This window comes from Pseudomonas sp. Y39-6, from assembly GCF_023651955.1.
Taxonomy (GTDB): domain Bacteria; phylum Pseudomonadota; class Gammaproteobacteria; order Pseudomonadales; family Pseudomonadaceae; genus Aquipseudomonas; species Aquipseudomonas veronii.
The window spans coordinates 1933378-1989998 of sequence record NZ_CP069594.1; the positions used below are offsets into that span (position 1 = coordinate 1933378).

At 58.3% G+C, this 56621-nt stretch carries 54 protein-coding genes and 1 pseudogene (2 of these 55 only partly in view); 29 read left to right on the forward strand and 26 right to left on the reverse strand.

Features of this window, described 5'->3' with window-relative positions:
• On the forward strand, positions 1–685 hold the 3' portion of the coding sequence (locus JN756_RS08830; RefSeq protein WP_201022027.1) for a hypothetical protein. 146 nt of this gene lie to the left of the window's left edge; the window shows 685 of its 831 coding nt (coding positions 147–831); its start codon lies off the left edge, out of view; the stop codon is at positions 683–685.
• A gap of 26 nt (positions 686–711) precedes the next feature.
• On the opposite strand, the gene JN756_RS08835 is transcribed toward JN756_RS08830, so the two are convergent.
• From JN756_RS08835 to JN756_RS08860, 6 genes and pseudogenes are all read right to left on the reverse strand, one after another.
• Positions 712–1395: an SOS response-associated peptidase family protein gene (locus JN756_RS08835; protein WP_201022028.1), complete on the reverse strand. Its 684-nt coding sequence runs from the start codon at positions 1393–1395 to the stop codon at positions 712–714.
• Between the two features lie 25 nt (positions 1396–1420).
• Positions 1421–1759: a hypothetical protein gene (locus JN756_RS08840; RefSeq protein ID WP_126589571.1), complete on the reverse strand. Its 339-nt coding sequence runs from the start codon at positions 1757–1759 to the stop codon at positions 1421–1423.
• Between the two features lie 1289 nt (positions 1760–3048).
• Positions 3049–4104: an LPO_1073/Vpar_1526 family protein gene (locus tag JN756_RS08845; RefSeq protein WP_201022029.1), complete on the reverse strand. Its 1056-nt coding sequence runs from the start codon at positions 4102–4104 to the stop codon at positions 3049–3051.
• Positions 4105–4112: 8 nt separating this feature from the next.
• Entirely contained in the window at positions 4113–4337 is a 225-nt protein-coding gene (locus JN756_RS08850) for a hypothetical protein (protein WP_201022030.1), read from the reverse strand.
• 296 nt (positions 4338–4633) lie between these two features.
• Positions 4634–4918, reverse strand: a pseudogene (locus JN756_RS08855) (type II toxin-antitoxin system RelE/ParE family toxin).
• Entirely contained in the window at positions 4908–5150 is a 243-nt protein-coding gene (locus JN756_RS08860) for a CopG family ribbon-helix-helix protein (RefSeq protein WP_017848887.1), read from the reverse strand. Before JN756_RS08860 ends, JN756_RS08855 begins: the two are co-directional and overlap by 11 nt.
• A 213-nt stretch (positions 5151–5363) precedes the next feature.
• Between JN756_RS08860 and JN756_RS08865 the strand changes: the two genes are divergently transcribed.
• On the forward strand, positions 5364–5480 hold the full coding sequence (locus JN756_RS08865; protein ID WP_411221057.1) for a DUF4113 domain-containing protein: 117 nt from the start codon (positions 5364–5366) through the stop codon (positions 5478–5480).
• Between the two features lie 182 nt (positions 5481–5662).
• Here JN756_RS08865 and JN756_RS08870 read toward each other — a convergent pair whose 3' ends face one another.
• The gene (locus tag JN756_RS08870; protein ID WP_134939686.1) at positions 5663–6322 is read right to left on the reverse strand and encodes an HNH endonuclease signature motif containing protein; all 660 of its coding nucleotides are present in this window, start codon (positions 6320–6322) and stop codon (positions 5663–5665) included.
• Positions 6323–6332: 10 nt separating this feature from the next.
• Positions 6333–7553 carry an AAA family ATPase gene (locus JN756_RS08875; RefSeq protein ID WP_201022031.1) on the reverse strand — a complete coding sequence of 407 codons (1221 nt, stop codon included), beginning with the start codon at positions 7551–7553 and terminating at the stop codon, positions 6333–6335.
• 1027 nt (positions 7554–8580) lie between these two features.
• Between JN756_RS08875 and JN756_RS08880 the strand changes: the two genes are divergently transcribed.
• The 3 genes from JN756_RS08880 to mqo all read left to right on the forward strand — a co-directional run bounded on the left by JN756_RS08880 (position 8581) and on the right by mqo (position 11460).
• A complete protein-coding gene (locus tag JN756_RS08880) occupies positions 8581–8946 on the forward strand; it encodes a DUF6124 family protein (RefSeq protein ID WP_057003770.1) in 366 nt (121 codons plus the stop codon).
• A 139-nt stretch (positions 8947–9085) separates the two neighbouring features.
• Positions 9086–9307 (forward strand): hypothetical protein, encoded by a 222-nt coding sequence (locus tag JN756_RS08885; RefSeq protein ID WP_057003769.1) that lies wholly within the window; start codon positions 9086–9088, stop codon positions 9305–9307.
• Positions 9308–9813: 506 nt separating this feature from the next.
• Positions 9814–11460 (forward strand): malate dehydrogenase (quinone), encoded by a 1647-nt coding sequence (gene mqo / locus JN756_RS08890; RefSeq protein ID WP_046384303.1) that lies wholly within the window; start codon positions 9814–9816, stop codon positions 11458–11460.
• Between the two features lie 84 nt (positions 11461–11544).
• On the opposite strand, the gene JN756_RS08895 is transcribed toward mqo, so the two are convergent.
• On the reverse strand, positions 11545–12216 hold the full coding sequence (locus tag JN756_RS08895; RefSeq protein ID WP_017848881.1) for an NADPH-dependent F420 reductase: 672 nt from the start codon (positions 12214–12216) through the stop codon (positions 11545–11547).
• Positions 12217–12315: 99 nt separating this feature from the next.
• Here JN756_RS08895 and JN756_RS08900 point away from each other — a divergent pair, with 99 nt between their 5' ends.
• Together JN756_RS08900 and JN756_RS08905 are read left to right on the forward strand one after the other, a co-directional pair.
• Positions 12316–13212, forward strand: a complete 897-nt coding sequence (locus JN756_RS08900) for a LysR family transcriptional regulator (protein WP_108524368.1) — start codon at positions 12316–12318, stop codon at positions 13210–13212.
• A 176-nt stretch (positions 13213–13388) separates the two neighbouring features.
• Positions 13389–13718, forward strand: a complete 330-nt coding sequence (locus JN756_RS08905; protein WP_046384301.1) for a YXWGXW repeat-containing protein — start codon at positions 13389–13391, stop codon at positions 13716–13718.
• 7 nt (positions 13719–13725) lie between these two features.
• On the opposite strand, the gene JN756_RS08910 is transcribed toward JN756_RS08905, so the two are convergent.
• From JN756_RS08910 to JN756_RS08925, 4 genes are all read right to left on the reverse strand, one after another.
• Complete coding sequence (locus JN756_RS08910) at positions 13726–14121, reverse strand: type II toxin-antitoxin system VapC family toxin (RefSeq protein WP_057003768.1); 396 nt, start codon at positions 14119–14121, stop codon at positions 13726–13728.
• Positions 14118–14375, reverse strand: coding sequence for an AbrB/MazE/SpoVT family DNA-binding domain-containing protein (locus JN756_RS08915; protein WP_026140263.1), 258 nt, complete (start codon positions 14373–14375; stop codon positions 14118–14120). The genes JN756_RS08910 and JN756_RS08915 overlap by 4 nt, the downstream gene beginning before the upstream one ends.
• A gap of 165 nt (positions 14376–14540) precedes the next feature.
• On the reverse strand, positions 14541–15914 hold the full coding sequence (gene ppnN / locus JN756_RS08920; RefSeq protein WP_046384299.1) for a nucleotide 5'-monophosphate nucleosidase PpnN: 1374 nt from the start codon (positions 15912–15914) through the stop codon (positions 14541–14543).
• 149 nt (positions 15915–16063) lie between these two features.
• The gene (locus JN756_RS08925; protein ID WP_046384298.1) at positions 16064–16888 is read right to left on the reverse strand and encodes an aspartyl/asparaginyl beta-hydroxylase domain-containing protein; all 825 of its coding nucleotides are present in this window, start codon (positions 16886–16888) and stop codon (positions 16064–16066) included.
• A 320-nt stretch (positions 16889–17208) separates the two neighbouring features.
• Here JN756_RS08925 and fabV point away from each other — a divergent pair, with 320 nt between their 5' ends.
• Together fabV and JN756_RS08935 are read left to right on the forward strand one after the other, a co-directional pair.
• A complete protein-coding gene (fabV, locus tag JN756_RS08930) occupies positions 17209–18402 on the forward strand; it encodes an enoyl-ACP reductase FabV (RefSeq protein WP_046384297.1) in 1194 nt (397 codons plus the stop codon).
• A gap of 176 nt (positions 18403–18578) precedes the next feature.
• The gene (locus JN756_RS08935; protein WP_201022032.1) at positions 18579–19202 is read left to right on the forward strand and encodes an HAD family hydrolase; all 624 of its coding nucleotides are present in this window, start codon (positions 18579–18581) and stop codon (positions 19200–19202) included.
• Here the strand turns inward: JN756_RS08935 and JN756_RS08940 are convergent.
• Positions 19199–20104, reverse strand: coding sequence for a LysR family transcriptional regulator (locus JN756_RS08940; protein ID WP_017848872.1), 906 nt, complete (start codon positions 20102–20104; stop codon positions 19199–19201). The genes JN756_RS08935 and JN756_RS08940 overlap by 4 nt on opposite strands.
• Before the next feature lie 103 nt (positions 20105–20207).
• Here JN756_RS08940 and JN756_RS08945 point away from each other — a divergent pair, with 103 nt between their 5' ends.
• A complete protein-coding gene (locus JN756_RS08945) occupies positions 20208–21377 on the forward strand; it encodes an aspartate aminotransferase family protein (protein WP_201022033.1) in 1170 nt (389 codons plus the stop codon).
• 118 nt (positions 21378–21495) lie between these two features.
• On the opposite strand, the gene punR is transcribed toward JN756_RS08945, so the two are convergent.
• A complete protein-coding gene (gene punR, locus JN756_RS08950) occupies positions 21496–22410 on the reverse strand; it encodes a DNA-binding transcriptional activator PunR (protein WP_126585878.1) in 915 nt (304 codons plus the stop codon).
• Between the two features lie 122 nt (positions 22411–22532).
• Here punR and punC point away from each other — a divergent pair, with 122 nt between their 5' ends.
• The gene (gene punC / locus JN756_RS08955) at positions 22533–23717 is read left to right on the forward strand and encodes a purine nucleoside transporter PunC (protein WP_201022034.1); all 1185 of its coding nucleotides are present in this window, start codon (positions 22533–22535) and stop codon (positions 23715–23717) included.
• A gap of 118 nt (positions 23718–23835) precedes the next feature.
• Here the strand turns inward: punC and JN756_RS08960 are convergent, their stop codons facing one another.
• Entirely contained in the window at positions 23836–24669 is an 834-nt protein-coding gene (locus JN756_RS08960) for a hypothetical protein (protein ID WP_046384292.1), read from the reverse strand.
• Positions 24670–24827: 158 nt separating this feature from the next.
• Here JN756_RS08960 and JN756_RS08965 point away from each other — a divergent pair, with 158 nt between their 5' ends.
• Positions 24828–26330, forward strand: coding sequence for a nucleobase:cation symporter-2 family protein (locus JN756_RS08965; protein WP_108524372.1), 1503 nt, complete (start codon positions 24828–24830; stop codon positions 26328–26330).
• Between the two features lie 87 nt (positions 26331–26417).
• Here JN756_RS08965 and JN756_RS08970 read toward each other — a convergent pair whose 3' ends face one another.
• Together JN756_RS08970 and JN756_RS08975 are read right to left on the reverse strand one after the other, a co-directional pair.
• Complete coding sequence (locus JN756_RS08970) at positions 26418–27350, reverse strand: proline iminopeptidase-family hydrolase (protein ID WP_079443131.1); 933 nt, start codon at positions 27348–27350, stop codon at positions 26418–26420.
• Between the two features lie 94 nt (positions 27351–27444).
• Positions 27445–28209, reverse strand: coding sequence for a LuxR family transcriptional regulator (locus JN756_RS08975; RefSeq protein WP_017848865.1), 765 nt, complete (start codon positions 28207–28209; stop codon positions 27445–27447).
• Positions 28210–28393: 184 nt separating this feature from the next.
• Here JN756_RS08975 and JN756_RS08980 point away from each other — a divergent pair, with 184 nt between their 5' ends.
• The 6 genes from JN756_RS08980 to JN756_RS09005 are packed head-to-tail and all read left to right on the forward strand — an operon-like array spanning position 28394 to position 34569.
• Positions 28394–29281, forward strand: coding sequence for a proline iminopeptidase-family hydrolase (locus JN756_RS08980; protein WP_017848864.1), 888 nt, complete (start codon positions 28394–28396; stop codon positions 29279–29281).
• 3 nt (positions 29282–29284) lie between these two features.
• On the forward strand, positions 29285–30232 hold the full coding sequence (locus tag JN756_RS08985; protein WP_046384288.1) for an ABC transporter permease: 948 nt from the start codon (positions 29285–29287) through the stop codon (positions 30230–30232).
• Entirely contained in the window at positions 30229–31086 is an 858-nt protein-coding gene (locus tag JN756_RS08990) for an ABC transporter permease (protein ID WP_057003760.1), read from the forward strand. Before JN756_RS08985 ends, JN756_RS08990 begins: the two co-directional genes overlap by 4 nt.
• The gene (locus tag JN756_RS08995; protein WP_079443132.1) at positions 31083–32039 is read left to right on the forward strand and encodes an ABC transporter ATP-binding protein; all 957 of its coding nucleotides are present in this window, start codon (positions 31083–31085) and stop codon (positions 32037–32039) included. The genes JN756_RS08990 and JN756_RS08995 overlap by 4 nt, the downstream gene beginning before the upstream one ends.
• Entirely contained in the window at positions 32036–33007 is a 972-nt protein-coding gene (locus JN756_RS09000) for an ABC transporter ATP-binding protein (protein WP_057003758.1), read from the forward strand. Before JN756_RS08995 ends, JN756_RS09000 begins: the two co-directional genes overlap by 4 nt.
• Positions 33008–33054: 47 nt before the next feature.
• Positions 33055–34569, forward strand: coding sequence for an ABC transporter substrate-binding protein (locus JN756_RS09005; RefSeq protein WP_126587943.1), 1515 nt, complete (start codon positions 33055–33057; stop codon positions 34567–34569).
• A 118-nt stretch (positions 34570–34687) separates the two neighbouring features.
• Here JN756_RS09005 and JN756_RS09010 read toward each other — a convergent pair whose 3' ends face one another.
• From JN756_RS09010 to JN756_RS09025, 4 genes are all read right to left on the reverse strand, one after another.
• The gene (locus JN756_RS09010; RefSeq protein WP_017848858.1) at positions 34688–35428 is read right to left on the reverse strand and encodes a YciK family oxidoreductase; all 741 of its coding nucleotides are present in this window, start codon (positions 35426–35428) and stop codon (positions 34688–34690) included.
• A 102-nt stretch (positions 35429–35530) separates the two neighbouring features.
• Positions 35531–36202 (reverse strand): N-acetylmuramic acid 6-phosphate phosphatase MupP, encoded by a 672-nt coding sequence (gene mupP, locus JN756_RS09015; protein WP_046384284.1) that lies wholly within the window; start codon positions 36200–36202, stop codon positions 35531–35533.
• Between the two features lie 4 nt (positions 36203–36206).
• Positions 36207–36905: a bifunctional 2-polyprenyl-6-hydroxyphenol methylase/3-demethylubiquinol 3-O-methyltransferase UbiG gene (ubiG, locus tag JN756_RS09020; protein ID WP_017848856.1), complete on the reverse strand. Its 699-nt coding sequence runs from the start codon at positions 36903–36905 to the stop codon at positions 36207–36209.
• Between the two features lie 62 nt (positions 36906–36967).
• Entirely contained in the window at positions 36968–38299 is a 1332-nt protein-coding gene (locus tag JN756_RS09025) for a TRZ/ATZ family hydrolase (RefSeq protein WP_046384283.1), read from the reverse strand.
• Between the two features lie 109 nt (positions 38300–38408).
• Between JN756_RS09025 and mtnA the strand changes: the two genes are divergently transcribed.
• The 11 genes from mtnA to JN756_RS09080 all read left to right on the forward strand — a co-directional run bounded on the left by mtnA (position 38409) and on the right by JN756_RS09080 (position 51977).
• Positions 38409–39485, forward strand: a complete 1077-nt coding sequence (gene mtnA / locus JN756_RS09030) for an S-methyl-5-thioribose-1-phosphate isomerase (protein ID WP_057003757.1) — start codon at positions 38409–38411, stop codon at positions 39483–39485.
• Between the two features lie 423 nt (positions 39486–39908).
• Positions 39909–42563 carry a DNA gyrase subunit A gene (gene gyrA, locus JN756_RS09035; protein ID WP_017848853.1) on the forward strand — a complete coding sequence of 885 codons (2655 nt, stop codon included), beginning with the start codon at positions 39909–39911 and terminating at the stop codon, positions 42561–42563.
• Positions 42564–42800: 237 nt separating this feature from the next.
• The gene (gene serC / locus JN756_RS09040) at positions 42801–43886 is read left to right on the forward strand and encodes a 3-phosphoserine/phosphohydroxythreonine transaminase (RefSeq protein WP_026140261.1); all 1086 of its coding nucleotides are present in this window, start codon (positions 42801–42803) and stop codon (positions 43884–43886) included.
• Positions 43886–44980 (forward strand): prephenate dehydratase, encoded by a 1095-nt coding sequence (gene pheA / locus JN756_RS09045; protein WP_017848851.1) that lies wholly within the window; start codon positions 43886–43888, stop codon positions 44978–44980. The genes serC and pheA overlap by 1 nt, the downstream gene beginning before the upstream one ends.
• Before the next feature lie 9 nt (positions 44981–44989).
• Positions 44990–46102: a histidinol-phosphate transaminase gene (gene hisC / locus JN756_RS09050; protein WP_017848850.1), complete on the forward strand. Its 1113-nt coding sequence runs from the start codon at positions 44990–44992 to the stop codon at positions 46100–46102.
• 28 nt (positions 46103–46130) lie between these two features.
• On the forward strand, positions 46131–48341 hold the full coding sequence (locus tag JN756_RS09055) for a bifunctional prephenate dehydrogenase/3-phosphoshikimate 1-carboxyvinyltransferase (protein ID WP_232591863.1): 2211 nt from the start codon (positions 46131–46133) through the stop codon (positions 48339–48341).
• Positions 48338–49027, forward strand: a complete 690-nt coding sequence (gene cmk, locus JN756_RS09060; protein WP_201022035.1) for a (d)CMP kinase — start codon at positions 48338–48340, stop codon at positions 49025–49027. Before JN756_RS09055 ends, cmk begins: the two co-directional genes overlap by 4 nt.
• 119 nt (positions 49028–49146) lie before the next feature.
• Positions 49147–50841: a 30S ribosomal protein S1 gene (gene rpsA / locus JN756_RS09065; protein ID WP_003218806.1), complete on the forward strand. Its 1695-nt coding sequence runs from the start codon at positions 49147–49149 to the stop codon at positions 50839–50841.
• A 162-nt stretch (positions 50842–51003) separates the two neighbouring features.
• On the forward strand, positions 51004–51288 hold the full coding sequence (locus JN756_RS09070) for a hypothetical protein (RefSeq protein WP_177030485.1): 285 nt from the start codon (positions 51004–51006) through the stop codon (positions 51286–51288).
• Between the two features lie 131 nt (positions 51289–51419).
• A complete protein-coding gene (gene ihfB, locus JN756_RS09075; protein WP_201022036.1) occupies positions 51420–51713 on the forward strand; it encodes an integration host factor subunit beta in 294 nt (97 codons plus the stop codon).
• A 21-nt stretch (positions 51714–51734) separates the two neighbouring features.
• Complete coding sequence (locus JN756_RS09080) at positions 51735–51977, forward strand: LapA family protein (protein ID WP_201022037.1); 243 nt, start codon at positions 51735–51737, stop codon at positions 51975–51977.
• A gap of 64 nt (positions 51978–52041) precedes the next feature.
• On the opposite strand, the gene JN756_RS09085 is transcribed toward JN756_RS09080, so the two are convergent.
• The 4 genes in view from JN756_RS09085 to JN756_RS09100 are tightly spaced (at most 7 nt apart) and all read right to left on the reverse strand, a layout consistent with a single transcriptional unit that may run on beyond the window.
• A complete protein-coding gene (locus JN756_RS09085) occupies positions 52042–53058 on the reverse strand; it encodes an MraY family glycosyltransferase (protein ID WP_201022038.1) in 1017 nt (338 codons plus the stop codon).
• The gene (locus tag JN756_RS09090) at positions 53055–54014 is read right to left on the reverse strand and encodes a UDP-glucose 4-epimerase family protein (protein WP_201022039.1); all 960 of its coding nucleotides are present in this window, start codon (positions 54012–54014) and stop codon (positions 53055–53057) included. The genes JN756_RS09085 and JN756_RS09090 overlap by 4 nt, the downstream gene beginning before the upstream one ends.
• A 2-nt stretch (positions 54015–54016) precedes the next feature.
• Positions 54017–55195, reverse strand: coding sequence for a glycosyltransferase family 4 protein (locus JN756_RS09095; RefSeq protein ID WP_201022040.1), 1179 nt, complete (start codon positions 55193–55195; stop codon positions 54017–54019).
• A 7-nt stretch (positions 55196–55202) separates the two neighbouring features.
• Positions 55203–56621, reverse strand: the 3' portion of a protein-coding gene (locus tag JN756_RS09100; protein WP_236255093.1) for a heparinase II/III family protein. 228 nt of this gene lie beyond the right edge of the window; only the last 1419 of its 1647 coding nucleotides appear in the window; its start codon lies off the right edge, out of view — the gene reads right to left on this strand; the stop codon is at positions 55203–55205.

The window sequence follows — 56621 nt, forward strand, 5'->3', positions numbered from 1 at the left end:
TGCAGCTGGCTTTGGAGGTGCCATCGCCGGCGCTTTTTGCTCATATGTTTTTCAGCAAAGAAATGAGAAAGTGAAAGAGGATAAGTCCGACATATCTGCGATGCATAAAACCTTCGTCCGCTTATCAGTTCAATTGAATGATTTTTTTTCGGCAAAAGAACTTAACATATATCCGCATCTTACAAGTCGGTTCAGGTTTATTGATATTCCCAAGATACCAACTAGCCCTAGTATCATCGATCAGGTTGATCCTCGAATTATAGATATAGCAGTGTCTCTAAAGAATGGTGAAGCTATTGAAGTTATATATTTGGCTGAAGCCAGATATAAGGCCTGCTTTGAAACCTTCAATAGGCGAAATTCTCAAATGGATGAATTTAGAGCTGCATTAAAAAGCGCTGGATTGGAGCATGGGGGCATTGAAGAAATATATCAAGCAGTAGGTCAGGGGCAGTTAATCGAGCTGCATATAATGACTGAGCAAATGATTGAGATTTTGGACGGGGCTATTCGAACACTCAGCGAAGCTATGGAATTAACTGCTGACATGATGGATAAAAAATTTAAGGGGGCTGGAGGTGCTCGCCTGAAAGTAGATTTAAAAGAGGAACATCAGCATTTAACGAAAGCTGTACTTCCCTACTTTAACGTTGATACGCTTAAGGCATATCTGGAGAAGTTTTAAAGAAAATAACTAGTTATGGGCCATAGTTATTGTTCGAGAGGGACAACAACTTCTGGCCCCACATTTTTTACGTTGCCGATCACTTTTGAAACTCTGAACCATTCAAAAACCTCGGCCGACTCGCCCTGATGCAACACCATCTGCTCAGCACGTTCCATGGGCGTCGCGGGATTCAACCATTCACGGGCAAGGTCCGGGGTTAACACGACGGGCCTTCTGTCATGAATATCCACCATGCCGCCGGCACTATCGGCGGTGATGATCACAAAACCATCATGCTCACCTGGGCCTTCATCAGCGTCTGGTAGTTGGCCGATGGCTGCGCACAAGATGGGCGCGCCGTCCCTCCTGCGGATCAGATAGGGCTGTTTCTTCTGTCCACCTTCATCCACCCACTCAAACCAATTGTCGATAGGCGTGATCGCACGGTGCGGCCAGATCGCCCGGAAGAATGGGCCGTGAGCGACCTTTTCGACGCGTGCGTTGATCGGTGCGGCGCGGTCTTTCGCCCAATGCGGTCGCCAGCCCCAGCGAACTGGATCGGCGTGCAGCAATTCGCCTTGCATGTGCAGCAATGCCACCTGGGTCGTCGGAGCAACATTGTACCGTTCGATCGCTTGGTCACCCACTGAGTTTGCCAGGGCGTTGGGCATGCTCAGCGCCGCAACGAAGTCATGGATTCCCCTGTACTGCGACAGCCTTCCGCACATAGCCAAACCCTCCTTCCGTTTGATCTTAGACAATCGTTGTCGGTCGAGGTCTCATCTCGTTGACGATTCGCTTCAGGCCTTCGGCTTCACGCTGACTTGCGCGCAGTGACGTCGTCAGCGTGTCGATCTGCTTTCGCATCTCAGCCGCTTCGCCGCCTCTCTGACGGAGGTATCCGGCGAACTCGGTGTTCTTCGCCTGGGTAGTCAGCAGCATCTGACTGATTCCGAAAACATCCTCCCGCGCTTTGCGCAGTTGCACGTTCAGTTCCTGGATCTCGTTCTCCAGGAGGCGACAGTGCTGCCGGTACATTTGCAATGGGGTAGGGAGGCCAAGCCAGCCGAGGGTGTCTTCATCGTTATTCATGGGGGCGAATCAAATGCTGTATACGCATACAGTAATCGAGGTTTGCCCATGACGCGATTTGAGGCGACGAACTGTAGGAGGGAGGGGGGCTTTGGGTCAGAAAAATCAGCTGGGATAGATGAAAGTTTACCCTTCAGCAGCATGAACAAACCCAGTTCAACATAGCATTTGCAGGATGTCACGGCAAGCCAAAGCGGCTGCGCGGCCCAATAAACACGGGGCTTCGGAGGCTGCGCGGTTGGCAACCAGCGAGCTGCCGACAACATGGGGAGTTGGCGTGCCACAAATAGGGGTGCAGGCGTGCCACATCGGGGCAGTGACGTGCTTCAGCACTCGGCGCGCGCCGTCGTCCCCCCACCTCGCCTGCGGGCTAAAGGGGGCGTTTTTTCTGCGCACCTGCGGACCATCCCCCGTAGCCCAGGCTGTGGCTCTGCTCGGCGTTCTGGGGGAGTTAAAACCCTGCGGAACCCTGCGAAGGTGGGTAGTTTTCGCAAAGCTCACAAGCGCGCATGGACAGCCGGATTCAGTTGGTGCCTCGAGAAAAGGGTTAGGTTTTTTTTGAGTGGGGTGTATTTGGTTGGAGGCCCCGTATTTACTGGGCTTGGGACCTAACTATGATGGGTTAGGTTGGGTTAGGTTAAAAGTTAGGATTCTGTAACTATCTGTTTTTAAAGGAATTAATATAGTGAATATTTAACATTAATAAAGGTTAGGTAATTACCACGGCTAACCAAAAGCTAACTTTGCCAATCCTTCGCAAACCCGCACCAGATAAGGCTTTCATAGTACAAAGCAAAAAACTAACCCTCCTAACCTGTTTCCCGTGGGTCAACATGAAAATCCTGAATATACCTAGGCCGGGGGATCTACTGACGCCGCATGCATGATTGCGCATTCCTCATCCTTCTCACATTCACGCGCACTCCCTCTCTCCCGCACAGTGTTAGATGTTGTCAGTTGTTGAGGCTGCTGGGATTGGTGTGACAAGCACACGCGATCAGCATTGCAGAGCACAAGGAGCATGAGTTGAGTTTTAGGTGGGGCTGTCTGAGTAGGAGTTTGGTTTAGGGATGGGATGGAAATTTTGGGTTCGCTCTGAAGTACCTGTATTGAATGATCTGTAGAATTATCAGTTTCCATCAACCGTAGACACGCTGTAGATATTTGAATGCGAGCGAAGATTTAAACCGCAAAGGTCATTGGTTTTTGACTCAAGGTGGTTTCCCATGGTGCTAATCCTGTGAAACTAAGATTGTTGAGACAATCTGCTGATTGTTAAAAGTTTAAGTTTAGTTGATCCAAATCGAAAGGCTTGCAAACTCACCGACGAATCGCTTGATATTAGCGTGGCCTATAGCCATTCCGACACTTGTTAATGTGAAAGATTTCATACTTGAGTTTGACCAAGCGTCAAAAATATCCTGCATGAATGGCCTGATGCTAATGCATGTTTCACGTATCTCAAGATTGGACATTTTTTCAATATTAAATAGCGCTAATATCTTTTCTTGATCTTCGTCATTGATGTTTTTATCGTTTAAAGTATTTTGCAACTGAGTCGCGTTGTTAGCGCGAACCTGAATTTTTGAAGGGTCGTTTAGGCACGTCATGAAGAAGTTTTCGTCGAGTCCAATTGATATTTTCCTGGCGGCTATCTCACTTTGGTCGAAGCCTTTGAAGAATTGTCCGCCGTAGAAATGATCAAGTATGGCCTCAAGTGAGGATTCACCCATTTGGATGCTACCGCATCCTGTGAATTCTAGATGCTGGAAGCAAGCCTGATTTTTTACAAGCTTCGATGAAAAAGGCAATGCGTATTTATCGAAGTATTCTCCAAGTAGTTGATGATTGCCTATCCCGAAATTTTGCGTGTATTGAAATAAAAACTTTAAAGCTAATACTGCTAGGTGTGAATCGGTAAGCTTTGGCGCTGTAGCCAGAGATTCGTTGAGTACTATTTGTAGGATGTCTCTCTGGTCTTGCTTGCTTCGGTCGACAAGGAGGTCGATCAACAGATCACCTAGATCCTTATCTCCGCTTCTAGCGTATTCTCGTTGCACAGTAAACAACGCGTGCTGAAAGTCTGGATCCTGGCCCTTTCCAAAACCGCTGGGATTTTCCTCCTGGAGTTTCTTCAGGAAGTCTTCGGTGATTTCTTCGGCGCGAGCCTTTGCAGTTTCCATAGCAGGACCTGCCAACTGGAGGAAATTTGCTCGAAAAACATCAAGTGCTACATCGCGCACTTCAGAATATGAAAGGCCGTTATGGATAATGTTGACGTCGTTTCCTGCTTGAACTGCGACAGCACCGGTTGAAACATTCTGCTTTTGATTATCTCCAAACATGCCTGACCTCATCTGCTGATGTTCACATCACGACCTGCTTGAATAGCGTTCGAATTCGCACCAGCTTTTTGCGATTGGACGGCCTCTGATTTCTTTTCCGTAATAAACGCTGCTAGCAAAGTACCAAGTGACACAATGACTGCGGTCACTGAGTCATAGCCTGGTTTCATGATGGCCCAGGCTACGCAGGCAACGAAAGCTGCAAAAAAAACGAGCTTGACAAAGATACGCATATTTTTGATCCGGTTTACGAGTTGACTTCTGAAGTCTAGAGACAGTTTGGGTAAAGGCAAGGAGTGAGCGTTGGGGGATGGTACAAAAGTGGTACGCGGTTTTCAGGTCGGCTCTGTAGGCTAAGGAGTACGTGGCCTCTAGGATTAGCAGTTCCAATCCATCATGGGTGCGACGGAGAAGCGGCGGGAGAAGGGGGTGGTTTGTAGGGGCATGGGGGATCTGAGTTTGCGGGGCGAATGGGGCGTAGTTTATCAGGGATGGATCTTGGGTGTGCTGGAGGTGTGTTCCGCGGCATTCACCACTTCGAACGGGGACGTTGCCGTGTGTGGAATACGCCGAGGATCTGCAGACGATCACCGCGTATGCGATAGGGGATCAGATAAGACCAATTGGGGACTGCCCATTAGCGCGTGTTTGTGACCCGACCTTCACGGCCCATAGAGGGAAACTGCGCCAGTTTGTCGACGCTGGCGAAAATGGCATCGGAGAAGTCGTCAGCTGCTTTTGGGTTTTCGAGAGCTATATAGTTTGCTTCGTCTTCCAGATTTTTGAGTGCTTTTTCAAGCCACTCAACCCGCATTCCGGCTCCAGCGCCTGGCGCGCATGGCTGCTACCTGGTCATCGGTGGCAAATTTGCCCTGGTCGGCTTCTTTCACCGCCAGCTCGATTTGAGCGGTTAGCGTTTTTTCGTGCTCGATGTAGTCGCGGAGGACGTCCATCGCCAGGTAGGTCGCAGTCTGGCCGTTGGTTTTGGCCAGGTCGGCGAGAGAGTTGGACAGGTCTTCCGGCAGGTTTAGGGATATCCCGGTCATGACAGCCTCGAAGGTGGAAGGTTATGGAGCATCTTACACCGTGGAACGCTGGGTTGAATCAGCAGGTCGTCGTGAGGTGTGGCTGGGCTTTTACTCTGCCAGCTCGAAGCCGGGTGCCGGGTATCGTAGTCTGACTTCGATATCGGCAAAATAATTAGCAGGTGATGAGGCGGCTTTTTGCTGTCTGGTGATTAGCTTTTTTTCAGCGATGTTATAAATAAATCTGTCCCCTTTTCACCCCATAGGTGGGGCAGGGGGACTTTACGCTCGGCCAGAGTGCCTAAAAATGCCGATTGGGCAATGCGCCGTGAGATGATGAGCCCAAGCTAGACCACTAAAATTGGGCAGCTATGTCGCGTCGTATGTATCTAGGCTTTGTCTGTTTTGAGTATTCCTGATGGGGGCTGAGTCGGTGGGGATCTGCAAGGATTTGGGTTGACCAAATCCTTGCTTTTCAATTATGAGTTGGAGGTTTGTAGACGCAGAATGCGCAAAATCGACTATGGAAAATGTCAGTCAACATAAGGTAGTAAAATTGCTGAAAGCCTTTCGTCGCCGAATATGGTCCAGCGAATAAATGCTGAGAATTCTTGCTCTTTACCTGCTAGGGTTTGGAGCTCCTCAAGAAATTCTAGTTTTTTTCTTATTGATGTTTTCGGGTTGATATAGGCTAAAAAAAGTGTGTTTAGATAATTTATGGCCACGAATACATTGTATCTTAGCTCGGCTCCGGCCACCGTTTTATTAGGGGTGTCATCAGAGTTAAATATGTTGTTAATGAGCTCGGCGGTTTGAATGGTCTGAGGGCATGTTGTTTCCGCTGTGATATTTAATTTTGCAAATGGCGATACTGGTGGTAAATGTTTTATGCTTCGAAGAACGTCGATGGAATGATCAGTGCAATCTAGAATATTGGTGTATTTTGCACGTTTGAAGTTGTTGCATCGCGAGCACACATAGAATAAATTGTTCCAGTCAAATTTTAGAGCTTTGTTTTTATTCTTGTGTGGCTTCAGGTGCTCAACATTTAGATGTACCAGTGAGCGTGACTCACACAAATAGCATTTCTCGTAAAATATTTTTCTTAGTTCTACTAAAACATCTTCTTCTGAGTAGCTCTTGCGGCTTGCTAGACTTGCCGGGGCTGGACGCGTTCTGGTCACTCTGAACATATGTGCGATCCTAGTCTTCACTTTTCTTGTGAGTGAGCTTTAATACTGCTTTATTGAAGAAAAAGAGCGACTCCATGTCGAGCTGTTTTATGTTGGGAGTGAGCTCTTTAACAATTTTTTGTATCTGTGCTGTTTGAGGGGAGTCGCTATTTGTCAAGTCTGATAGTTTTTTTATTTTACCTTGTAATTTTTGTGAGGCGCTATGCACACCGAACAAACCTTCAAGTACAGACTCATAAGAGTACGAGGAAATGTCTTCTTCATGCTGCTCCGTCGTGAGGTCAAATATTATCGCATCATCAACGGATGTTAGAATGAAGGGGGAGTGAGTGGAGACAATAAATTGCACATTTGGAAATGAGTTTATCAGGAAAGGGAATATTATTTTTTGTAAAGATACATGAAGGTGTACGTCAATTTCGTCAATTAAAACTATCCCTTGCAGGTTGCTTGGAATTATTTGTAAAAATTCAGCGCGCATTAATAATCTTGAGAATATCGTTAGTATTGAAGAGTATCCTGATGAGATAGACTGTAACGTAAATCTCTCTCGATTTAATTGTTTTATGTAGACCTTGAAGTCGTAGGGGTCGAACTCAATTTCCGTTGAGTTGTCTTCAGTTAGGTGTTTAAGATCTCGCTCGAACTGATTGAGCCATGAATCAATAGAGTTCGCAGTGTCCGTGTCATTTTTAAATGAGAGGGCAATTGCTTTTCTGATATATAAATTTGTAATGTGTTGCTCTATTGATGACTCAAGATTGTTTTCTATAGGTAGTCTGGGTTGCTGAGTTCTACTTGTGGAAGTGTTAGACGCGCTTGTAGCTCCTGTTATGTTGGCTTGCCTGTCTGCGCTAAAAAACTCTACAACAGCAAGTTGATTCTGGAAGTAGTGTTCGAACTTTTTTAATTGTGTAAATTTAAATGGATTGTTTTCTTTTAATTTTTTTAGTCTCTCGCGCTGTGATATTATTTCGTGATAAGTGTCTCCATGGCTTTCATGTGTGATTTCAATATTTTCATAAGCTTTTATGCGTTCTGAAATTTGCAATTCGGAACTGAAATCTCCCGAAATGAGCTTTTCTATAAGTGTTTTGTAAATTGTTTTGAGGGTGGTCGTTTTACCAGAGCCATTTTTTCCTGTAATTATCAGGTTTTTATTTCTAGGATATATAGCAATTGGTGTGTTTTTACCTATAGGGGTAAGCGTGATTTGTTTTAGGTATTTCAATTGTCATTCCTTTGCCTGAGCAGTTTTACTGTGGGTAGAAGAGCGATATTACGCTATAGGTGGCACGCTATCATGATGTAGCGAAGGCTAAAAAATCCACATGCACGACATAAATTTCTTTGATGTATTACAGGACTGAGCTTGGCCTGCACTACGGAGCCTTCCTCCCGCGAGCTCGTATTTAGTCACTCCTGTCATCATGAGCGGGGCATTCCGGACTGTGCAGCTGCTTGCCTACTCCTCTGAAGTTAACTGATTTACGTCATGAGGGCTTTGAGGCCGAGGCTTGAGGAGTTTTGCCGTCCGAATCGCTCTGGGTTTAGCAGACACATCGAAGGTCTGCTATTGGCCGAGGCTGTGTAAAAACGTTTTCGAGCGCGATAGGTACTCACCACGGACCGGAAATCGCGCATCAGAGCGAAATCCACATCTGCTGACGTGCCGATAAATTTCAGATTTAACGTAGATGCGCGCACTTCAATTTTGACAAAGCGTTTTTACACACTCTGGGCCGATAGCGGCCTGTTGAACGTTTTTATATTGCCCACCATCAGGCGTGCCTAGATCGACCATGAACCCGAGCCACGTAGCAGCAGGTCGATAAAGAGCTGATTGCTTAGAAATTGCTACAACAACAACGCATAGGTTCCTTTCGACCAACCAAACCATGGGGCTTGGGCAGCCCTATGTCCAATCCATCATCGGCGCGACAGATAAACGGCGGGAAAGTGGACCTGTCTGTAGGAACATTGGCAATCTGACTCAACGAGGCGAATGGCGTAGTTTATAGGGGATGTTTCTTAGGTGTCGGGGAGGTGTATACCGTGCTCTTCACCACTTCGAGCGGGGGCGTTGTCATGTGTGGAATATGCCGGGAATGTCGGTGAAATATCCCGCATTCTTCTCGACTTGCTCCTCAAACCTCCCGCCGCTAACCTCCTCAAGCCGCTGCCAATCCAGCGGCCGGAGGTGGAAGTCCGTATCGCTAAAGGCGTTTTAACTCCCGTCACTATTTGGAGCTTCGCCCATGCACAGCAACACGCCCAGTCGCTCTATTGATCGCGACCCTTCGCCCGTCGATACCAAGCTTCACGCCACAGCTCAACGTGCCATTGCTCGTGACTTGCCTCAATCCACCGACAATGCGCCTGACGAACACCCAACCCACAACCTATTCCTCGTCAGCCCCGACATAGACACCGAAACCCTCCTGGCCAACGCTTCCGAAAATCTCGCGTCCGCCAGCGAAATGGCCGCTACCGTGGCTTTCAACCTCGACGAGTCACAGCGCTCCATTGTCTTGGGCATTCAGCAACTGATCGACCTGAGTGCGCTACTCGTTGACCGGGCCCATGACCAAGTCGCTCGTGTCATCAGCCCGGCTACAGCCTGACAATCGACCTCTGCCGCCTTAGCCCAAGGCGGCAACCTGAACCCATTCTGTCTTCTGGCGAAGTTTCATCATTCCCTGTGCCGTTGAGGCCTACGATCATCTCTATGGGAAACCCCCGAACCCACAGGGAACTGAAAAAATGATCTCGAACCTTGTCAAAGTCGTGATGATCGCCGGCGCGTTGCTGTTGAGCGCTTGTTCATCGGATTCGTCGGGCGTGAGTCGCGACCCTTGTTTTGCAGGGGGATGCCAGGCGTTTGGTGACCACAGCCCCAACAAGGCCGCCAAGATGAATTTTGGCGGCAGTGGGCTGGGTAGTAGTTATGGTGAGTATGGTTCTGGGTTGTTGCATGATGACTGATGGGGTGGTGGGGCAGTCAGGGATGTGTTGATTGAACCGCCGCTATCGGGAGCAAGCCCCCTCCCACATGAGGGGCCCCGGCGCGTGAGGCTGCACGCTATCAAATAGCCATGCCTGTGACTTCACGTCGCGTCTGTCAGGCTTGACACTCACCCCGATCAGCCTTGCCAAAACGCCTATTTTAGAGCTGTCAATTAGCCAAACAGCGCATGATCGCCGGTTGGCGTGATATTCTGCGCGCCATCTTGGTCTAGTCTTTCTCCGGAACGTACACCCGTATACGTCCCGGCGGCTGGCTGTCGCCCAGGTAGCTGAAGCCAATAATGATAAGAAGTCAGCGCAGAAGGGACATAAAAGTGAGGTCGATACGTCGGCCTTGTGTGCCCACCCTGCGGTCTTTGAGTGAATGTGCAAACCCGGCGCTGCGTTGCCTGACGCCGCGTGATCGAGGGTTGCCCGGGCTCAGGGGTGGTAGGGCGGATGGCGTTTTATCATAGGTGCTACTGATGTTTAAGAAAGTAAACACGGCCCTGCTGGGGCTGGCTTTGTCGATGGGGATCACGTCCGTTCATGCGGAAGAGGCAAAGAAAGTCGATGTGCTGCTGATCGGCGGCGGCATCATGAGTGCGACCCTGGGTGTCTGGCTCAACGAGCTGGAGCCGGGCTGGTCGATGGAAATGGTCGAGCGCCTCGACGGCGTCGCCGAAGAAAGCTCCAACGGCTGGAACAACGCCGGTACCGGTCACTCGGCCCTCGCCGAGCTGAACTACACCCCGGAAGACAAGAACGGCAACGTTGAGATCCCGAAAGCGGTCGAAATCAACGAAGCGTTCCAGATCTCCCGCCAGTTCTGGTCCTGGCAGGTCCAGCAGGGCGTGCTGAAGAACCCGCGTTCGTTCATCAACTCCACTCCGCACATGAGCTTTGTGTGGGGCGATGACAACATCAAGTTCCTGAAAAAGCGTTACGAAGCCTTGCAAGCGAGCCCGCTGTTCGCTGGCATGCAGTATTCCGAAGACCCGGCGCAGATCGCCAAGTGGGTTCCGCTGATGATGGAAGGGCGTGACCCGAACCAGAAAATCGCGGCCACCTGGAGCCCGCTGGGTACGGACATGAACTTCGGCGAGATCACCCGCCAGTTCGTCGCTCACCTGCAAACCACGCCTAAGTTCGACCTGAAACTGTCGAGCGAAGTGCAGGACATCACCAAGAACGCCGACGGTTCGTGGCGTGTCAGCTACAAAAACCTGAAAGATGGCAGCAAGACCGAAACCGACGCCAAGTTCGTGTTCATCGGTGCCGGCGGCGGTGCCCTGCACCTGCTGCAAAAGTCGGGCATTCCTGAAGCCAAGGAATACGCGGGCTTCCCGGTGGGTGGTTCGTTCCTGGTGACCGATAACCCAACCATCGCCGAGCAGCACCTGGCCAAGGCCTACGGTAAAGCTTCAGTGGGCGCGCCGCCGATGTCGGTGCCGCACCTGGACACCCGCGTGCTGGATGGCAAGCGCGTGATTCTGTTTGGCCCGTTCGCGACCTTCTCGACCAAGTTCCTGAAAGAAGGCTCGTACCTGGACCTGCTGACCAGCACCACCACCCACAACATCTGGCCGATGACCAAAGTCGGTATTCGCGAATACCCGCTGGTCGAGTACCTCGCCGGGCAACTGATGCTGTCGGATGACGACCGCTTCAAGGCACTGCAAGAGTACTTCCCGAACGCCAAGCAGTCCGACTGGCGCCTGTGGCAAGCCGGCCAGCGTGTGCAGATCATCAAGCGTGACGAAGAGCAGGGCGGCGTGCTGAAACTCGGCACCGAAGTGGTCAGCTCCGCCGACAACACCATCGCCGGCCTGTTGGGTGCATCGCCAGGCGCGTCGACCGCGGCTCCGATCATGCTGACCGTGCTGCAGAAAGTGTTCAAGGACAAGGTCGCGACTCCGGCCTGGCAGGAAAAACTGCATCAGATCGTGCCAAGCTACGGCACCAAGCTGAACGACAGTCCTGAGGCTGTTGCCAAGGAATGGGCCTACACCGCCGGTATCCTGCAACTGACTCCACCACCAGCGATTCCGCAGATGACCGCTCCCAAGGCCACCGAGGCTGCCAAGCCTGCGGCTGAGCCGAGCAAACCGGCGTCTGATCTGGCGCTGTAAGACCAGGCCCTGAGACTGGGGCCGATCGGTCAAAAAAAGCCCGCTGAGCCGATGACGCTCAGCGGGCTTTTTGTGGGCGCGTGTTTATGCGCGGGGGTGGGTGCGCTCCACCGCAGGCAGTTCAACCGTTCGTTCGGCTGCCGCCAGCGCCGCCGTCAAGCCGGCTCGGTCCAGCACAACGCAATAGGCCGGTTTGGCCCGCTCGAACCGCCAGCTTTCATCCAGCCCACCGGCATCCACGGCGTCGAAACCGAGTTCGTCGAGTAACTGGATCACTTGCGCTTTCGCCGCGGCGTCATCCGCCGCCACCGGCAGTGCGCGGCGGTCGGGTGCGCCGTGAGGGCGGGCGTCCCGCGTCAGGTCCGGTGCAAAGATTGCGTTGAATACCTTCACCACATGGGAATGCGGCAAATGCTCGGCGAGCAGCCGGCTGGTGGTGGTTTCAAAACGGTCCAATTCAGGGATATGCCCGTCGCGCTCGGGGTAGTAATTGTTGGCGTCCATCACTGTTTTGCCTTCCAGCCACTGCGCGGGCACGCTGCGGTAATGTTCCAGGGGGATCGCCACGAGGACCACGTCGCCAAATCTGGCTGCGTCTTGCGCGCTGCCCACTTTAACGCCCCAGATGCCGCTGAGTACGCTGCTCATGGACTGCGGGCCGCGGGAGTTGCTCAACATCACTTCGTGACCGGCCGCCAGCGCCAGTTGGGCCACCGCGCGTCCGATGAAACCTGCTCCAATCACGCCAATCTTCATGGCCTTGCTCCTGCAAAGTAGGGGAGCGGTTATGATGATTAACAATCGCTGGGTGATAAATGAGCGTATTGGCGTGGATGTCGTTACTGGGAGTTGGGAATGATGGACCGTCTTTCGAGCATGAATGCCTTTGTGGTCGCCGCCGAGTTGGGCTCGTATGCGCGAGCCGCCGAGCGTTTGAATATGTCGGCGCAGATGGTGGCCAAGCATGTCACAGCGCTGGAGCAGCGCCTGGGTGCGCGCTTGCTCAATCGCACCACGCGCCGACAAAGCCTGACGGAGTTGGGTAGCGCTTACTACGAGCGTTGCAAGCATATCCTGACGGAGGCTGAGGCCGCCGATTCCCTGGCGCAGATCATGAATGACACCCCACGCGGTACGCTGAAAATCACCGCTCCGGTGACCTTCGGCTCCTACAGCCTGATGCCCTTGGTGACCGCGTTTTTGCGTGACAACCCCGATGTGAACATCGACCTGCACCTCACCGATCGTTTTGTCGACCTGGTGGAGGAAGGCTACGAAGCCGCCTTCCGCATTGGCCCCCCGGCGATCACGGGGCTGACCGCCAGGCCCCTGGCGCCGTATCGCCTGGTGGTCTGCGCGGCGCCGGCCTACCTGGCGGCACGAGGCACACCGCTGTGGCCGGCGGACCTTCAACAGCATGAATGCCTGGGCTACGCCTTCTGGTCACGCCCGGCAGATCGCGAATGGGTGTTCTGCCAGGGCTCGGTCCCGCACACCGTGCAGGTTGCCAGCCGTTTGCAGATCAACGAAAGCAGGGCCTTGATGTCGGCCGCGCTGGATGGGTTTGGCATTGTGCTCGGCCCGGAAGATTTTCTGCGCCCGGCCCTGGCCAGGGGCGAGTTGGTGCGAGTGCTGCCGGACTTTGACGCGCCGAGCCGGCCCATGCATTTGGTCTACACCGCCAACCGCCAGCGTACCGCCAAGTTGCGGCGTTTTGTCGAGGCTGTGCTGGAGCGCTTTGGCCCGGCTTGAGCGTTCAAATCGCGACTCGGCCTTCCGTCTGTTCCTCGGGATGCACTGTCGGCAGGTTCAGCAACCCGACAGACACCACCTGTTAAAAAGTACCCAGGCCTTGCAGGAGCGCGGCTGGAACAAGGGGGGATTTTTTACTGAGGCAGGTGTGGGGCGTTAGCGCCCGAGGGGTTTGTATGTTGCTACGTTATGCAGCATTGGCGGCCATGGTCGTCGCGGCGTCCGGGTGTGTGCAAGAGCGTGTCGTGCATGAGCGTCGACCGGTAGAACGTGAGTATGTGGAAGTGGTCGCACCACAACCGCCGCCGATGCAAGTGATCGAAGTCGAGCCGGCGGTGCGCGAAGGTTATGTATGGTCACGCGGGTACTGGCGTTGGGAAGGCGGGCGTTATGTGGCGGTACACGGCCATTGGGAGCCGGTGCGCGAGGGCTACCGTTATGTGCATCCGCACTGGGTGCAACGAAATGACGGTTACCACTGGCAGCATGGTGGTTGGGTTCGCTGAACCCCGCTCAGGCCAGTCGCTTCATGCCCGCAGCCTTGGCCGCATCGAGGTCAAAGGTGGCGGTGTACTCGCAGCCGGCTGCGTGGGCGCAGCGCGCTATCAAACAGTCGGCGAAATCGGCTTTGTTCGCCGAAAACCGCCGGAGCGCCTGCCAGATGATCTCGGCATGCTCGACGATCAATTCACGGGTTCGCAGCAGCGTTTCCAGCACCGCCACCACATCGCTCTTGGCTGACTGGTAGCAACTTTGTAACACCCATACCAACTCCACCACCGACACCAGGCTGACAAAGCCTGGCGACAGGGTGGTGAGGGATTCGATCAGCTCGGATGCCTTGGCGGATTGGACCGGATCATCCTGGGTGACATAGCGCACCAGCACATTGGTATCCAGGCCGATCATCGGGCTTTCGCTCCCTGTGCCGCAATCGCGCGGTTCATGTCCTCGATGGAAATGGCCTGGGCAGGCTTGCGGATCAGCCCCTTGAGGTCGTGAACGGTTTTGCTCGCGGCAATAATGGAAAATTTGCCGTCTTCCATTTCGACGAATTCAACCCGGTCTCCCGTTTCCAGGCCCAGGGCTGTCCTGACCTGGACGGGGATGGTGATTTGTCCTTTTGAAGTCAGCGTGGCGGTCGCCATATTGAAGGTCTCCATCGTGATACTCCTTACATTAGGGTAAGGCGTCTGGGAGAACAAGATCCGTTGGTCCATAGGTCGCTCCTCGGTGTGGGTCAGTCGGGCTTCGTAAAAACGATAGCCCGACGTCTCCCGCCGACAAGCCTGAACACAAGGTTAAAGCGCTACAGCATGTGTGCTGACTTATTGCACCACGCGGTAGCACGGCACATATGCCGCGCCACCCGGCAACTTCATGCGGTGCTGGGCGACGAACGCCTGCAGCAGTTCATCCAGCGGCTTCATGATGGCCGGGTCGCCATGGATCTGGTAAGGGCCGTTCTGCTCGATCAGGCGAATGCCCTTGTCCTTGACGTTGCCCGCTACAATCCCCGAGAACGCGCGACGCAGGTTGGCTGCCAGTTCATGGGGTGGCAGCGCGTGGTTCAGTTGCAGGCTGGCCATGTTTTCGTGGGTCGGGTCGAACGGGCGCTGGAAGCCTTCGTCGATCTTCAACAGCCAGTTGAAGTGGAACGCATCGTTACGCTCGCGGCGGAACTGCTTGACGGCCTTGAGCCCGGCGGTCATCTGGCGGGCCACTTCGGCTGGATCGTCGATGATGATCTGGTAGTGCGCCTGCGCGGCCTCGCCGAGGGTGGCGCCGACGAATGCGTGCAACTGTTGCAGGTACGGTGCGGCGTGCTTTGGCCCGGTGAGGATGACCGGGAACGGCAGGCCGCGGTTGTCCGGGTGCATCAGGATGCCCAGCAGGTAGAGGAACTCTTCCGCCGTGCCGGCGCCGCCCGGGAAGATGATGATGCCGTGGCCGACGCGCACGAAGGCTTCCAGGCGCTTCTCGATGTCCGGCAGGATCACCAGCTCATTGACGATCGGGTTCGGTGCTTCCGCAGCGATGATGCCCGGCTCGGTCAGGCCCAGGTAGCGCCCGCCGTTGATGCGTTGCTTGGCGTGGGAAATGGTCGCGCCCTTCATCGGCCCTTTCATCACGCCGGGGCCGCAACCGGTGCAGACGTCGAGGCTGCGCAGGCCCAGTTCGTGGCCGACTTTCTTGGTGTATTTGTATTCTTCGGTGTTGATCGAGTGCCCGCCCCAGCACACCACGATCTTCGGCTCGACACCCGGGCGCAGCGTGCGTGCGTTGCGCAACAGGTGGAACACGTAGTCGGTGATGCCCTGGGAGTTGCTCAGGTCGATGCGCTGGCTGTCCAGTTCGTTCTCGGTGTAGACGATGTCGCGCAGGGCGCTGAACAGCATTTCGCGGGTACTGGCGATCATTTCGCCATCGACGAAGGCGTCGGCCGGGGCGTTCAGCAGTTCCAGGCGCACGCCGCGATCCTGCTGGTGGATACGCACTTCAAAGTCTTTATAGGCGTCGAGGATGGTCTTGGCGTTGTCGATGTGCGCGCCGGTGTTGAGGATGGCCAGGGCGCACTGGCGGAACAGGGTATAGATGCTGCCGGAGCCGGCTTCGCTCAGTTGCTGGACTTCACGCTGGGAGAGTGTTTCGAGGCTGCCCTTGGGGCTGACGGAGGCATTGATGACTTGACGTTGGGGCATTCTGATTCCTTGAAAGCACAGCCACCGCGCCCGTCATGGGGGCGATGGCTTGAGAAGAATGGGCGCCGGATACGGTCGCACGAGACGGCTATTTTCGCTGGCCCGCAGGCGCTACGCAAATACTGTCCAGCCCCATCATGCCGCAGAACCTACTGGATCAGCTTCCAGTTTTTGTAGAAAACCCGACGCAGCGTGAACACCAGGCCGGCAAACCCTGTGATCACGGCATTGAGGACGGCGGGCAACGCGGTCGGCCGCACGATATCAATGAACAGGCAGTAGCGCTTGGCATCGTTCTTGTTGAAGGACGCATGCATCAGCGTGTCATCGAAGATAAACAGTGGGTCGTCGTGCCAGTAATGCTTGTGTTTGCCCACCTGGATGTACACGCCCTCATGGTGAGGCGCCGGCGCCATGTTATAGAGCACCCGGAACATCATGCGCAGGGGGCCGAAGTGGAAGGAGGTCGAACGGTTTTCGTTGAACACCGACACGCCGATGGTCTTCACGAACGGCAATTTCTTGCGCAGTTCCGGGATGTCCAGGGTGGTTTCGATCGGCCGGCCGTACCATTGGAAAAACAGCATGCCGCGTTTCTTCTCGGCCATGCGTTCGTCCAGGTAGCCGATGATTTCATCCTTGTGGGCCATGGCGTCGTCGATCACCTGTTGCAGGTCTTCACGCCAGGCGGGCGGCAGGTCGCGCATCGTGTAGACGTGGCGGTTGCGGCTGCTCAGCAGGTCGAACAGGGTGTTGAACGGTGCCAGCAGCCAGGTATTGCGGCCGCTGCCGATGAAATATTTCTTGAAGGTGTCGCGGTCATACAGGCCGTTACGCAGGAAATCATAGATACCGCAGACCAGCACGAGGCCGAGGAACACCACGGTGGTCAGGGGAAAGAGGTAGATAATCAGCAGGACGCCGAATGCCCAGGCGAACGACACGGCTTTTTTGCGTAACGCAGATTTACTCATGAAACTCAGCTCCAGCTGGACTCCATTCGACAGGTCCAGATGCGTGGCTGCGAGTGGTGGGGTTGCGAAACATATTGAAATAACCTCGTCATGATAAGACGTTCTCAGGTCGATGGGCGTTTTAAATATTGCGAAATTGTGAAGAACTGACACAGTTTTTAACCCGCGGCGCGGCTTGCGCGGCGAGTTTGGGATTGGATTTTGTAAACAGAAGATTTGCGACTATCGTGACGCTTCGGTTTTTTGGACGTCATAGACCGGTACGATTACGTTGAATGGCCACCATTGGCCTTCGGCACCTTGGAAGAGGCAGAAATTTTATGATCATCAAACCGCGGGTTCGTGGCTTTATCTGTGTGACCGCTCACCCTGTTGGCTGTGAAGCGAACGTCAAGGAACAGATCGACTACGTCACCCAACACGGCGTCATCGAAGGCGGCCCGAAAAAGGTGCTGGTCCTCGGTGCTTCCACCGGTTACGGCCTGGCCGCGCGCATCAGTGCTGCGTTTGGCTGCGGCGCCGATACCCTGGGCGTGTTTTTTGAGAAAGAAGGCGAAGAAGGCAAGCTGAGCTCCGCCGGCTGGTACAACAGCGCCGCGTTCGAGAAGTTTGCCGTCGAAAAAGGCCTGTACGCCAAGAGCATCAACGGCGACGCGTTCTCTGACGAGATCAAGCGCCTGACCATCGAGACCATCAAGAAAGACCTGGGCAAGATCGACCTGGTGGTCTACAGCCTGGCCGCGCCACGCCGCACCGACCCGCAGGGCGTGGTGCACAACTCCACGCTCAAGCCGATCGGCAAGGCCGTGACCCTGCGCGGGATCAACACCGACAAGGGCGTTGTCGTCGACACCACCCTTGAGCCGGCCACCCAGGAAGAAATCGACGGCACCGTGAAAGTCATGGGCGGCGAAGACTGGCAGCTGTGGATCGACGCCCTGCGTGAAGCGGACGTGCTGGCTGAAGGCGCCAAGACCACGGCGTTCACCTACCTCGGCGAGAAGTTGACCCAGGATATCTACTGGAACGGCTCCATCGGCGAAGCCAAGAAGGACCTGGACAAGAAAGTCCTGACCCTGCGCGACAACCTGGCCGCACTGAAGGGCGACGCCCGCGTGTCGGTGCTCAAGGCTGTGGTCACCCAGGCCAGCTCGGCGATCCCGATCATGCCGCTGTACCTGTCGTTGCTGTTCAAAGTGATGAAAGAGCAGGGCACTCACGAAGGTTGCATCGAGCAGGTCTATGGCCTGTTCAAGGACAGCCTGTACGGCCGCGAGCCGAAGCTCGACGCCGACGGCCGCCTGCGTGCCGACCTGGCCGAGCTGCAACCGAAAGTCCAGGACGCCGTGGCTGCGCTGTGGAATCAGGTCACCGACGACAACGTCAACGAGATCAGCGATTTTGCCGGCTACAAGGCTGAGTTCCTGCGCTTGTTCGGCTTTGAGATCGACGGCGTGGACTACGAGGCTGACGTGAATCCGACCGTGAAGATCAACGGTCTGGTCCAAGCCTAAACACGCTCGAAAAACATGTGGGAGCGGGCTTGCCCGCGATTGCAGTGGGTCAGCCGAAACCTCCGGCACTGACAAACCGCCATCGCGAGCAAGCCCGCTCCCACATTCGTTGTGTGTAAAGCCATCGCGATCTGCCAGACTCCATCCGCTATCAACTCACGCTAACGGAGGATCTGATGACGATTCGTGCAGTCGTTTTTGATTTTGGCGGTGTCCTGTTCGATTGGAGCCCGCAGCACCTGTACCGCCAGCTGATCGCCGATGAAGAGGAGCGGCAATGGTTCCTCGACAACATCTGCACCCAGGCCTGGAACACCGAGCAAGACGCCGGTCGCACCCTGGCCGAGGCGACGCGCAGCCTGGTCGCGCAATATCCCCAGCACGAAACCTTGATCACGGCCTACTACGACCGCTGGCATGAAATGCTGCGCGGGCCGTTGCCCGAGGGCGTGGCCATTCTCAAGGCGCTGCATCAGGCCGACGTGCCGCTGTTCGGGCTCACCAATTGGTCGGCCGAGACGTTCCCCTATGCGCGGGCCAACTACCCGTTCCTGCAGTGTTTTCGCGATATCGTGGTCTCCGGCGAGTTGAAGGTGATCAAGCCCGATGCCGCGATCTATCACGCCAGCCTCGGCCAGGTGCGCGCTTATCTGCCGGATATCCAGCCTGCCGAAGTGGTGTTCATCGATGATGTCGCGGGCAATATCGACGCGGCTATCGCGCTGGGCTGGCAAGGCATTCACCACGTTTGCGCCGAGCGCACCGCTGAGCGTCTGCGTGAATTGGGCGTGGGCTTTTAGCGCGCCCATTTCTCCAGGGCAAAATCCACGAACGCCCGCAGTTTAGGCAGGCGGTAACGATCCTGGCCGTACAGCAAATGCATGGGGCGGCGGGGCAGTTGATAGGCGGTCAGCAAGGCCACCAGCTTCCCGCTCTGCAGGTCGGGCTGCACCAGGGCATCGGGCAGCATGACGATGCCCATGCCTTGCACCGCCGCCTGGCGCAGGGCTTGCGAGCTGTTGATGGTCAGCGAGCCGGACACCGGAATCTCCACTTCGCCGTCCGCGTCGCTCATGCGCCACAGTTTGTCGGCGTTACGCCAATCGTCGCCGGATGGGTAGGCGAAGGCCAGGCAGTCGTGTTGTTGCAGATCCTCGGGCGTTTGCGGCGTGCCGCGTCGCGCCAGGTAATCCGGCGCGGCGCACAGGGTGATGGTGTAGTCCTGCAGGGGCCGGGCGATCAGGCTTGAGGGTTCCAGCTCGCCCAGGCGGATGGCCACGTCGAAGCCGCTGTCGACCAGGTCCATGCGTTGATTGCTGAGCACCACGTACAGCTTGATCAGCGGGTAACGTTGGGAAAATTCGCTCAAGGCCGGCGCCAGGCGTTCGGTGCCGAAGGCGGGCGGGGCGGTGATGCGCAGGGTGCCCTTGGGCACGTCGCTGTGGGCCTGTTCGGCCAATTGCTCGGAGTCGGCCACCAGTCCCAGCACTTCCAGGCAGCGCTGGTAATACTGCCCGCCGAATTCCGTGAGGCTTTGCTTGCGCGTGGTGCGCTTGAGCAGGCTGACCCCCAGGCGTTGCTCCAGGGCGCGCAAGTGGTTGCCGACCATGGTGGTCGACATCCCACTGGCATGGGCCGCGGCGGTCATGCTGCCGGTCTCGACCACTTTCACATACACCGACATCGCCTGGAACAGATCCATTATCAAGCCCTGGTTTAAAGTCATTGCAGAAAAGCACAGTTTATCCAGCTTGGGTGGCTAACGATACTGGACCCATCCCAACCCAGCACTGGAGCTTGCCACCATGACCGCCGCTTGCCTGATGACCACTTACCAACCCTTGGCCTTGAGCTTTGCGCGTGGCCTGGGCACGCGCCTGTGGGACCAGCAGGGGCGCGAATACCTGGACGCCGTGGCAGGCGTGGCCGTGACCAACGTCGGGCACTCCCATCCGAAACTGGTGACAGCCATCAGCGAACAAGCCGGGTTGCTGTTGCACACCTCCAACCTCTACAGCATCGATTGGCAACAACGCTTGGCCCAGCGTCTGACCCAACTGTCGGGCCTCGATCGTGCGTTTTTCAACAACTCCGGCGCCGAAGCCAACGAGACCGCGCTAAAACTGGCGCGGCTGCACGGCTGGAAAAAAGGCATCGAGGCGCCGTTGGTGGTGGTGATGGAAAACGCCTTCCACGGCCGCACGCTGGGCACCATGGCGGCCAGCGACGGGCCTTCGGTACGCTTGGGGTTCCAGCGCTTGCCGGGGGATTTTCTCAAAGTCGGCTTCGGCGACCTGGCGGCGCTGGAGGCGATCACGCAAACGTTCGGCACGCGCATCGCAGCGGTCTTGCTGGAACCGATCCAGGGCGAAAGCGGGGTGCAAGTGGCGCCGCCGGGTTACCTAAAAGCCCTGCGCGCTCACTGCACGCGCCACGGCTGGCTGATGATGCTCGATGAAATCCAGACCGGCATCGGCCGCACCGGCGCCTGGTTTGCCTTCCAACACGAGGGCATCGTGCCGGACGTGATGACCCTGGCCAAAGGCCTCGGCAACGGCGTGCCCATCGGTGCCTGCCTGGCCAGGAACGTGGCGGCCGACTTGTTCACTCCGGGCAGCCACGGCAGCACGTTCGGCGGTAACCCATTGGCCTGCCGGGTGGGTTGCACCGTGCTGGAGATCATTGAAGAACAAGGCCTGCTGCAGAACGCCGCGCAACAGGGCGAGCGCTTGTTGGCCCGCTTACGGGTGGAGTTGGATGAGCACCCGCAGGTCCTGGCGATTCGCGGCAAGGGCTTGATGATCGGTATCGAGCTGGCAGACCCGTGTCGCGAGCTGGCCCTGCGCGCCGCCGAGGAACATGGGTTGTTGATCAACGTGACGCGGGGCAAGGTGATTCGCCTGCTGCCGCCGCTGACCCTGGAGGCCAAGGAGGTCGAGATGATCGTGCGGGCCATCACCCGCTTGCTGGATTGAAATGAGATCCCCTGTGGGAGGGTGCTTGCCCCCGATGGCGGTGCATCAGTCGAGCAATCTGCAACTGACACACCGCCATCGGGGGCAAGCCCCCTCCTACAGGGGATTCCGGTGATCTTCAGCGGTCACTCCCATTCAACCACTCTTGGTTCATCGTCTCGCTATCCCCCAGGTAGTCCAGCAACCAACTCATCGCCGGGGACAGTTTGTTCTGTGCCCAGGCCACGCATGACGGGCTGGCCGGGAACGGCCGGCGCAGTTGCAGCGCGACCAACTCACCGCGTTCGATCCACGGCAACACCTGATGCGCCGGCGCCATGCCGACGCACAGGCCGTCGCGCAGGCAGTCAATGGCCGAGGCCCAGTTTGGTACCACCAGCCGGCGCTGGTTATCCAGGGTCCAGGTATCGCGCTTGGGCAGGTTGCGCGAGGTATCGGTCATGCACAGGGACGCGAACGGGCGCAGTTGATCGTCACTGAGCAAACCATCCAACGCCGCCAGCGGGTGTTTCGCGCTGACCACGCACAACCAGTTCAACAGGCCCATATCGCGAAACGTAAAGTGACTCGCCACCGGCACCGCGCTGGTGGCGCCGATCACGATGTCGGTGCGCTCATCGGCGAGGGCGTCCCACACGCCGTTGTACACCTCGTACTCCAGCAGCAATTCCACGTCAGGGAACTGCCGATAGAAATCCAGCACCAGTTGCCGGCAGCGCTGGGGTTTGACGATGGAGTCCACCGCGACCTTCAACTGGCCGCTCCAGCCATTGGCCACTTGCTGGCACAGGCGCCGTGTACCGAGCATGGTTTTCATCACGCCGCGGGCTTCGTCTATAAATAGACGGCCGGCCGCGGTGAGCTCGACGTCGCGATGGCGCCGCACGAACAAGGGCACGGCCAGCCACTCTTCCAACTGACGCACCGTGTAGCTGATGGCCGACGGCACGCGGTGCAATTCCTGGGCGGCGGCGCTGAAGCTGCCATGGCGTGCGACGGCATCGACCACATCCAGGGAGTATTCGGACCACATGGCGGTTGCCTTCAAATTAATTGATAGAAGTGTCCAATTATTATCGCTTCACAGAGAGGCTGCCAGCTTCATAATGGGCAGCAGTCAGCAAATAGTTTGATGGCAGGTTCAACAAGGCTTCAATGAAAAATTCTTTTGGTTTCACCTGGTACCTGGCGGGTCTGAGCATGCTCGGTTATCTCGCCATGGACATGTACTTGCCGGCGTTCGGCGCCATGGGCGAGCAATTACACATCGGCGCGGGCGCGGTGGGCGCCAGCTTGAGTATTTTCCTCGCGGGCTTTGCCGTGGGGCAGTTGTTGTGGGGGCCGTTGTCTGACCGACTGGGGCGCAAACCGATCCTGCTCACGGGCCTGAGCCTGTTCGTGCTGGGTTGCGTCGGCATGTTCTGGGTCGAGACCGCCACGCAGCTGCTGGCACTGCGTTTTATCCAGGCGATTGGCGTGTGTTCCGCCGCCGTGAGTTGGCAGGCACTGGTGATTGACCGCTACCCGGCCGACAAGGCTCACCGCGTGTTCGCCAGCATCATGCCGCTGATGTCGTTGTCGCCGGCCCTGGCGCCGCTGTTGGGGGCCATGGTGCTGAATCACTTTGGCTGGCAGGCGATTTTCGCGGTGTTGCTGGGCGTGTCGCTGCTGTTGCTGCTGCCGACTCTGTTCCTGCGCACCGCGCCGAAACGGCTGGCGGAGGAAGGCGAACCGACGCGCCTCGGTTATGGACAATTGCTCGGCTCGCGCGTGTTCACCGGCAACGTCATGATCTTTGCTGCCTGCTCCGCCAGTTTCTTCGCCTGGTTGACCGCCTCGCCGTTCATCCTCGGCGATATGGGCTACAGCCCGAATGACATCGGCCTGAGTTATGTGCTGCCGACCCTCGCGTTCCTGATCGGAGGCTACAGCTGCCGCAGCGCGTTGCAGCGATTCCAGGGCAAGACGCTGTTGCCCTGGCTGCTGGTGGCCTACTGCATCAGCATGCTGGCGTTGTACCTGGTCGCCACCTTGAGCGTGCCGACCCTGACCACCTTGTTGATTCCGTTCTGCCTGATGGCGCTGGTCAACGGCGCCAGTTATCCCATCGTGGTGGCGAATGCGCTGATGCCGTTTGCGGAAAACTCCGGCAAGGCAGCGGCGCTGCAAAACACCCTGCAACTGGGCCTGTGTTTTCTCAGCAGCCTGTTGGTGTCGTCGATGCTTGAGCAGCCGCTGCGGATCACTGTGATCGTGATGCTGGCGACCGCGCCGCTGGCGGTGCTGGGTTACTGGTTGGCGCGGCCGAAAACCGATGATTCGCAATTGGCGAATGCTTGATCTGACAGGTGGGCGCTGGATAGCCTGCGCTGCATCAGGTTTACCGAGCCGATGCGATCGCAGGCAAGCCAACCCCCACACGTGATTACGGTTTCTTCAGGGGCTTGAGCGGTAAATCCTAGAACGTCACTTCCATATTCAGCGTGGGTGTCGACGTGCGACTGCCCCGACCGCCATCCACACCGAACTTGTTATGCCAGTACTCGTAGCCCACTCCGAGGTACAGGTTCGGCGTTACGCGCTTGCCGGGTCGCACCGCGACCATCAGCGCGCTACGCATCAGCGTTTCCGCTGCGGTATCGCGGCCGTGGAAGTCCTCGCCCTTGTTGCCGACATGGTTGATAAACCCCTGGAACTTGGCCGCGTGGCTGCCGATCTCGAACGGACGCATCCACGTCAGGTTGAGCATGTAGGTGTCGTCGAAGGTATGGTCCGACTCTTTCGCGCCGGGAATCCCGCTGTGATTGCGTTCTTTGTAATACATCAGGCTCAGGTCCAATACGCCGACGGTGTTGAACTTCAAGGTCGGGCCGAGCACCAGCGCGCGTTTTTTCGCCGAGGCAAAGTTGTTGTTGCGGTTGGCATCGAAGCCCAGGGTCAGGGCGTAGTCCTTGATCAACCCGGTGCCCAGCGGCGTATCGAAAACGCGGGAGGCATACAACTGGTGTCGGTATACCGCATACACCTCACTGCCGCCGTGGTCGGTGCCCTTGCGCGGGTCGCGGCTGTCGGACAAAAACACATCGAGGTTCAGAAAGTTGCTGCCGTACTGGTAGCCACTGGCGTGGGTGACGCTGTAGATGCGCTTGCTGAATGCGTCGGGGTTGTTCGGGTTGGTGAATTGCTGGCCGTAGCGAAATCCTACGCTGTTGTTCATCCATTCCAGCGCGACAGCCTCCCCGCCGCCGAGGAGGGTCAATGCAACGGTTGCGCCCTGTAATGCCTTTTTCATTGTTTTAGGTCCTATGGCGTTCTGGCTCATGACGGCCGGATTGTTTTTGTAACGCCGGTGGAGGGTATCTTGTTCGAATGATTGTATACAGCTCTATGGACATCTAGTCTCGGTATTGCATACAGTGGCGCCACAACAAAAACAGAGAACCCCTCACCATGACTATCCCGAAGGCGTCATCGCAACGACCCGAAGATGAGAATCTCGGCGTCGCCGCCAACATGGCTTACGGCCTGCAGCATGTGCTCACCATGTACGGCGGCATCGTTGCCGTACCGTTGATCGTCGGCCAGGCGGCCGGGTTGTCGCCGGCGGATATCGGCCTGTTGATCGCCGCGTCGCTGTTTGCCGGCGGCCTGGCCACGTTGTTGCAAACCCTTGGCCTGCCGTTCTTTGGTTGTCAGTTGCCGCTGGTGCAGGGCGTGTCGTTTGCCGGCGTGGCGACGATGGTGGCGATTGTCGGCAGTGATGGCGCCGGTGGGGTGCCAGCGATTCTCGGGGCGGTGATGGCTGCGTCGTTTATCGGGCTGCTGATCACGCCGGTGTTCTCGCGGATCACCCAGTTTTTCCCGCCGTTGGTGACCGGCATTGTGATCACCACCATCGGCCTGACGCTGATGCCGGTAGCCGCGCGCTGGGCCATGGGCGGCAACAGCCGTGCGGCGGATTTCGGCAGCATGGCGAACGTCGGCCTGGCCGCGTTGACCCTGTTGCTGGTGTTGTTGCTGAGCAAGATCGGCAGTGCGACGATCTCGCGGTTATCGATCCTGCTGGCGATGGTGATCGGCACCGTGATTGCGGTGTTCCTGGGCATGGCGGACTTTTCCGGCGTGACCCAGGGGCCGATGTTCGGCTTCCCCACACCGTTCCATTTCGGCATGCCGACCTTCCATGTGGCCGCGATCATTTCCATGTGCATTGTGGTGATGGTGACGCTGGTGGAGACTTCGGCGGACATCCTGGCCGTGGGCGAGATCATCGACACCAAAGTCGACTCCAAACGCCTGGGCAATGGCTTGCGTGCCGACATGCTGTCGAGCCTGTTCGCGCCGATCTTTGGTTCGTTTACCCAGAGCGCGTTCGCCCAGAACGTCGGCCTGGTGGCGGTCACCGGGGTGAAAAGTCGTTTTGTGGTCGCGACAGGCGGGTTGTTCCTGGTCGTCCTCGGCCTGCTGCCGTTCATGGGGCGGGTGATTGCGGCAGTGCCGACCTCGGTGTTGGGCGGTGCCGGAATCGTGTTGTTCGGCACCGTGGCGGCCAGCGGTATTCGCACACTGTCCAAGGTGGATTACCGCAACAACATGAACCTGATCATCGTGGCCACGTCCATCGGTTTCGGCATGATCCCGATTGCCGCGCCGAGCTTCTACGATCATTTTCCCAGCTGGTTCGCGACCATTTTCCATTCGGGCATCAGTTCGTCGGCGATCATGGCGATCTTGCTGAACCTGGCGTTCAACCACTTCACCGCCGGCAATTCGGACCAGCAGTCGGTGTTTGTGGCCGGGACTGAGCGCAGCCTGTGTTTCCAGGATGTGGCCGTCTTGCGCGAAGGCGATTACTTCAGGGGCGGCAAGCTGTTCGATGCCGAAGGCAAGGAGATTCCACTGGTGGCCGAGGTGCCGAGAAAAACCGCGAAGGCCGAGACCAGCGAGGTTTGAAACGGTGGCAGCGGGTTTGCTCGCGATGGCGGTCAGGCGCTGACTGAACCACCGCCATCATGAGCAGGCCCGCTGCCACATTGCTCGTCAGCTTGCTTTGAGGGTCTTGTGCGGCACTGAACACGCCTCATCCAAAAACTTCACCACTGTCCCCATGCACGCCTGGCGCTCTTCGACATGGGGCATGTGGCTGGAGTCTTCAAACAGCGCCCAGCGCACATCCGCGATTTCATCCAGGAACGGCTTGACCACCAGCGGCGTGGCTTCGTCATGCCGGCCGGAAATCACCAGGGTCGGCACCTTGATTGCCGACAGACGGCCAATCACGTTCCAGTCCTTCAAACTGCCGATCACATGGAACTCGGTCGGGCCGCTCATGGCGTGGTACACGGTCGGGTCTGCATCGACCTGGGCGAACGTGCGCGCAACCTCGTCCGGCCATGGGTTGACCCGGCAGACATGCTGGTCGTAGAAAATCCGCGAGGCGGCGAGGTATTCCGGGTCCTGGTAGGTGCCGGCGGCTTCATGCTTGAGCAGGGTTTCATGCACGCCTTCGGGCAGCAGCTGACGCAGGCGGTTGGCTTCGCTGACCCAGGTACGCATGCAGGTGGGCGAGTTGGCCGGGATAAACGCACGCAAGCCCTTGGGTTGCAGAATCGCGTGTTCGCTGCCGAGCATGCCGCCCCAGGATTGCCCGAGAATCGCGTAGTCCTGGCTGATTTGCAGGTGGTCCAGCAGGTTGTTCAGTTCGTCGAGGAACAGGCTGACAGTCCAGAAGGACGGGGCTTTGTCGGGCAAGTGCGTGGAGCGGCCGTTGCCCAGTTGGTCGTAGTGGATGACGGCGTGACCACTGGCGGCGACGTCCTTGAAGGCATCGACGTAATCATGGGTGCAGCCGGGACCGCCGTGGATGATCACCAGCGGTGTACGGCCCGAGGCCAGGTCGCCAGTGACGCGATACCAGGTCTGATAGGGGCCGAAGGGCGCAAACCCTTCGCGGACTTTTTCGATGAATTCCATTTCGTATCCTGCTTTGAAAAAAAAGTATCAGGGACACGATAATCGGCACGCGACGTTTAGGTAACTAGCAAAACAGCTAGGTTTTGCCGAAGGGTCAATCTTCCAGCAGGCGGTAATGAGTGGCGCGCACCACGGCCTGTACGCGATTTTTCGCCCCCAGTTTGTGCATTGCCGAGGCAAGATGCAGGGTAACGACCGCCAGCGAGCGGCTCAGCTGCGTGGCGATTTCGGCGGCGGTCAGGCCGTCGGCGGCCCATTTCAGGCACTCGCGCTCGCGTTTGGTCAGACGGATATGCGGGTAGGTGCGTAGTTCATTGCTGAACAGTGGGTAGGCCGCTTCCTGCAGGGCATGGGAAATCAGGCCGAAATCCGACAAGCTCTGTTGCGCGTCCTCCAGCACCGTATGCGCCTTGCCGGTGCGCAAGCCGGTCAACGATGCGAAGCCGCCCCGGGGCAGATGAATCGGCACGCTGACGCCGCAGGTCAGTTGCTGGTCATGCAGGTAAGACGAGACGGGGGCGTGGCACGGGTCGATGATCTTCTGCAGCGCCGTCTGCGCCTTGGCCTCGTAGGACCAGACAAACGGCGACACCGTATTCAAGGCCAGGTGCTGCACCGGATCGATCTGGTAGAACCCTTCGCTGCACCACAAGGCATGCCAATCGGAAGGCGTGTTGCGCAGTTGCAGCACCGAAGGTGTGATCAACGTGCCGTTGAGGTCGATGGGCACCGGTGAGTAGTCATACACCAGCGCATCGAAACCCAACTGTTGGGCTAGGATAAACGCATTGTCCATCTGCTCGTCCAGGCTCCTGCCCGGCATGAGACGGTGATTGAAGGCAGTTAGCTTGGCCAGCATCCGTTCTGCTCCCGAATTCATATGAATCTCGACTTGCTGCAAGTAGAATGCCACGCCCCGGCGAAGGACTGCCAGGCCAAACCTATAAGAAATACTAGGTTATGGATGCACGGCATCCTCGGTAGCTTATGGCCTCATAAGCGGCCGCAACCCGCCAGGCCGATACCACACAAGGAACGTATGCATGTGGCGTGAAATAGCCCCCGACCAGCAGTACACCGTGCAAGTCGATGGCCATGACCTCGCGGTCTACAGCTTTGGCGAAGGCGATGAGGTGCTGTTGTGCCTCAACGGCGGGCCAGGGCTACCGTGTGACTATTTGCGCGACGCCCATGGCTGGCTCAAAGAGCATGACCTGCGAGTGGTTGCATTCGACCAGCTTGGCACCGGTGCTTCAGCCAGACCGACCGATGTTTCCCTGTGGGAAATCGGCCGTTATGTCGAAGAAGTCGAAACCGTGCGCCAAACCCTGGGCCTGGGCCGTGTGCATTTGCTCGGGCATTCCTGGGGCGGCTGGCTGGGCATCGAATACGCCATCCATTACCCCGATGCGCTGAAAAGCCTGATCCTGGAAAACACCGTCGGCGACATTCCGCACCTCTCCCAGGAACTCGAACGCCTGCGCGGCGCCCTCGGCAGTGAAACCGTGGCGATGATGCAGCGCCATGAAGCCATGGGGACGCTGGATCATCCGCAGTACCAGGCCGCGATCACCTTGCTCAATTATCGTCATGTGTGCCGCCTGGACGAATGGCCGGCGCCGCTCCGGCGCTCCCTTGACGACTGGAACATGGGCCCTTACGCAACCATGCAGGGCCCCAACGAATTTCTGTATATCGGCAACCTCAAGGACTGGAACCGCATCGCCGAGATGGCCGATTTCAACATGCCGATGCTGATCACCACCGGCCAGCACGACGAGCTCACCCCGGCCTGCGCCCTGCGCATGAAACTGGCCGCCCGGCACGCCGAATTGCATGTGTTCCGCAACAGCAGCCATATGCCATTTTACGAAGAGCCCCAGGCGTACTTCCCGGTACTGCTGGACTTCCTCGCTCGTCACCGAGGCTGACGGATGAACCTGGCGCGCTACCGCTTCGTGCTGACCCGGCCGCTGCAATTGCTGCCGGTGCTGTTCGGCATCAGCCTGATCACCTTCGTGCTGGTGCGCTCGATTCCCGGTGACCCGGCGCGCGCGCTGCTCGGCTCGCGCAGCACGCCGGATGCGTTGCTGAAGATCCGCGCACAGTTCGGGCTCGACCAGCCGCTGTGGCTGCAATATTTTTACTTCTTGAAAAACCTGCTCAAGGGCGACCTCGGCCAATCGCTGTTGTACAAGGTCGATGCGTTGAAGCTGATCGTCACCCGTATCGAGCCGACCCTGGTGCTGGTGCTCGGCAGTGTGCTGCTGGCGCTGCTGATCGCAGTGCCGCTGGCCACCGTCGCGGCGCGGCGCAAAGGCGGCTGGGCGGACAACCTGATCCGCGTGTTCACCACCGTCGGCCTGGGCATGCCGGCGTTTTGGCTGGGGTTGATGCTGATCCTGCTGCTTAGCGTGCAATGGGGCCTGTTTCCGGTGTCTGGCTACGGTCGCACCTGGCTGGACAAGGCGCACCATATGGTCCTGCCGTGCCTGACCATCGCCCTGGCCCTGTCGGCGGTGCTGGTGCGCAACCTGCGGGCGAGCATGTTGATGGAGTTGCAGGCGGACCATGTCACCGCCGCCCGGGCGCGCGGGTTGTCGGAAGCGGCGGTGTTTCGCCGGCATGTACTGCCCAATTCCCTGGTGCCGACGGTCAACCTGCTGGCGGTGAATATCGGTTGGCTGATCAGCGGCACGGTAGTTATCGAAAGCCTGTTCGCCATTCCCGGCATCGGCCAGTTACTGGTGCGCGGCATCTTTACCCGCGACTACATGGTGGTGCAGGGCGTGGCCATGGTGCTGGCCTGTGCGACGGTGGTGGTCAACTTCGTCGCGGATGTGGTGACCGTCGCCCTCGACCCACGGGTGAAGATGCAATGAGCACTCGTCCACTGATCGCGCCATGGCGCTTGCGCCTGCGCTTTGGCTTGCGCGACGGGCGGCTGACCGCCGCGTGGGGTTTGCTGATTCTGCTGGCGTGGCTGGGCCTGGCGTTGTTTGCGCCGTGGCTCGCGCCGTTCGACCCGATCGCGCAGAACACCGATCTCAGCTTGCTCGGGCCGAGCCTGGGCCATCCCTTCGGTACGGATAATTATGGCCGCGATATTCTCTCGCGGGTGATCTGGGGCGCACGCATCGACCTGCAATTGGCGATTGTCGGGGTGATCTTCCCGTTCATGATCGGTACCTTTATCGGCGCGGTCTCCGGCTATATCGGCGGGCGTTTCGACAGCGTCTGCATGCGCGTCATCGACGTGATCCTGGCGTTCCCGTTCCTGGTGTTGATGCTGGCAATCATGGCCATCCTCGGTCCGGGCTTGAAGAGTTTCTATATCGCCATGGCGCTGGTGGGCTGGGTGTCGTATGCGCGGTTGATCCGCTCGCAGATCCTGGTGCTCAAGGAAAGTGACTTCGCCCTGGCGGCCAAAAGCCTCGGCTTTGGCCATGGGCGCATTCTGTTCCGGCACTTGCTGCCGAATGCGATGTTTGGCTCGATTGTGTTTTCCATGTCTGACGCGGTGCTGGTGCTGCTCAACGGCGCAGCGGTGAGTTACCTGGGCCTGGGCGTGCAACCGCCGACCGCCGAGTGGGGAACGATGGTCGCCGAAGGGCAGGCCTTCATTACCACCGCCTGGTGGATCTGTACTTTTCCGGGGCTGGCCATCGTGACCCTGGCCATGGGCTTCAGCCTGCTGGCCGATGGCGTGGCGCAAGTGTTGGGAGAGCGCCCATGAGCCTGCTGCAAGTGCGCGACCTGAGCGTGATCGCCAACAATGCCGGGCGCGACGTGACCCTGGTCGACCGCGTCTCCTTCGACCTGGCCGAAGGCGAGATCCTCGGCCTGGTAGGCGAAAGCGGTTCGGGCAAGACCATGGCCTGTCGCGGGCTGATCCGCCTGTTGCCGTCGCCCAACCTGCGCGTGCAGGGCGGCGCGGTGCGCCTGGCCGGCCAGGACTTGCTGCCACTGGACGACGCAGGCATGCGCGCAATCCGTGGCGGGCAATTGGGCATGATCTTCCAGAACCCCAGCAGCCACCTCGACCCGCTGATGCGTATCGGCGAACAGATCGCCGAGGGCATCCGCCTGCATCAAGGCGCGTCAAAAAAAGACGCGCGCCGGCAAGCCATCGAGGTGTTGCGCCAAGTGGGCATTCCCGATCCCCAGGCGCGGGTCGACAACTACCCCCATGAGTTTTCCGGCGGCATGCGCCAGCGCGCCATGATCGCTGTGGCGTTGGGCTGCAACCCGACAGTGCTGATTGCCGACGAACCCACCACGGCCCTCGATGTGACCGTGCAGGCGCAAATCCTGCGGCTGTTGCTGGAGCTGCGCGACCAGCGTGGCTTGTCGATCATCATGATCACCCACGACCTCGGCGTGGTGGCGCAAACCTGCGACACCATCGCGGTGATGTACGCCGGGCGCCTGTGCGAGCACGCCAGCAAATACGAGTTGCTCGCCCATCCCCGACACCCGTACACCGCGGGGCTGATCGATTGCCAGCCGGCCCACAGCAGCGGCCACGCCTTGCTGCGCACCATTGCTGGCCAGCCGCCGTTGCTCGATGCGTTGCCCGTCGGGTGCCGCTTCCACCCGCGTTGCCCGCAAGTCGGCAGCCTGTGTCGCGAACGCTTGCCGGAAGGTGCGCGGGTGGCCTGTCACTATCCGTTGGGAGATCGCCCATGAGCCTGTTGCAGATCAAGGACCTGGAGGTGCGGTTTGCCGCGTCCGGCAGCGGGATGTTCGGCCTGCACAAACAGTGGGTGAGGGCGGTCAACGGTGTGTCGCTGAACCTGGCGGCGGGCGAGACCCTGGGGCTGGTGGGCGAATCCGGCAGCGGCAAAAGTACCCTCGGCCGGGCGATTCTGCACCTCAACCCGATCAGCGCCGGGCAGGTGCTGTTCGACGGCATCGACATGGCCCACGGCAGCGCCGTCGACATCGCCCGCCTGCGCCATGAAACCGCGATGATCTTCCAAGACCCGTATGCCGCGCTGAACCCACGCCACACCATCGGCGAAACCCTTGCCGAAGTGTTGCGGGTGCAGCACAAAGTCGCGCCGCAGCAGATCGCGCGGCGTGTCGACGAGTTACTCGAGCTGGTCGGCCTGCGCCCTGAATTGGCCGCTCGCAAGCCCGGTTCCCTCAGCGGCGGCCAGTGCCAGCGAGTCGGCATCGCCCGGGCGCTGGCGGTGGAGCCGCGCCTGATCGTTGCCGATGAATGCGTGGCGGCACTGGATGTCTCGATCCAGGGACAGATCATCAACCTGTTGCTGGAACTGCAACAGCGCATGAACCTGGCGATCCTGTTCATCGCCCATGACCTGGCCATCGTGCGCCGCCTGTGCGACCGCGTGGCGGTGATGTACCTGGGCCAGATCGTCGAGGAGGGGCCGGTGGAAGCGGTCTTCACTTCACCGCGTCACCCGTATACGGCGGCGTTGATCCAGGCGATTCCCGAGATCGATCCGCATCGGCCGTTGCCCACGGAGCCCTTGCCCGGCGAGCCGCCGAGCCCGCTGAATTTGCCTACAGGCTGTGCTTTTCACCCGCGTTGCCGGTATGCCCAGACCGTGTGTTCCGTGGTGTTGCCGCCGACCCATTTCCTGCACGAGCATCGGTACAGTTGCGTGCTTGAAGAACCTTTGCTTTGACCCCTGCCATTCTTGAACAACCGCCGTTATAAACAAGGAGTTATGACATGCAATCGCGCCACTTGAAGTTGCTCGCCGCCGCCACATTGACCGCCTGGTCGCTGACCGCCGGTCTTGCCCAGGCCGCCGGTGTTCTCACCATCGGTTGCCGGGAAGACAGCACCACGTTTGATCCGATCAAAAGCGCGCAAAACCGCGACACCTGGGTCTTTGCCAACGTCTACGACACCCTGGTGCGCGTGGACAACCTGGGCACCAAGATGGAGCCGGGGCTGGCTGAAAGCTGGGAGATTTCCAAGGACGGCCTGACCTACACCTTCAAGCTGCGTGCGGCGAAGTTCTCGGATGACTCGCCGATCACCGCAGAGGATGCGGCGTTCAGCCTGTTGCGCATCCGTGACAACAAGGCCTCGCTGTGGAGCGACCCGTTCAGCCTGATCGACACGGCCAAGGCCGCCGACCCGCAAACCCTGGTGGTAACGCTGAAGACTCCGGCTGTCGCGTTCCTCTCGCAACTGGCGTCGCCGACGGTGTCGATCCTGTCGGAAAAGGCCATGAGCAAAATGGGCGAAGACGCCTACGCGGAAAACCCGGTGACCTCCGGCGCGTTTACCGTGGGCGAGTGGCGCAAGGGCGATCGGGTGATCCTGAAGAAAAACCCGAACTTCTGGCAGGCCGGGAACGTCAGCCTGGATGGCGTGGAGTGGGTCTCGGTGACCGACGACAACACGCGCATGCGTATGGTGCAGAACAACGAGCTGGACACGGCGATCTTCGTACCGTTCTCCCGGGTTGAAGAACTGAAGAAAGACAAAAACGTGGTGATCCATTCCGACCCGTCCACCCGCGAAGATCACCTGCTGATCAACCACGAGCACGGCCTGCTGGCCAAGCCGGAAGTACGCCAGGCGCTGGACATGGCCATCGACAAACAATCGCTGGTGAAGACGGCCACTTACGGTCAAGGCACTGTGGCTTATTCCTACATCCCCAAAGGTTCGCTGTACCACTACGCCAACAACCTGCAGCGCCCGTATGACCCGACCGCGGCGAAGAAACTGCTGGCCGACGCCGGCGCCAAGGACTTGAAGCTGAACTATGTGGTCAACGCCGGCAACGAAGCCGACGAGCAGATCGCGGTGATCATCAAGGACCAGTTGGCCAAGGTCGGCGTGACGGCCAACCTGCAGAAAGTCGACCCGACCCAAAGCTGGCAGATGCTGGTGGACGGTGATTACGATATTTCGGTGATGTACTGGACCAACGACATCCTCGACCCGGACCAGAAGACCACCTTCGTGCTGGGCCACGACACCAACAAGAACTACATGACCCGCTACAGGAACGACAAGGTCAAGGAACTGGTCGCCGCCGCACGCATCGAGGCCGACCCGGCCAAGCGTGAGCAGATGTACGTCGACCTGCAGAAACTGGCGAAACAGGATGTGAACTGGATCGACCTGTACTACAGCCCGTACATCAACATCTCACGCAAGAATGTGAGCAACTTCCTGCAAAACCCATTGGGTCGCTTCACCCTCGAGGAAGTCGTGAAAAACTAAAGAACACCGCTAAATAAATGTGGGAGGGGGCTTGCCCCCGATGGCGGTGGGTCAGTCACAGATGCAGTGACTGACACCCTGCTATCGGGGGCAAGCCCCCTCCCACATGTGTCGGCCGTTACTGCGCGTCGAACGCTTGCCCGTTGATCCCGCTGCTGTCCGGCCCCATCAGGTACAGGTACACCGGCATGATGTCTTCCGGCGCCGGGTTGTCGGCCGGGTTTTCCCCCGGGTACGCCTGGGCCCGCATGCTGGTGCGTGTGGCGCCGGGGTTGATGCTGTTGGCCCGTACTGGCGCAACGGTGTCGAGCTCGTCGGCGAGGGTTTGCATCAGGCCTTCGGTGGCGAATTTCGATACGCCATAGGCACCCCAATACGCCCGGCCCTTGCGCCCGACGCTGCTGGAAGTGAACACCACCGAGGCGTCCTGGGACAGCTTGAGCAGCGGCAACAGCGTGCTGGTCAGCATGAACATCGCGTTGACGTTGATGTGCATCACCCGCATGAAGTTCTCACCGGACAACTGCTCGATCGGCGTGCGTGGGCCGATGATCGAGGCGTTGTGCAGCAGGCCGTCGAGGTGGCCGAATTCCTTTTCGATCATCGCCGCCAGCTCATCGTATTGATGGGGCAGGGCGGTCTCCAGGTTGAACGGGATCACCACCGGTTGCGGGTGGCCGGCGGCTTCGATCTCGTCGTACACCTGGGCCAGGTTGGCTTCGGTCTTGCCCAGCAACAGCACGGTCGCGCCATGGGCGGCATAGGTTTTCGCCGCCGCCGCGCCAATCCCGCGACCGGCACCGGTCACCAGGATGACGCGGCCTTTGAGCAGTTCGGGACGTGCAGAGTAATCAAACATAAATAGCCTCGACAAAATTCACTAGGTGACCAACACCGAGCTGGAAAACACTGAAGATCCCCTGTGGGAGGGGCTTCATAGGTCAGCAAGACCGGTAGACCATCAGCAACTGCACAGCGCGTTATCCAGCACCTTGCGCAATTCCAGCGGGTGATCCACCACCACATCCGCGCCCCAGTGACGTGGGTTGTCGTCCGGGTGGATGTAGCCATAGGTGACCGCCGCCGTGCGGGTGCCGGCGTCGCGGCCGGACTCGATGTCGCGCAGGTCATCGCCGACGAACAGCACGCTGGCCGGGTCCAGGTTGAGCATCTGGCACGCCAGGATCAACGGCTCCGGGTGCGGCTTGCTGTTCGTCACGTGGTCTGGGCAGATCAGCAGCGCCGAGCGCTCGGCCAGGCCCAGCTGCTGCATGATCGGCTCGGCAAACCGCAGCGGTTTGTTGGTGACCACGCCCCAGATCAGCTTGGATTTTTCGATGTCTGCCAGCAGCTCGGCCATCCCGTCGAACAACGCGCTGTGGATCGCGCAGCCCTTGAGGTAGCGCTCGAGGAACTCCAGGCGCAGTTCTTCAAAGCCCGGGGATTCCGGGTCCATCGAGAAGGTCACGGCGACCATCGCCCGCGCGCCGCCGGAGATTTCATCGCGGATATGCTGGTCGTTGATCGGCGCCAGGTTACGGTCGGCGCGCATGGCCTGGCAGATGGCGATAAAGTCCGGCGCGGTGTCCAGCAGGGTACCGTCCATATCGAAGAGAACCGCTCGCAACTTCACAGGCTTACTCCTCGCGCAGGGTCTGGATCATGTAGTTGACGTCGACGTCGCTGGCCAGCTTGTAGTGCTTGGTCAGCGGGTTGTAGGTCAGGCCGATGATGTCCTTGACGCTCAGCCCGGCCTGACGGCTCCAGGCGCCCAGCTCGGAAGGGCGGATGAATTTCTTGAAGTCGTGGGTGCCGCGCGGCAGCAGCTTCATGATGTATTCGGCGCCGATGATCGCGAACAGGTAGGCCTTGGGGTTGCGGTTGATCGTGGAGAAGAACACCTGGCCACCGGGCTTGACCATGCGGAAGCAGGCGCGGATCACCGAGGAGGGGTCCGGTACGTGTTCGAGCATTTCCAGGCAGGTGATCACGTCGAACTGCTCGGGCATTTCCTCGGCCAGGGCTTCGGCGGTGATCTGGCGGTATTCGACGTTCACCCCGGATTCCAACTGATGCAACTGGGCCACGGCCAACGGCGCTTCGCCCATGTCGATCCCCAGCACCGTAGCTCCGCGCTGGGCCATGGCTTCGCTGAGGATGCCGCCGCCGCAACCGACGTCCAGCACCTTCTTGCCGGCCAGGTTGATGCGTTCGTCAATCCAGTTGACCCGCAGCGGGTTGATGTCGTGCAGGGGTTTGAACTCGCTTTCGCGGTCCCACCAGCGGTGGGCCAGGGCTTCGAATTTGGCGATTTCGGCGTGGTCGACATTGCTCATGGTGGTTCCTCTAAATCGGATAAATCGGTTTGTCGGCCCTGAACACGGGTTCAGGACCGGCGTTATTCGCGGTGCCCGCTGATGCGCTGGCCCCAGGCAATGGCCATGGCGGTCAACTGTGGTTCATCCATGCGGGTCAACTGCCGGTTGTCGAGCAACTGCTTGCCGGCGACCCAAAGGTGTTTCACGCTATCGCGTCCGGTGGCATATATAAGCTGTGAGACCGGATCGTAGATCGGTTGTTGCGCCAGCCCCGAAAGATCAAAGGCGACGATATCCGCCGCCTTGCCGACCTCCAGCGAGCCAATCTCGCCCTCCAGGCCCATGGCGCGGGCGCCGTTGAGGGTCGCCATGCGCAAGGCACGGTGGGCATCCAGGGCGGTCACCGAACCGGAGACGGCCTTGGCCAGCATCGCGGCGGTACGGGTTTCGCCCAGCAGGTCGAGGTCATTGTTGCTGGCGGCGCCATCGGTACCGATGGCCACATTGACGCCAGCCTGCCACAGACGCTCCACCGGGCAGAAGCCGCTGGCCAGTTTCAGGTTCGATTCCGGGCAATGGATGACGCTGGTGTTGCTTTCTACCAGCAAAGCCAGGTCGTCCTCGCTGATTTGGGTCATGTGAACGGCCTGAAAGCGCGGGCCCAGCAGGCCAAGCCGGCCGAGGCGCGCCAATGGGCGTTCGCCGGTCTGCTCGACAGACTGTTGTACCTCGAACGCGCTCTCGTGCACATGCATATGGATCGCCGCGTCCAGCTCCTCGGCGATCACCCGGATCTTTTCCAGGTTGGCGTCGCTCACGGTGTAGGGCGCGTGCGGGCCGAAGGTGATCTTGATGCGCGGGTGATGCTTGAGGTCGCCGAACAACTCGATGCCCTGGCGAATCGCCTCGTCGGCGCTGCTGGCGCCGGGAATCGGGAAGTCGAGGATCGGAATCGCAATCTGCGCGCGCATCCCGCTGTTGTGGACGCAATCACTGGCGACCTTGGGAAAGAAGTACATGTCCGAGAAGCAAGTAATGCCCCCCTTGAGCTGTTCGGCGATGGCCAGGTCGGTGCCGTCGCGCACGAAGGCTTCATCGACCCACTTGGTCTCGGCGGGCCAGATGTGTTTTTCCAGCCAGGTCATCAGCGGCAGGTCATCGGCCAGGCCGCGAAACAGGGTCATCGCCGCGTGGCCGTGGGCGTTGATCAGGCCGGGGCTGAGCAGCATGCCCGGCAGCTCGCGCACTTCACTGGCGGAAAGTTTCAGCGCCGCGGCCCGCGGGCCGATAAAGGCAATGCGCCCATCGCGGATGCCCAGGCCATGCTCCTTGAGCACCACGCCGGCGGGTTCGACAGGTACCAGCCACGTCGGCAGTAGCAATAAGTCGAGCGGGGCGGCAGTGGAGGTCATCGCAGGCTTCTTCCCGGGCAGCAATAAAAGAAGGGCGAAGTATACCCGAGCGTCCTGGCTGGCGGATCGCTATAATCGGCGGCTTTTGTTCATGAGTGCGGGGTGAGGGATGCGCGATCGACTGTTGGCTGCGGAGAAAGTGAAGGCCATCGATTGGCGCGATGGCGCACTGCACCTGCTCGACCAGCGTGTTTTGCCGTCCCGGGAAAGCTGGGTGACCTGCTCCACGGTCGATGAAGTGGCCGCGGCCATACGCTCGATGGTCGTGCGCGGCGCAGCGGCCATCGGCATCAGTGCCGCCTACGGCCTGGTACTCGCCGCCCGCGAACGGATCGCCGAGGGCGATGACTGGCAGGCTGGATGGGAAGAAGATTACGCACTTTTGGCCGATACTCGCCCGACCGGCGCAAACCTGCTCTGGGCCCTCAAACGCATGCGCGACCGCCTGGACCGTCTCAAACAGCACGCCGATCCGCTGGCGGTGCTGGAGGCCGAGGCCATCGCGATCCATGAGAGCGACCGCGAAGCCAACGTCGTCATGGCCCAGTTGGGCGTCGAGCGGATTCGCAAGCACCAGGGCAACGCCCAGGCGATCCTGACCCATGGCAACGCAGGCGCCCTGGCCACGGGAGGCGTCGGCACGGCCCTCGGCGTGATCCGCGCGGCCTTCCTGGAGGGTCTGGTCGAGCAGGTCTATGTCAACGAAACCCGGCCATGGTTGCAAGGTTCGCGGCTGACGGCGTGGGAATTGGCTGGCGAGGGGCTGCCCGTCACGGTCAATGCCGACTCGGCGGGCGCGCATATCCTCAAGACCAAAGGTGTGACCTGGGTGATCGTCGGCGCCGACTGCATTGCGGCCAACGGTGATGTGATCGGCAAGATCGGCACTTATCAATTGGCGGTCTGCGCCATGCACCATGGCGTGCGTTTCATGGTGGTGGCGCCGAGTTCGACCCTGGACCTGATGATGGCCTCCGGCGATGACGTGGCCCTGGAAGAGCGCGCTGCGGGCGAGTTGCTGGACGTCGCCGGGCAGCGTTTTGCTGCGGATGTGAATGCCTTCAATCCGGTGTTTGATGTGACCCCGGCCGACTTGATCGACGTGATCGTGACCGAAAAGGGTGTTGTCGAACGGCCTGACACGGCCAAGCTCGCCAAGTTGATGTGCCGTAAACGCCTGCATTGAGGGCTTTGGTGGTTGTTAGATTGCCATCGGGAGCAAGCTCCCTCCCACATTTGACGGTGTTCACAATTTGAGTGTGGCAGGGGGCTTGCTCCCGATTGGCCTTGAAAGGCCATGGTTTCTTCGGATCTGCCGCGCAAAAACAGCACCACCCCGGCTCTAAGCCCCTCTCGTCGTCCTCAAGCCTGTCATCCGTCAACTTACTATGCTCCATGCCCATCAGGGGGATAGGTGCGTGGCGGCGATTGTGATAACATCCGGCGGTTTCCAGGGTCGCCCCGAGGGGCTGCCTTTAACGTGCAGATCCGTGTCATAACTCGTTGATTTGTCGTAAGTCGTTGCCAGGCACCATGCCGGCAGCGGCGAGCTTCGTTCGTCCCATATGGATGTGACGAGGTTTCACCCGAAAAAGGAATCAGGCTTCTCATGGGCGAACTGGCCAAAGAAATCCTCCCGGTCAATATCGAAGACGAGCTGAAACAGTCCTACCTCGACTACGCGATGAGCGTAATTGTCGGTCGGGCACTGCCTGATGCGCGCGATGGCTTGAAGCCCGTGCACCGGCGTGTGCTGTTCGCGATGAGCGAGCTGGGTAACGACTGGAACAAGCCGTACAAGAAATCTGCCCGTGTTGTCGGTGACGTGATCGGTAAGTATCACCCTCACGGCGACACTGCGGTGTACGACACCATCGTTCGGATGGCCCAGCCGTTTTCCCTGCGCTACCTGCTGGTAGACGGCCAGGGCAACTTCGGTTCGGTCGACGGCGACAACGCCGCGGCCATGCGATACACCGAAGTCCGCATGACCAAGCTGGCGCACGAGCTGCTGGCCGACCTGCACAAAGAAACCGTGGACTGGGTGCCGAACTACGACGGCACCGAGATGATCCCGGCGGTCATGCCAACCCGTATTCCCAACCTGCTGGTCAACGGCTCCAGCGGTATCGCCGTGGGCATGGCCACCAACATCCCGCCGCACAACCTCGGTGAAGTCATCGACGGTTGCCTGGCCCTCATCGACAACCCCGAGTTGACCGTCGATGAGCTGATGCAATACATCCCGGGCCCGGACTTCCCGACCGCCGCGATCATCAACGGTCGCGCCGGCATCATCGAAGCCTATCGCACCGGCCGTGGCCGCATTTACATGCGCGCCCGCTCGATCATCGAAGACATCGACAAGGTCGGTGGCCGCCAGCAGATCGTCATCACCGAGCTGCCTTACCAGTTGAACAAGGCGCGTCTGATCGAGAAGATCGCCGAGCTGGTCAAGGAGAAGAAGCTCGAAGGCATCACCGAGCTGCGCGACGAGTCCGACAAGGACGGTATGCGCGTCGTGATCGAGCTGCGTCGTGGCGAAGTGCCTGAGGTGATCCTCAACAACCTCTACGCCCAGACCCAGCTGCAAAGCGTGTTCGGTATCAACGTCGTGGCCCTGATCGACGGTCGCCCGCGCATCCTGAACCTCAAGGATCTGCTGGAAGCCTTCGTCCGTCACCGTCGCGAAGTCGTGACCCGCCGCACCGTGTTCGAACTGCGCAAGGCCCGCGAGCGCGGCCACATCCTGGAAGGCCAGGCGGTTGCGCTGTCGAACATCGACCCGGTCATCGCCCTGATCAAGGCTTCGCCGACCCCGTCGGAAGCCAAGGAAGCGCTGATCAAGATGCCGTGGGAATCCAGCGCCGTGGTGGCGATGGTTGAACGCGCCGGCGCTGATTCCTGCCGTCCCGAGACCCTCGACCCGCAATACGGTCTGCGCGACGGCAAGTACTTCCTGTCGCCGGAACAGGCCCAGGCCATCCTCGAACTGCGCCTGCACCGCCTGACCGGTCTGGAGCACGAGAAGCTGCTGGCCGAGTACCAGGAGATCCTCAACCAGATCGGCGAGCTGATCCGCATCCTCAACAGCGCCGTGCGCCTGATGGAAGTGATCCGCGAAGAACTGGAAGTGATCCGCGCCGAATACGGCGACGTGCGCCGCACCGAAATCCTCGATGCGCGTCTCGACCTGACCCTGGGTGACATGATCCCGGAAGAAGAGCGCGTCGTGACCATCTCCCACGGTGGCTATGCCAAGACCCAGCCATTGGCTGCGTACCAGGCCCAGCGTCGTGGCGGTAAAGGCAAATCGGCTACCGGCGTCAAGGATGAGGACTACATCGCTCACCTGCTGGTCGCCAACAGCCACACCACGCTGCTGCTGTTCTCCAGCAAGGGCAAGGTGTACTGGCTGAAAACCTACGAAATCCCGGAAGCCTCCCGTGCCGCCCGTGGGCGTCCGCTGGTCAACCTGCTGCCGCTGGACAGTGATGAGTACATCACCACCATGCTGCCGGTCGATGAATACACCGAAGGTCACTTCATCTTCATGGCCACCGCCAAGGGCACCGTGAAGAAGACCCCGCTGGAATCCTTCAGCCGTCAACGCAGCGTGGGCCTGATCGCCCTGGAGCTGGATGAAGGCGACGTGTTGATCTCCGCAGCCATCACCGATGGCGAGCGTGAAGTCATGCTGTTCTCCGATGGCGGCAAAGTGACGCGCTTCAAAGAATCCGACGTGCGTGCCATGGGCCGTACCGCCCGCGGTGTGCGCGGGATGCGTCTGCCGGAAGGGCAGAAGCTGATTTCCATGTTGATCCCTGAAGAAGGCAGCCAGATTCTCACCGCTTCGGCGCGTGGTTATGGCAAGCGCACCGCCATCAGCGAGTTCCCGGAGTACAAGCGTGGCGGCCAGGGCGTTATCGCCATGGTCAGCAACGACCGCAACGGCCGTCTGGTCGGCGCGGTACAGGTGCTCGATGGCGAGGAGATCATGCTGATTTCCGACCAGGGCACCCTGGTGCGTACCCGTGTCGCTGAAGTATCGAGCCTGGGCCGTAACACCCAGGGCGTGACGCTGATCAAGCTGGCCAACGACGAAACGCTGGTTGGCTTGGAACGCGTCCAGGAACCGTCGGAAGTCGAAGGCGAAGAGCTGGAAGGCGAGGCATTTGACGGCGAGGTGATCGCAACCGGCGATGACAGCGTCGACGAGCCGACCCTTGACGCTGCCGCAGACGAAGAAGAACCGCAGGAATAAGCGGACAAACAGGGGGGCGGATGAAGATTCGCCCCTTGTTGTTTGTCACCTTTGAAATATCAATGCTCCCCCTGTAGGAGCGGGCTTGCCCGCGAAAATCGTCAACGATAACGCGTGCATCCTGGATAAACGCGGTGATCTTGTGTTTTTCGCGGGCAAGCCCGCTCCTACAGGCAGCGTTAGCAGTTAATATTCGATTTATTGCACCACCCCCACCAGATCAGAGTGAGATTGGATGTGAGCAAGAGAGCCTATAACTTCTGTGCCGGTCCCGCGGCGCTTCCTGAAGCAGTCCTGCAGCGCGCGCAGGGTGAACTCCTCGATTGGCATGGAAAAGGCCTCTCTGTGATGGAAATGAGCCATCGCAGTGATGAGTTCGTGTCCATCGCCACCAAGGCCGAGCAGGACCTGCGCGACTTGCTGGACATTCCCTCCGACTACAAGGTGCTGTTCCTGCAGGGCGGCGCGAGCCAGCAGTTCGCCCAAGTGCCGCTGAACCTGCTGCCCGAAGACGGCACGGCCGATTACATCGACACCGGTATCTGGTCGCAGAAAGCCATCGAAGAAGCTGCGCGCTACGGCAACGTCAACGTCGCCGGTACCGCCAAGCCTTACGATTACTTCGCGATTCCAGGTCAGAACGAGTGGAAGCTGTCGAAGGACGCGGCCTACGTACACTACGTGGCCAACGAAACCATTGGCGGCCTGGAATTCGACTGGGTGCCGCAAGTGGGTGACGTGCCGCTGGTGTGCGACATGTCTTCGGACATTCTCTCGCGGCCGATCGATGTGTCCAAGTACGGCATGATCTACGCCGGCGCGCAGAAGAACATCGGCCCGAGCGGCATCCTGGTCAACATCGTCCGTGAAGACCTGCTCGGTCGCGCCCGCTCGCTGTGCCCGACCATGCTCAACTACAAGGTCGCGGCCGACAACGGCTCGATGTACAACACGCCGCCGGCGTTTGCCTGGTACCTCTCGGGCCTGGTGTTCGAGTGGCTCAAAGAGCAGGGCGGCGTTGCCGCCATGGGCAAGCTCAACGAAGTGAAGAAGCGCACCCTGTACGACTTCATCGACGCCAGCGGTTTGTACAGCAACCCGATCAACCTGACCGACCGCTCGTGGATGAACGTACCGTTCCGCCTGGCCGACGACCGTCTGGACAAGCCGTTCCTGGCCGGTGCGGAGGCGCGCGGCCTGCTGAACCTCAAGGGTCACCGTTCGGTGGGCGGCATGCGCGCCTCCATCTATAACGCTGTCGATATCAATGCCATCAACGCGTTGGTGGCCTACATGGCAGAGTTCGAAAAGGAACACGGCTAATGTCTGAGCAAGAACTCAAGGCCCTGCGTGTACGCATTGACAGCCTGGACGAGAAAGTCCTGGAGCTGATCAGTGAGCGCGCGCGCTGTGCCCAGGAAGTGGCGCGGGTGAAGATGGCGTCCCTGGCGGAAGGCGAAGTGCCGGTGTTCTACCGTCCGGAGCGTGAAGCTCAGGTGCTCAAGCGCGTGATGGAGCGCAACAAGGGACCGTTGGGTAACGAAGAGATGGCGCGGTTGTTCCGTGAAATCATGTCTTCCTGCCTGGCGCTCGAGCAGCCGCTGAAAGTGGCTTACCTCGGCCCGGAAGGCACCTTCACCCAGGCGGCGGCGATGAAGCACTTCGGTCACGCGGTGATCAGCAAGCCGATGGCAGCGATCGACGAAGTGTTCCGTGAAGTGGCGGCCGGCGCGGTGAATTTTGGCGTGGTGCCGGTGGAAAACTCCACCGAAGGCGCGGTCAACCACACCCTGGACAGCTTCCTTGAGCACGACATGGTGATCTGCGGCGAAGTCGAGCTGCGCATCCACCACCATTTGCTGGTGGGTGAAAACACCAAGACCGACAGCATCAGCCGCATCTACTCCCACGCCCAGTCCCTGGCCCAGTGCCGCAAGTGGCTGGATGCCCATTACCCGAATGTCGAGCGCGTGGCGGTGTCCAGCAACGCCGAAGCGGCCAAGCGGGTCAAGGGTGAGTGGAACTCGGCGGCGATTGCTGGCGATATGGCCGCGGGCCTGTACGGCCTGACGCGCCTGGCCGAAAAAATCGAAGACCGCCCGGACAACTCCACGCGCTTCTTGATGATCGGCAGCCAGGAAGTGCCGCCGACTGGCGACGACAAGACCTCGATCATCGTCTCCATGAGCAACAAGCCCGGCGCGCTGCATGAACTGCTGGTGCCGTTCCACGACAACGGGATTGACCTGACGCGCATCGAGACTCGTCCTTCGCGCAGCGGTAAATGGACCTACGTGTTTTTTATCGACTTCATCGGCCATCACCGCGATCCGCTGGTCAAAAGCGTGCTCGAAAAAATCAGTCAGGAAGCCGTGGCACTCAAGGTGCTGGGCTCTTACCCGAAAGCGGTTTTGTGAGGCGTTAACATGAGTGGCAACTTCCTCGCCCTGGCGCAGCCGGGCGTGCAACAACTGTCGCCTTACGTTCCAGGCAAGCCTGTGGACGAGCTGGCGCGTGAGTTGAACCTGGACCCGGCGAAGATCGTCAAGCTGGCCAGTAACGAGAACCCTCTGGGTCCAAGCCCCAAGGTGCTGGCGGCGATTCGTGAAGAGTTGGCCGAGCTGACCCGTTATCCGGATGGCAACGGTTTTGCCCTCAAGTCCCTGCTGGCGCAGAAGTGCGGGGTCGAGCTGAATCAGGTGACCCTGGGCAACGGTTCCAACGACATTCTTGAACTGGTCGGTCGTGCCTATCTGGCGCCCGGCCTGAACGCCGTGTTCAGCGAGCACGCGTTTGCGGTCTACCCGATCGTCACCCAGGCCGTCGGTGCCGATGCGCGGGTGATTCCTGCCAAGGACTGGGGTCACGACCTGCCGGCCATGCTGGCGGCGATCGATGCACAGACCCGCGTCGTGTTTATCGCCAACCCGAACAACCCGACCGGCACCTGGTTCGATGCACAGGCACTGAACGACTTCCTACAGGATGTGCCGGAACATGTGCTGGTGGTGCTGGACGAGGCCTACATCGAGTACGCCGAAGGCAGCGACCTGCCCGACGGCCTGGATTTCCTCGCGGCCTACCCGAACCTGCTGGTCTCGCGCACGTTCTCCAAGGCTTATGGCCTGGCGTCGCTGCGCGTCGGCTACGGCCTGTCGACGGCGGTGGTGGCCGATGTGCTCAACCGTGTGCGTCAGCCGTTCAACGTCAACAGCCTCGCCCTGGCGGCGGCCTGCGCAGCGTTGCAGGATGCCGAGTACCTGGAAGAAGGGCGTCGCATCAACGAAAGCGGCATGCTGCAGTTGCAGGCAGGCTTTCGTGAGCTGGGCCTGGGCTGGATTCCGTCCAAGGGCAACTTCATCTGCGTCGATCTCGGCCAAGTGGCGGCCCCGGTGTTCCAGGGCTTGCTGCGCGAAGGCGTGATCGTGCGTCCGGTGGCCAACTACGGCATGCCGAACCACCTGCGCATCACCGTCGGTCTGCCGGCTGAGAACAGCCGCTTCCTGGAGGCGCTGGCCAAGGTTCTGGCCCGTGGTTGATGTCACTGCATTGCAACCTGCTGTGCCTATGATCGGTCGCCTGGTGGTGGTCGGTCTGGGGTTGATCGGTGGTTCCTTCGCCAAGGGCCTGCGTGAGAGCGGGTTGTGTGGCGAAGTGGTCGGCGTGGACCTGGACCCGCAATCGTGCAAGTTGGCGGTTGAGCTGGGTGTCGTCGATCGCTGTGAAACCGACCTGGCGCGCGCATGCCAGGGCGCCGATGTGATCCAGCTCGCCGTGCCGATCCTGGCCATGGAGAAGTTGCTGGCGGTGCTGGCCGGCATGGACCTCGGCCAGGCGATCCTCACCGACGTCGGCAGCGCCAAGGGCAATGTGGTGCGGGCGGCGCAGCAGGCGTTTGGCGAGATGCCCGCGCGTTTTGTGCCGGGTCATCCGATTGCCGGTTCCGAGCAGAGCGGGGTGGAAGCGTCCAATGCGCAGTTGTTCCGTCGGCATAAAGTGATTCTGACGCCGCTGGCGCAAACCGATCCGGCGGCCTTGGCCGTGGTCGACCGTCTGTGGCGCGAGCTGGGCGCAGATGTCGAGCATATGCAGGTCGAGCGCCACGACGAAGTGCTGGCGGCGACCAGTCATCTGCCCCATCTGCTGGCGTTCGGATTGGTGGATTCGTTGGCCAAACGCAACGAAAACCTCGAGATTTTCCGCTATGCCGCCGGTGGCTTTCGCGATTTCACGCGGATCGCCGGCAGCGACCCGGTGATGTGGCACGACATCTTCCTCGCCAACCGCGAGGCCGTGTTGCGCACCCTGGACACCTTCCGCAGCGACCTTGACGCCTTGCGCGACGCGGTCGATGCCGGGGATGGCCACCAATTATTGGGCGTGTTTACCCGTGCGCGGGTGGCGCGTGAACATTTCAGCAAGATCCTGGCACGCCGGGCCTACATGGAAACCGCTGTGAACGCCGACGACCTGACTTTCCTCGCCAACCCGGGCGGCCGCTTGAGCGGGCGTATCCGGGTGCCGGGCGACAAGTCGATCTCCCATCGGTCGATCATGCTCGGTTCGTTGGCCGAGGGCGTGACCGAAGTCGAAGGTTTCCTTGAGGGTGAAGATGCCCTGGCGACCTTGCAGGCGTTTCGCGACATGGGCGTGGTGATCGAGGGGCCGCACCACGGGCGCGTGACCATTCATGGTGTCGGGCTTCATGGTTTGAAGCCGGCGCCGGGGCCGATTTATCTCGGTAACTCCGGCACCTCCATGCGTCTGCTGTCCGGCTTGCTCGCCGCGCAGGCCTTCGACAGCGTGCTGACCGGTGATGCTTCGTTGTCCAAGCGCCCGATGAACCGCGTGGCCGAGCCGCTGCGGAAGATGGGCGCGGTGATCGAAACCGGGCCGGAAGGGCGCCCACCGCTGACCATCCGTGGTGGCCAGAAGTTGAAAGGCCTGACGTATGTGCTGCCGATGGCCAGTGCGCAGGTCAAATCCTGCCTGCTGCTGGCGGGCCTGTATGCCGAGGGCAAGACGTCCGTCACCGAGCCGGCACCGACCCGCGACCATACCGAGCGCATGCTGCGCGGTTTCGGTTATCCGGTAGAGGTCGTGGGTGCAACGGCGACGGTCGAGTCGGGCCATGCGCTGGTCGCCACCCATATCGAAGTGCCGGGGGATATTTCCTCGTCGGCATTTTTCCTGGTGGCGGCGTCAATCGCGGAAGGTTCCGAGCTGTTGCTGGAACATGTCGGCATCAATCCGACGCGTACCGGGGTGATCGATATCCTGCGGCTGATGGGCGCGGATATCCGCCTGGAAAACCCGCGCGAAGTGGGCGGCGAACCGGTGGCCGACCTGCGGGTGCGGGCGGCCGCGTTGAAAGGGATCGAGATCCCCGAAGCGCTGGTGCCGTTGGCAATCGATGAATTTCCTGTGCTGTTTGTGGCTGCTGCCTGCGCTGAAGGGCGAACCGTCCTGCGTGGTGCTCAAGAATTGCGGGTCAAGGAGTCCGACCGTATCCAGGTCATGGCCGACGGTCTGCTCGCCCTTGGCGTGAAGTGTGAACCCACCCCCGATGGGATTATCATTGACGGTGGCCTGATGGGCGGTGGCGAAGTGCATGCCCATGGCGATCACCGGATCGCCATGGCGTTCAGCGTGGCTTCGCTGCGGGCAACGGCGCCGATTCGTATCCGTGACTGCGCCAATGTTGCTACGTCTTTTCCGAACTTTCTTACACTGTGTGCCCAAGTCGGCATCCGTGTTGCCCAAGAGGCTCAATTGTGAATATCAAAGCACCGGTGATTACCATCGACGGGCCAAGCGGCTCGGGCAAAGGCACGATCGCCGGCATCCTGGCCAAGCGCCTGGGCTGGTGCCTGCTGGATTCCGGCGCGCTGTACCGCCTGCTGGCATTTGCCGCCCGCAACCACGGCGTCGACCTCACCAACGAAGAATCCCTGAAGCTGCTGGCGGCGCACCTTGATGTGCAGTTCGTCGCTGCGACGGAAGGTCATCCCCAGCGCATCATCCTGGAAGGGGACGATGTGACCGATGACCTGCGTAACGAACAAGTCGGTTCCTGGGCCTCCCAGGTTGCCGCGTTGCCGGCCGTGCGTGATGCGCTGCTGCAGCGCCAGCGGGCGTTTCAGGAACCGCCGGGCCTGGTAGCCGATGGCCGCGACATGGGCACGGTGGTATTTCCCGAGGCGCCGCTGAAGATTTTCCTGACCGCCAGTGCCGAGGAGCGGGCGCGTCGCCGCTACTTGCAGTTGAAGGGCAAAGTGGATGGTGTTAGTCTGTCGAGTCTGCTAGATGAGATCCGTGCACGCGACGAGCGTGATACCCAGCGCGCAGTAGCCCCGCTCAAGCCGGCGGCTGATGCCATACAGCTGGATTCCACGGAGTTGTCCATCGAGCAGGTGCTGGAACGCATCTTGAGTGAAATCGCTATTCGCGATATCTCCGGGTGACCAAGAAGTCTGCAGGGGACCAGTCATAGTCCTGCGGTGCTTCTTTTAATTGAAACTAACCCACACCGTCTGGGGCGTGGAGATGGGCGTATTCTTCGCCCTTATCAACAGGAATTAAAATGAGCGAAAGCTTTGCGGAACTCTTTGAAGAAAGCCTAAAAACCCTGAACCTTCAGGCAGGCTCCATCATCACCGGTGTTATCGTTGATATCGATTACCAAGCTCGCTGGGTAACCGTTCACGCTGGTCTGAAGTCTGAAGCACTCATCCCGCTTGAGCAGTTCTACAACGACGCTGGCGATCTGACTATCAATGTCGGTGACGAAGTTCACGTTGCTCTGGACTCGGTTGAAGACGGTTTCGGTGAAACCAAGCTGTCCCGTGAAAAAGCCAAGCGCGCTGAATGCTGGATTGTTCTCGAAGCAGCCTTCGCAGCTGAAGAAGTGGTCAAGGGCGTTATCAACGGTAAGGTTAAAGGCGGCTTCACTGTCGACGTTAACGGCATCCGTGCGTTCCTGCCAGGTTCTTTGGTCGACGTCCGTCCAGTGCGCGACACCACGCACCTGGAAGGCAAGGAACTCGAATTCAAGGTCATCAAGCTCGATCAGAAACGCAACAACGTTGTCGTTTCCCGTCGCAGCGTCCTGGAAGCAGAGAACTCCGCCGAGCGTGAAGCTCTGCTGGAATCCCTGCAGGAAGGCCAACAAGTCAAAGGTATCGTCAAGAACCTCACCGATTACGGCGCATTCGTCGATCTGGGTGGCGTCGATGGCCTGCTGCACATTACCGACATGGCTTGGAAGCGTATCAAGCATCCTTCCGAAATCGTCAACGTTGGCGACGAGATCGATGTCAAGGTTCTGAAATACGATCGCGAACGCAACCGTGTTTCCCTGGGCCTGAAGCAACTGGGTGAAGATCCATGGGTCGCTATCAAAGCCCGTTACCCAGAAAGCACCCGCGTGACCGCGCGTGTTACCAACCTGACTGACTACGGCTGCTTCGCTGAGCTGGAAGAAGGCGTTGAAGGCCTGGTACACGTTTCCGAAATGGACTGGACCAACAAAAACATCCACCCTTCGAAAGTCGTACAAGTCGGCGACGAAGTGGAAGTTATGGTTCTGGACATCGACGAAGAGCGTCGTCGTATCTCCCTGGGCATCAAGCAGTGCAAATCTAACCCATGGGAAGATTTCTCTGGCCAGTTCAACAAGGGCGATAAAATCTCCGGCACCATCAAGTCGATCACCGATTTCGGTATCTTCATTGGTCTGGACGGCGGCATCGACGGCCTGGTTCACCTGTCCGACATCTCCTGGAACGAAGTGGGCGAAGAAGCTGTTCGTCGCTTCAAGAAGGGCGACGAGCTGGACACCGTTATCCTGTCGGTTGACCCAGAGCGCGAGCGCATCTCCCTGGGCATCAAGCAACTGGAAAGCGATCCGTTCTCCGAGTACGTTCAAGAGAACGACAAAGGCGCAATCGTTAAAGGCATCGTGAAAGAAGTTGACGCTAAAGGCGCCATCATCACCCTGGCCGACGATATCGAAGCGACTCTGAAAGCCTCCGAAATCAGCCGTGACCGCGTTGAAGACGCGCGCAACGTTCTGAAAGAAGGCGAAGAAGTAGAAGCCAAGATCATCAGCGTTGACCGCAAGAGCCGCGTAATCCAGCTCTCCATCAAGTCGAAAGACGATGCTGAAGAGAAAGAAGCCATCCAGAGCCTGCGCGACAAGCCAGCTACCTCTGAGCCTTCTGCTGGTCCTACCACTCTGGGCGACCTGCTGCGTGCACAAATGGAAAAACAGAACTGAGTTCTGTCAGACCATAGAAAAAGGGCGACTTCGGTCGCCCTTTTTTGTGCCTGAAATTTGTTGAATCAACAACTTGGAGCCACGTAGAGCTGATCGGTGTCAGAACTGATTATAGTCTTTGGATAAGCTATTCCCGTGTTGCTGATTCAGTAAGGATTTTCAATGAACAGGCTCATCTTAGTGTTCGCAATGGCCATGCTTGCAGGTTGCGCCGCCACCAATGCCAAGACTCACGCACGGCATGGCGTCAGTGGCATCGAGATCGACTGCTCAGGCTTGGGTTCCAACTGGGAGAAGTGCGAGAAGCGCGCGGCTCGAGAGTGCAAGACGCAGGGGTACAAGGTCGTCACAAGGTCCAGTGACGCCAAGGACGAGGAAGGGGATTACTTGTTCGGCTGGAACCCGGCAGGCGCCGTTACCCGCACGATGCTGGTGATCTGCAATTGAGCGCGTAAGCGCTTGATAGTGAAGTCGATCTGGCGTGTAGATAAGTTATTGGATGGGCTGTTCAAATTCATCAAGTCATGCTAAAACCTTTGAAGCGCTTTTCCTAGCTGCTTGAAAAAGAAGGGAAAAATATGACGAAGTCGGAGTTGATCGAACGAATTGTCACCCATCAAGGGCTGCTCTCATCCAAGGATGTGGAGCTGGCCATCAAGACCATGCTTGAACAAATGTCCCAATGCCTGGCTACGGGCGATCGTATTGAGATCCGAGGGTTTGGTAGCTTCTCGCTACACTACCGCGCCCCGCGCGTAGGCCGTAACCCTAAGACCGGGCAATCCGTCAGCCTGGACGGCAAGTTCGTTCCGCATTTCAAACCAGGTAAAGAGTTGCGAGACCGGGTCAACGAGGAAGAGGACGAGGCTTGAAACTCGTTCAGGGAGTAAGTCATGAGTAGCTTCAAGCGCGTGCTTGGTATTTTGGTGATACTTTTGGTTTTGCTCTGCATTCTGGCGTTCGTGCTGGAGAACCAACAGGTGGTTTCTCTACGGTTTTTTGGGTGGGTCGTGCCACAGTTTCCAGTATCTGTCTTTATCGTGGCTGCCTTACTTCTCGGTATGACGGTGGGCCCTCTGGTTGGTTGGATTGCAAGCCGTACTATAAGAGCGCGACGCCGCAAGCATTTGGCTTGACTGCGTAAAGTGACGTCGCTCTGCTCATATAGAGACGGGAAGGCGGCTGCCATCCAGGAGTCGATCAGCAAATCTCTTTAGCTCCTGCCTTGAACTTTACCGCTAACGCAACTAGCGGTAGATAGGCCAGAAGTAGCCCAATTACCCCATCCAATATGTTACCGCTGACCAGCAGTGCCATGGGGAGCAGCCAACCAATATTGATTGCCGCCACCGTCAGGGTTACCGGCAAGTGTTTGCCAAACTGGCGTGAAGCAAATTGGTAAGCGTGGCTGCGATGTGCCTCATAAACTTTTTCCCCCCTCAACAAGCGGCGCAGCAGAGTCCAAGTGGCATCGGTAATAAACACGCCGAGCAGGATTAGCCAGCTCCAAAGGAGCTGCGGCGCAGTCCAGGCTGCCTGTAATGACAGTATCCCCAGCGTGACTCCCAAAAAGCCACTGCCGGCGTCGCCCATGAAGATGCGCGCTCTAGGAAAGTTCCAATACAGGAAGCCCGCAACCGCAAATGCCAATAGCAGCGGCAGCAGCGCCAAACGATCATATCCGGCAAGCCAATACAGCAGAGCACTGCTGAGACCGACACAAATTGCTTCGACGCTGGCTATGCCATCAATTCCGTCCATGAAATTGTATAGGTTTAACAGCCAGACTAAATAAACAGCCGCCAACACATGACCGACCCAGCCAAGGTCGATTGAAAACCCTAGTAGTTCCAGCGGCGGAAGTCCGCCAACCCAGAAAAGTACCCAAGCAGCCGCAATGAAATGCCCGAGTAGGCGCCAGCGAGCACCAATATGGCCATGGTCGTCAAGAAACCCCAATACTGCGATACCGGCACCGGCGCCCAAAAGCGCCCAGGCAAAAGACCAGGCGACGGCACCCAGGTTTGCAGTCAGTACCAGGGCAAGCAAAAAGCTTATAACGATCGATACTCCGCCGCCTCTGGGGGTCGGTACGACATGCGAACTGCGCGCGTTGGGTATATCGATCAGGCTTCTGGCGAGTGCGTAATGGCGCAAGGCACCTGTCAGAATAAGTGCGACAAGAGTCGCAGCCGGTAACAGCCACCACATATTCATTTAGCGTGTAGTTCCAAAAAATGTTTGCCTGTTTTACGCAGTGCGTCATCCACGCTGCACGGTGGTGTCCATCCCAAGAGTTCGCGAGTCTTGGAGATATCTACTTGTAGAGAGCCACATAATCGTTGTGCGAGAGCCCGTCGCCCCAATATGGCGGCTCCGGCTTCGAGCATCCAGGCGGGTAAGGGCAGCAGGTGTGCGGGCTTCCCGATAGCCTTAGCCATACGGCGTAACAACGTTGTAGTCGAGAGATCCTCGCCATCACTCACTAAAAAAGTTTGGTTTGCTGCAGCAGGGTGTTCGACACAGGTCACTATCAAGTCAACGAGGTTATCCAGAGCGACCAGGCTGCGTTGGTTATGGATAGCGCCAAGCGGCAATGGCAGGCCCTTATGCAGCCAGCGCATCATGCTGAGAAAGTTCGCCTGCACGCCGGGGCCATACACAAGAACGGGACGGATTATCACAACCTCCATCCCTGTTTCGTCTGCTAAGGCACGTAGACCGCGTTCGGCCTCCATCTTGGAGATACCGTAAGGGTCGGTTGGCGCCGTCGGACCATCAGCCGTGTAAGCCATGCCCCCCGTGGTGCTTTCTCCGTTAACTTTGATTGAGCTGATGAAGATGAAGCGTTTGACGCCGGCATCGGCGGCTTGCCGCGCCAAATGGAGGGTTCCATCAACATTGACCCGGCGGTATTCGACTAGCGGGTCGGCTGAGTTGTCACTCATGACGTGTACACGAGCCGCCAAATGGATCACTAGATCTTTGCCAGCCAGCAATGGCTGCCACTTCTGATCTGCGGACAGCCCGCTTATCTGAACCTGGTCAATGTGCAGATCAAACTCTGCATTCAGGTTGCGCATGGCAGCGGTGATCTTGTGTCGTCGTGCCAATAATGGGGGAACTAGACCACGACCAACGAAACCGCTCGCTCCTGTCAGGAGGATTTGCATGATCAAGTAGTCTCTAGGAGTGAAAGAACGTCTTCTGACATTTCACGCATGATACTACTGCGATCGAAATGTTCTACGAAGGCATGGCGGGGGCTGGTCGCGATAGTCAAGGTTTCGAGGGCCTTTACCCCGGCGGCGACATCGCAAGGCTCAAAGACAGCCGCGTTTTCGATATGCATGGAAACAAAATTCGCCGCATAACCGGATATGCCGGCCCAGATCGGCTTGCCCAGCGCAGCGTATTCGAACAGTTTCGACGGTAAAACTTTGCGAAACGCATCATAGTCGTTCAAGTGTAGAAAGAGCACATCCGCAGACTGATAAATCTGAATCAACTCATCGCGCTTGACGGGGGTTAATAATTCAACATTAGTACATCCTTGCGCCGTAATGGCTTCTCTTAGAAGCGCCAGCCGGCCTCCGTCACCGATTACCCGAAATCGCAACACGCCTTCGAGCTGTTTTGCTAAAAACGGGACGATATGATGTAGGCCCTGGCCTTCACCAATGTTCCCGGCATAGACGACGTCCATCACCTTCGGCGAGCTAACTGTGGTTTCCAACGGCTGGGCGCTCAAGAACTCGCTGTCGATGCCGTTTGTAAAAAATGAATAGCTCTGGTCTGGATAGCGTGATTTGAAGTACGGATAAAATCCTTCAGAAACCAGATTCACCTTTTTCGCTGAGGTGATGGCAAATCTTTCGAGTAGCGAAAGTATTGGCTTCATTAGCCGAACCAGTTTCTTCGGTAAAACATCTTTGATCGTATCAACAAAAATATCGCGAATGTCTAAATAAAGCGGAGCTTTTTGTTTGCGTGCGATGAGGGCGCCCAGCACTGCCGTCATAAGGCGTGAAGAGGTGGCATAGACAAGGTCATGGCGCTTGTCTTTTATTATTTTGCGCACAGTATTTGCGTAAACCAGAAAAGCCTTGGCTTGATCAATCATTCCGCTTTTGTGGGCGGGCAGGGCGACTCTTCGCACCGTCAGGCGAGGATGCTCTTCCAGTTCCGGCGCTGCGCTAGTGAAGGTGCTATAGCGGTTTGGCAGGGTTGTAATCAATTCGATATGAGCATCCACTGGCAGTCGCTTGAGCAGCGCGTCTACCAACGCGGTTGAGCGAAAGGAGCCCGCCGAAAGGTCAGGTTGGTAATAGAAGCTCAAAATTAAAAGTTTCAAATAAACCTCACCAGGTTATACGAGTGCTCAGCACGGTGGATGACAGTTCAGCAATGATGCATTGGTTTGGAATTGATTCACCGAATGCTGGATGCCACGTAGTAGAAATCAAGCTGACACTTTTCGCGCCTTGTACGGTAGCGACGGCGACCTGACCTCCTGGGAGCGTTAACGTAAAGGTGTCGCCATTTTGAATAATCTTGACTTCGGGGTGTACGTAGAGCCTGGCTAATGCTCGGTTGAAATCGCCTGTGACCGAATCGCGGATTTGTAATTCGCCCGGTGTAGCTATCCATTCACGCGTGTGCAGATTTTTGCCTTTCAATCGCTGGTAGCCATCGTGGCTGCTGCGAATACGCACGGCGTTTTCATTTTGTTCGATCAAGCTCAGTGTCGTTCGTGCTCGGCGTGCGACCCTGAAGCCTGCCCATACTTCAGATGAATTTTCATCATTAACGTCGACTGTATTGTGTGCCGCAGTACTGCGTTGGCGATGACGTTCGGAGTCTTCACCGTATTGCGAGGTTCCGGAGTTAACGAACACTCGATGCCCAAACAAACTGAGTTCGAAGCTCAAGGTGTCCGCGTGGGTATGTCCGGGTTGATAGTCGGGGGCTACTTGTGTCAGGTTCAAAAGCGCCTTGCTGGCGTCACTGAAATTAACCGCCACGTAACCACTTTCGATATGATGTTCTGCGTAAACAGCCAGGGGCTTTGGCTTGTTGTTCGCTGGTAAACACCCCAGTTCGCTGGCATACATTTCAATATTGCCTAATGTTGGGGCAATACCCAATGCCGAGTCGTTAAAAAATGGTATATCCCCATCCGGGTGCTGGAGGCTGCGCAGCCAGACGATGCCCTTTTTAATAATTTGTTTCCACTCGGGAAGGCGTGTTCTTAGTGTTGGTATTGCAGTATGAGTGGCTAAATTCACTAAGTCACACATGTCCCAAAGCAAGGACGCGTGGTACATGGGGGATAGTTCAAAATGCGCGCCATCAGCCAAAAACTGCTCTTTGACCTCTGTGTCCAGTATCTTCAATCCGGCAGATTGCCAACGTTCAGCATCTGCACCATCTAAGAAGCAGCCGCCAAATAGCAGCGCCTTACCATTCACAAATATATGGTTGGCGAGGATGTGGTGTTCAACCTGCTTTGAGAGTGCATGGCATTGTATGGCCAGGCTATCCAGCCACTTCGGCTCAAGGGTGGGCTGCTGATTGAACCATTTAATGAGGTTCACAATGCGCAGTGAAAGTGTATAAGGCTCCCAGCCGCAACCTGCATAGGGTGGGTTGCCGGCAATCCAGCTGTTTACCAAGGTTCTATCAAAATCAGGTCGTGTGCGGTCTGATGACACGAGGTGATCAAGGTAGTGCAGGTTGTACTGCCAGATCTTCGGGCGCTGTTGATTGTTCCACTCAAA

Bases quoted from the DNA above. Each gene is read 5' to 3' on its own strand.
- JN756_RS09055 (WP_232591863.1), top strand. From the start codon at position 46,131: ATGATCGGTCGCCTGGTGGTGGTCGGTCTGGGGTTGATCGGTGGTTCC.
- JN756_RS08970 (WP_079443131.1), bottom strand. From the start codon at position 27,350: ATGGAATTCATCGAAAAAGTCCGCGAAGGGTTTGCGCCCTTCGGCCCC.
- mqo (WP_046384303.1), top strand. From the start codon at position 9,814: ATGTTTAAGAAAGTAAACACGGCCCTGCTGGGGCTGGCTTTGTCGATG.
- JN756_RS08880 (WP_057003770.1), top strand. From the start codon at position 8,581: ATGCACAGCAACACGCCCAGTCGCTCTATTGATCGCGACCCTTCGCCC.
- JN756_RS08910 (WP_057003768.1), bottom strand. From the start codon at position 14,121: ATGATCGGCCTGGATACCAATGTGCTGGTGCGCTATGTCACCCAGGAT.
- fabV (WP_046384297.1), top strand. From the start codon at position 17,209: ATGATCATCAAACCGCGGGTTCGTGGCTTTATCTGTGTGACCGCTCAC.
- JN756_RS08915 (WP_026140263.1), bottom strand. From the start codon at position 14,375: ATGGAGACCTTCAATATGGCGACCGCCACGCTGACTTCAAAAGGACAA.
- mtnA (WP_057003757.1), top strand. From the start codon at position 38,409: ATGCGCGATCGACTGTTGGCTGCGGAGAAAGTGAAGGCCATCGATTGG.
- punR (WP_126585878.1), bottom strand. From the start codon at position 22,410: ATGTGGTCCGAATACTCCCTGGATGTGGTCGATGCCGTCGCACGCCAT.
- JN756_RS08960 (WP_046384292.1), bottom strand. From the start codon at position 24,669: ATGAAAAAGGCATTACAGGGCGCAACCGTTGCATTGACCCTCCTCGGC.
- JN756_RS08990 (WP_057003760.1), top strand. From the start codon at position 30,229: ATGAGCACTCGTCCACTGATCGCGCCATGGCGCTTGCGCCTGCGCTTT.
- JN756_RS08965 (WP_108524372.1), top strand. From the start codon at position 24,828: ATGACTATCCCGAAGGCGTCATCGCAACGACCCGAAGATGAGAATCTC.
- JN756_RS08935 (WP_201022032.1), top strand. From the start codon at position 18,579: ATGACGATTCGTGCAGTCGTTTTTGATTTTGGCGGTGTCCTGTTCGAT.
- ubiG (WP_017848856.1), bottom strand. From the start codon at position 36,905: ATGAGCAATGTCGACCACGCCGAAATCGCCAAATTCGAAGCCCTGGCC.
- gyrA (WP_017848853.1), top strand. From the start codon at position 39,909: ATGGGCGAACTGGCCAAAGAAATCCTCCCGGTCAATATCGAAGACGAG.
- JN756_RS08850 (WP_201022030.1), bottom strand. From the start codon at position 4,337: ATGCGTATCTTTGTCAAGCTCGTTTTTTTTGCAGCTTTCGTTGCCTGC.
- JN756_RS08835 (WP_201022028.1), bottom strand. From the start codon at position 1,395: ATGTGCGGAAGGCTGTCGCAGTACAGGGGAATCCATGACTTCGTTGCG.
- JN756_RS09085 (WP_201022038.1), bottom strand. From the start codon at position 53,058: ATGAATATGTGGTGGCTGTTACCGGCTGCGACTCTTGTCGCACTTATT.
- JN756_RS08840 (WP_126589571.1), bottom strand. From the start codon at position 1,759: ATGAATAACGATGAAGACACCCTCGGCTGGCTTGGCCTCCCTACCCCA.
- JN756_RS08985 (WP_046384288.1), top strand. From the start codon at position 29,285: ATGAACCTGGCGCGCTACCGCTTCGTGCTGACCCGGCCGCTGCAATTG.
- JN756_RS09080 (WP_201022037.1), top strand. From the start codon at position 51,735: ATGAGTAGCTTCAAGCGCGTGCTTGGTATTTTGGTGATACTTTTGGTT.
- JN756_RS09070 (WP_177030485.1), top strand. From the start codon at position 51,004: ATGAACAGGCTCATCTTAGTGTTCGCAATGGCCATGCTTGCAGGTTGC.
- JN756_RS08975 (WP_017848865.1), bottom strand. From the start codon at position 28,209: ATGCTGGCCAAGCTAACTGCCTTCAATCACCGTCTCATGCCGGGCAGG.
- pheA (WP_017848851.1), top strand. From the start codon at position 43,886: ATGTCTGAGCAAGAACTCAAGGCCCTGCGTGTACGCATTGACAGCCTG.
- JN756_RS08860 (WP_017848887.1), bottom strand. From the start codon at position 5,150: ATGACCGGGATATCCCTAAACCTGCCGGAAGACCTGTCCAACTCTCTC.
- JN756_RS08905 (WP_046384301.1), top strand. From the start codon at position 13,389: ATGTTGCTACGTTATGCAGCATTGGCGGCCATGGTCGTCGCGGCGTCC.
- punC (WP_201022034.1), top strand. From the start codon at position 22,533: ATGAAAAATTCTTTTGGTTTCACCTGGTACCTGGCGGGTCTGAGCATG.
- JN756_RS08845 (WP_201022029.1), bottom strand. From the start codon at position 4,104: ATGTTTGGAGATAATCAAAAGCAGAATGTTTCAACCGGTGCTGTCGCA.
- JN756_RS08900 (WP_108524368.1), top strand. From the start codon at position 12,316: ATGATGGACCGTCTTTCGAGCATGAATGCCTTTGTGGTCGCCGCCGAG.
- JN756_RS08885 (WP_057003769.1), top strand. From the start codon at position 9,086: ATGATCTCGAACCTTGTCAAAGTCGTGATGATCGCCGGCGCGTTGCTG.
- ihfB (WP_201022036.1), top strand. From the start codon at position 51,420: ATGACGAAGTCGGAGTTGATCGAACGAATTGTCACCCATCAAGGGCTG.
- ppnN (WP_046384299.1), bottom strand. From the start codon at position 15,914: ATGCCCCAACGTCAAGTCATCAATGCCTCCGTCAGCCCCAAGGGCAGC.
- JN756_RS08925 (WP_046384298.1), bottom strand. From the start codon at position 16,888: ATGAGTAAATCTGCGTTACGCAAAAAAGCCGTGTCGTTCGCCTGGGCA.
- rpsA (WP_003218806.1), top strand. From the start codon at position 49,147: ATGAGCGAAAGCTTTGCGGAACTCTTTGAAGAAAGCCTAAAAACCCTG.
- JN756_RS08995 (WP_079443132.1), top strand. From the start codon at position 31,083: ATGAGCCTGCTGCAAGTGCGCGACCTGAGCGTGATCGCCAACAATGCC.
- JN756_RS08895 (WP_017848881.1), bottom strand. From the start codon at position 12,216: ATGAAGATTGGCGTGATTGGAGCAGGTTTCATCGGACGCGCGGTGGCC.
- JN756_RS08870 (WP_134939686.1), bottom strand. From the start codon at position 6,322: ATGTTCAGAGTGACCAGAACGCGTCCAGCCCCGGCAAGTCTAGCAAGC.
- JN756_RS08945 (WP_201022033.1), top strand. From the start codon at position 20,208: ATGACCGCCGCTTGCCTGATGACCACTTACCAACCCTTGGCCTTGAGC.
- JN756_RS09025 (WP_046384283.1), bottom strand. From the start codon at position 38,299: ATGACCTCCACTGCCGCCCCGCTCGACTTATTGCTACTGCCGACGTGG.
- JN756_RS09010 (WP_017848858.1), bottom strand. From the start codon at position 35,428: ATGTTTGATTACTCTGCACGTCCCGAACTGCTCAAAGGCCGCGTCATC.
- JN756_RS08940 (WP_017848872.1), bottom strand. From the start codon at position 20,104: ATGGATCTGTTCCAGGCGATGTCGGTGTATGTGAAAGTGGTCGAGACC.
- JN756_RS09090 (WP_201022039.1), bottom strand. From the start codon at position 54,014: ATGCAAATCCTCCTGACAGGAGCGAGCGGTTTCGTTGGTCGTGGTCTA.
- hisC (WP_017848850.1), top strand. From the start codon at position 44,990: ATGAGTGGCAACTTCCTCGCCCTGGCGCAGCCGGGCGTGCAACAACTG.
- JN756_RS08980 (WP_017848864.1), top strand. From the start codon at position 28,394: ATGTGGCGTGAAATAGCCCCCGACCAGCAGTACACCGTGCAAGTCGAT.
- JN756_RS09005 (WP_126587943.1), top strand. From the start codon at position 33,055: ATGCAATCGCGCCACTTGAAGTTGCTCGCCGCCGCCACATTGACCGCC.
- JN756_RS09000 (WP_057003758.1), top strand. From the start codon at position 32,036: ATGAGCCTGTTGCAGATCAAGGACCTGGAGGTGCGGTTTGCCGCGTCC.